Genomic DNA, 57671 nt, shown 5'->3' with positions numbered 1-57671 from the left:
TGGAATTTCGGGAGACATAATCTTAACAGACTCGTTTATAGTATGCATAATGAAGAAGACACCAATAATTTAAAAGGTGTCGTTATGGAACTGATAGGTTGGATGCCAACACTTCTTGATATTTTTAAAAACCCTAATGCTAAATTAGAACAAACAGGTATAGCAAGCAAATTTGTTAGCAATAAATCATGGATTAGGCTTTTTAATCCTGATGGGAAAAAAATTGGTGGAGGTAGTAGAGTTAAGGAAATTCAAATTCATGATCAATGGGATATAATGACAGAGCATAAAGATAATAAAGCCTATCAGCAGTCTTATGGACAAAAATACACCTATGAAACTGAAACTGGAAAATCTTCTGGAGTAGCTACTTATGAGCCGTTAGGTTGTAAAGAAAACCCTTTTGTTAAGCCTTCTTATGATGAAAAAAGAAGAGAATTATTACTTGGACCAGATACTGATAATTATGTTGAAGAACCTTTTGGAGAGTCTTTCTTTCCAACACCCAAAGTTACTTATAGCAGAGTTACAGTGACCAATTTGGCAAGAAATAAATATAATGATAAAAAAGAAATAATAGCAACAGTAAAAAAGCATGCAACAGGATCAGTTGTAACAGAATTTTACACGTCTAAAGATTTTCCAACTATTGTTGATAGAACGACGCTGTCGTCTAATTATGATACCTCTACAGCTCTAGCGAGTATACTTAATTTAAATGTTAGGGATCATATTACATTATCACAAGGATATGCAATACATACTAATGATATGGATGGTAAAATGAAAAATCAACGTGTATATGGCGAAGGGCAAGATCAATACATTTCAGGAGTTGATTATAAATACAAAACAGCAACTCAGAATCAAGACAAAAGTCAAGAAAAGTTAGATAATATAGTTCAAACTATTGATTCAAAAGGAGCTATGTCTTCCGAACTGGTGGGTGTAGATTATGATGTAATAAATGATTTTAGAGAGAATAAAACTATTACTTCAACTAAGGGGATTAATGGAAACACTGCATTTTTGTCTTTTACTCTTTTAACGTTAGTTATTCCAACACCTATTCCAAGTTATTCGAGACATGAAAGCCAAATCAGGACAGCTGTGACTACTAAAGTTATTCATAGTACAGGCATTCTTTTAGAAAAAGTGGCTTATGATTTGGGATCAAAAGTGTCAACCAAAAATCTGGCATGGGATGCAGAAACTGGAGATGTCTTATTGACTCAAACTGTGAATGAGTATAATGACAACTATTTTAATTTTAATTTTCCTGCCTATTGGAGTTACGCAGGTATGAGTCAGGGAGCTAAAAATGTTGGATTAGAGTGGGATATAAACACAACTGGTAAGAATCAATATCAATTTACAGGCATTCATAATGAATCAGACTATTTAATAGATGGAGATGAAGTATGGATTAATGGTATTGCTCCTGATAATCGAACAAAAACGATGATGAAGGCTTGGGTAGTAAAAGTAAATGCTGCTAATTTTCAGCTTATTGATGAAAGAGGGATTCTAATTAAGGACGATGCTATTGCTACTGCCAAAATAAAAGTAATTCGCTCAGGATACCGAAACATGCAAATGGCGGCTATGGCAAGTGTTACTTCTATGATAAATCCATTGTATAATTACGATGGTAATAATAAGATTACGAAAACAAAAGGAAATATAGGAAAGGAAAATCCTTTTATATCCAACACAGCAAGTAATAGGATTGTTAATGCTTCGGCAGTAGAGTATAATAATATTTGGCCCTCTCCATGTGAATGTAATTTACCTAAAATGACTTTTGGAGAAAATGGAACATTACAATTTGAATATGAAAAAACAGCTAATAACGCTGAAGAAGAAGATATTATTAAAAACTCATACAACCCTTACTTATATAATGTTTTAGGGAATTGGAGAGCCAATAAGTCGTATGCTTATTTAACCGGAAGGAATTATACGATTGATCCAACTCCTCGTAAAACTGGATTCTTTACCGATTTCTATCCATTTTATGTGTTTGCGACCAATAATAATACTTGGGAAATAACAACAGGAGCGAATTATGATAAATGGACGTATGCATCCGAGGTTACTCAATACAATCCTGCTGGACAGGAGATAGAGAATAAAGATGTATTAAAACGTTATTCTTCGGCTTTGTATGGCTATAACAATCGTTTTCCAGTTGCTGTAGCCTCAAACACTAAATATAGTGAGCTAGCCTCCGATGGATTTGAAGATTATGACTTTTCAAACTGTGGTGCAGCCTCGCATTTTGATTTTCAGGGACAATTAAGAATTAATGATGTTAGTATATCTGATAAGCAATCGCATACAGGCAAAAAAAGTTTAAAAATAGCCCCAAATAAAAAAGCAATATTAAAAAAACAAGTCGTTCCGTGTGTTACAGCTGAAGCAGCCCTTAAAAAATAATTATTATCATGAAGTCAATCAATATATTAGTTTTTAGCATCATAAGTTTCCTTTTTACAACAACAGTATTTGCTCAGGATTTAAGCGATCAGGAAATAGGATTTGATGAGGCTAGAGTAATAAACTCATTACGAGAATATGGAGTTACAGATCCCGAAGGACTTACTATTGAAATTGAGCGCAAGCGAGAAATGTTTAAAGTTCGATATCTGGAAATGAAAAAAAAGAAACAGGAGATTTTAGAAAAAATTGAACTTGAACAAAATACAAAAAAAAGACTGCACCGAAATGTTGCGGTCGATATACCGCAGTCTGAAAAAGACGCACTGCTAGCGATATATAATAGTACCAATGGAGCAAATTGGAAAAATAATAAGGGTTGGGATTTTAATAAACCTGTTACTTCTTGGAATGGAGGTATTGGATGGTATGGAGTTACTGTAGTTAATGGACATGTAGTTAAATTAAGCTTAAGCCGCAATTCCTTAAGTGGAATCCTACCACCAGAAATAGGACAATTAAAATATTTAACTTTTTTGGATCTTGAGCGTAGTGGGGTATCAGGCAGTATACCCAAAGAAATAGGGCAGCTTGAAAATTTGCATTTTGTAGATGCTCGCTATAATGGATTAACAGGTAGTATACCTGCAGAAATAGGGCAGCTTAAGAAACTTAGTTCAATTGCGTTAGGGAGAAATGGATTAACAGGAAGTATACCTGTAGAATTTTATAATTTAACGGCGCTTTCTTCACTCTCTTTAGCGTATAATAAGCTGAGTGGAACACTGTTACCTGATGTCAATAAACTTATAAATCTTACTCATTTGGATTTTGAGAATAATGATATTAGTGGATCAATTCCATTACAAATAGGAGAACTAAATAAATTGCAATATTTGGGTTTGGACATGAATAAATTAACAGGAAGTATACCCGATGAAATTTATAATTTACAATCTCTTACTACTCTGATGTTAGATTATAATGGTCTTGATGGTACAATTTCAAGTAAAATAAATAAGTTGAAAAATTTAAGAACGCTCATATTGTATGCTAATAAATTAACAGGGAGTATTCCTCCGGAAATTGGACAATTGGATAATCTTGTAGAATTACAACTAGGAGTTAATCAGTTAACAGGTTTTATTCCTAAAGAAATAGGATTATTGAAAAATATAGTTAGGTTGTATCTCGATCGTAATCAATTAACTGGAACCATTCCTAAAGAAATTGAAATGCTTACGAAACTACGATTTTTTGGTTTAGATTATAACCAACTAACGGGTACGCTACCTCCAGGACTAAAGGATTTGACAAATTTATATAATATGGATGTATCAAATAATTTTTTAGAAGGTTCAGTACCCGATTTAAGACATATAAATACTTTAGGAATAATTTCGAATAAGTTTCGTTTTATAGATTTTGCCTCTGAATTTTCTCTATATAAAACAAAAATGAGTAGATATAATTTTAAGTATAACTCTCAAAAAAAAACGGATACTGCAAAAACAACTACAGCACGAATTGGCGGATCAATAACGCTAACAATGTGTGAAGACGGTAGATTTACGCCAGATGATACGTTCCAATGGTATAAAAATAATGCCATAATCTCAGGTGCAACCTCAAGAGAGTATGCACTTACAGATTTGAAAAATACTGATGCAGGAACCTATTTTTGTAGATCATATCATACGACTAATCCTGATATGTCTCCATTGATATTAGAGAGAGAACCTATACAATTAAATGTAATTAATTGCACACCAATAGTTGGAGTAATTAAAGTTGTTAGATAAGGATGCCTTTAATTATTTATAATCAATAAATCAAATCAATACTATCTGTAAATTATAGGGTGATATAAATCCCCTATGTCTATTTGCATATAAATATATAATTTAATATGACAACCATTTTTAGAATAAAAAAACAGTGGAGTATCACTTTTTGTATGCTGTTATTTTCATCCGTTTCTTTTGCTCAGGAATTGAACGATAGAGAAATGGATTTTGATGCTACAAAAATAATATTCTCTTTGAAGGAGAGAATATTAACTCCTGCCCAAACGGAAGAGGCAATAAAATTATATAAAAGTTCATTAGTAATAAAAGCGACTCAGTTAGAGAATATTCGCCAAGAACAAGCATTGAAATATTTTCCTAATGAAGATAAAAATGATGCAAAAGATTCTACTGAAAAATCTGAGAATAAGAGGATACTTTTAGATGTTCCTGTAGAAGAAAGAAACGCCTTAATTGCATTTTATAACGCAACTCAGGAGGATGGGGCTTGGTATCATAGTAACAATTGGAATACAAGCAAACCCGTAGAATCCTGGTATGGTGTAACAGTTGTAAATAACCATGTGACCCTCTTAAATCTGAGAGCTAATAATTTAAAAGGACAAATACCTGATATAAGCGCATTAAAAAATTATCTAACTGCAATAAGAATTGGCGGAAATAAATTATATGGAAGTTTAGAAAACCTTGGAAAATTAACATCATTAAATTCTATAGATATAAGTTACAGTTTATTTGATGGTAATCTTGAACCAATTGGAAACCTTATTAATCTAGAAAGTTTTTCAGCTTATAGTAATAAAATTAAAGGTCAGATTCCTGACAATTTCTCGAATTTGTCAAAACTAAAATACTTACAGATTTCCAATAATAATTTAAGTGGAGCTATATCAAGTATAGGAATAAATCTTCCAGCTTTAGAATATTTAAATTTAACGAATAATAATTTTACAAATAATGGTACTCTGCCCAATAGTTTTTTAAATCTAAAAAAATTAAAGAGCTTAATTTGTAATAGTGCAGGTTTGTCAGAAAACTTAGAAATTCTCGGAAACTTAACTGATTTAGAACATTTAGATTTAGGCAACAATAAATTTAGTGGCCCTTTGCCTCAAAATTTTCAGAATTTAACCAAATTAAAATTTTTTGCAATGCATGATAATGATATTGATGATATATCGGTATTAAGTTCTCTAAATTCATTAGAAAGTATATGGTTTGGTAACAATCAAATCAAAACTAATCTCTCCAGTTTTAGTAATTTAATAAATTTAAATGTCCTTTCGCTGCCTTTTAATAAAATTACAGGAGAAATCCCTGTTGCTTTTCAAGATTTTCAAAATATTGATATAATAAGCCTTAGTTATAATAAATTGACCGGACTAATACCACGTTTAACATTTACAAATGATACTTATGGTGAAAAATTTAGTATTACAGGAAATAATTTTCGCTTTATTGATTTTGTGGATACTTACGATTACTATTATTCAACTATAGGTTATAATTATTCGTATTATCCACAGTCTGCAACAGACACGATGCTTACTTATAGCAAGTCTGAAGGGGAGGTTGTTAATTTAGAAATGTATTCAGATAATCGATATCTTCCTAATGATACATTTCAATGGTATAAAGATGAGAAAAAAATTTTTGGAGCTACAAACAGAGTTTATACTATTAATTCATTTAATTCAGCTAATGACAAAGGAGAATATTACTGTTTGTCTAGCAATCCTATGAACCCTTATTTTTTCTTATCAAGGAATAAAATTTACTTAAATAGTGCCAATTGCCCTGAAATTAAAGGGGAAATTAGCACAACTAATAACGAAAAAATATATGTAAACAAAATTTCAAATTTTATTTTTAAAACAACTGCAACTAATTTAAAATATGATTGGAAAATATACACGTTAGATAACTACTTACTTGACCATAAAAAAGAGCAAATTTTTACGACTTTAATAAAATATAATAACTGTAAAATTGAACTAATTGTAACGGATATAAATGGATGTAAAACTTCATTTATAAAAGAATTTAAAAATTATGATGCATGTTCTGAGATGGGCAATCACTCAGGATATATAAAACCATCTAATTATGAAAACATTTGCGTAGGAGATAAAATAACGTATACATATTACAAACACTATCCGGAAAAAGTTTTATCATATAAATGGCATTTATATGATAAAAACTTAGTTTTGATAAGCACTAGTAATGAGTCTGAATTTACAGTATCGCATAATTCATTGGGAGAAAACAGTATCAAATTATATTTAACAGATGAAAATGGTTGCACTACAGAAGTGACCCGTTATGCTCGAATGGTAATTTGCAATTCTTGTACAATAGCTAATGAAAAATCAGAAATTGTTAAAGGGGCAGTTATAAATTTATTAAAGAGCCTTGCTGTTAAAGTAGCCCGAGGGGATACTGATGCACAAATTAATGGAAGCAATCCTTCTGAACTGATCGCTCTTAAAGAATATCTGATGAGCAGTGTAGCAGATAAAATATATAATTTTGTCTCAACTAGAAATGACAGTGGCGAAATAACTAGTTTGCAATTTTCTTTTTCTCAAGATAGAGAGTATGATATTTATTATGTTAATAGCTATGGCTTGAATTATTATTTTGATTTTGATATAAGTCAATATATAGGATATAATGAACTCTTGATAAGCTGTCAGGCTATGAATACAAGAATGATCAATACAAGGGGCTTAGGTACAGAACTATATAATAAAATAGGATGTGATACTGGTATGTCAATTCAATATGTTGATTTTTGTCCTGAAAAAACAGTAGAGAAAAAGGATTGCGCCAAAGAGCCAATTAGTTTTGTATTTGAGACAATATCTACTAATCTCAATTATACTTGGACGAGTACAAATGCTTTAGGTGTTATTGTACATACAGAGACAAACACGACTGGTTTATATACTTTTACGCCGGAACTGGCAGGAGAATATGAAATAAAATTAATGGCAGAAGGGGCGGTAAATTGTGAAACATTATTCTCAAAAACAATTAACATAGAGAATTGTTTGCCATTTGTTTCTTGTACTAAAAGCAATATACATGCACCAGAAATACAGCGTTTATTTATTTCATTAATTACTAAATTAGTAAGTACTCCAAATGGGACCGATGCAAATACTTATGCAAAGAAAGAAATAGCTGCTCTATCACCCTATACGACAGCTTCTAGTGTAAAGATTTATAACTTTAGTAATACTAGCACTGCCATAAGCTTTTCATTTTCGAAAACAGCTATAGGAAATGATGTGCAATTGCCTAAATCTCTTTCGGGGACTATTACAGACATTGACTTAAGGAAATACACAGCAGCTTTGGCAAAAAATACAGTTGCGATTAATTACAGTGATGGTACTACTAACTCAAATGGATATGTTCAAAATATCGATTTTTGTCCAAATGAATTATCATGTGTGTCGCATATAGCACTAGTAGTCGATGAATCAGGATCAATTGATTCAAAAGAAGCCAATAAAATTAAGAAACAACTAAAATTATTTATAAAACAACAGGCCTTAACAAACGATAGTATTGGATCTAATATCTATGTTTCGTTAACAGGAATGTCAGATAGTGATGAAAATACAAGAACTGATTTTATACTCCCCACTAAATTAACTAATACGCCAGCAAGCTTAAGACAGTTTAATGTCTGGATAGATTCGTTTGGTAAAAGAAATGGCAAAACAGGAATTAGTGCTTCATCCGATTATTGGAGAAGTGGTTTAGAGGGAGCCTTGGGGTATTCTATGAAACCAAATATGGTTATAATGATAACCGATGGCTGTCAGACAGCTAATGTTGATTCATTAAAAATAACCATGAAAAAATTCAATAATGCGTATGGTAGTGACCCTAAATTACCGCACTTATACATTGTAGGAATTGAAAATGGGATTTATGTAGATGAGACTTTCTATACCAATAAATTTTTATCACCTACAGCAGACCCTAATAATAGTCAAAACAATCTTGTAAATACAGTAACAAATCATCTTACCAAATCTTTAAAGTACCTGTTAGATTTTCCTGCAACCGAATTTCCAAAATCTGACATAAATGAATTTGGAACTGGAACTTATTATGGACATGATAATTTTAATTTATTGTCGTCTGATGAAACGTACTTCTCGGATAAACTTGCCGATAGTAAAATAGTTTGCGGTACAGCTTCTATAAAAGATTTTTGTGATGATTGTCTTTCATTTAAGCCAGAACCTGGCAAAGAATATATGTTGAGTGCCTGGGTAAAAGAAGAGTTATCTACTCAGGTTAAAACCTACGAAAATCCTGCAATAAAAATTATTTTTTATAATAGAAAAGAAGCTTTGGATATACCAACACATAAAATAGACTCCTTATCGGTAAAAGCTTCTGGGAACATTATTGATGGCTGGCAGCGTGTTGTACAAAAATTTAAGGTCCCAGTAGAGACCATAACAATAGGTATTCAGTTAGAGAATAATAGCCCTAGTATTCCAGTATATTTTGATGATATTAGGATTCATCCGCTACAAGGCAGTGTAAAATCATTTGTTTACGATCCTGAAACATTCAAGCTAATGTCGGAGTTAGACGAAAACAATTACAGTACTTTTTATGAGTATGATAATGAAGGAGGTTTAGTTCGTGTTAAGAAAGAAACCGAAAAAGGGATTAAAACAATTCAGGAAACACGCTCTGGCAGCGTAATAAATACAAAATTGTAAGCCATGTTTTATAAAAAAATAATATACGTATGGGTCTTATTCAGTTGCGCTTTGGCTTATAGTCAAAGCGTAAGTGAGGTTTTTCAAAAGTTGGGAAAACAATATAGTATTCCCAAACCCTTGCAGTACAAATCAAGTTATGCATTATATAAAGATTTTGATTCAAAAAAAATAGAGGAAAGTTATAACGGTATTTTTTATAAAAATGAATTCAATGAAGTGTATATGAAAATTGGCGATAGTGAAATTCTTAATTTAAAAAAAGCATACCTTAAAATTAATCATTCAGAAAAAGCGATTCAGATTTTAAATCCGATGGACAATTATTTAGGAGATTTTGATATGAAACCATTATTTGATTTGTGTACCATTGAAAAGTTTCTTGATTATAAAACTTATTGGGAAATAACTATGGTTGCAAAATCGTATTCGAGTCTTCCTTACTCAAAAATTGTGGTACAGATTACAAAGAATTATTTTTTGCAGAAACAAATATTTTATTACAACACTGCAGTCAATTTTTCTAAAGATTATCGAAGCCCAGATTCTCATTATCCAAGATTAGAAGTTACCAATATGAATTACAATAGAAATCCAGTAAAAGCTTCGATTTTTAATAGCAGTACCTATTTTACAATTTCGGGTAAAAAACAAATCATTTTATCCGAGCGCTTAAAAAAGTATGAGATTATTGATTAAACAGTACTCAGTACTGAGTTTCAGTTATCGTTACTGAGCAGAGTTTTGGAACCTCTTGTAAGGTTTTAAAAATGTTACAGCTATTAACTTAATAAAGAAGAGTTTTAATCCTGTTCAATCAGGTTTCTAATAAACAAAACACAATTATGCATATCCAGAACTATTTAACAGCATTTGTATTTACCTTATTTTCATTGGTTGCATTTGGTCAACAAGAAGAATTTTTGGGAGATAAAAAACTCGGAGCTCAATTAAATGGGCAACCACCATTGCATATCGTTGATCCTAAATTTGACGATTTAAATAAGCAAAATATTTTTACCTCAGTTAATCCAGTGGTATCAATTCATTTTGGGTTTAATGATAATTTGTCTGATTTAACAGCGTACAACACTATTTATTATAGCGAAATCACACTAAGAATCACGCCTTATGATACTTTGGGGAAAATAATTGCTAGGTATAAAGACAATAAAAAGGAGCAAAAAGACTATCCAAATCCTTTTTTGGTGACCTTAAAGATAAAACATGACAATGTAACCAAAGGAGTTCGCTTAGACGATTATGCAGTATATCAATTACCAGGAATTCATAAAGCCGATGTAAAGGTAGAATCTATAAAATATTATAATTCTAGTAATGCAGAAATAACTGTACCTAATTCTACGGCTTATTTGGAGCTAAAGTTTAATACAGAACGGTATTATAATATGCAGTTGAGTGCTACACAATTTACATCAGTGTTTCCGTTAACCTATAAACTTGTAAAATACGATGGAACAGATGAGAGAGAAGTTTCTAAAGTTAGTGATGGAGCCGAAGAACTAGTTATTAACTGGACTAAAGATAAAAATGCACCAGCAGTAGAATATGAACTTGAATGGACTTGGATTGATAATTACAACAAAGTAGGAGGTAAATTAGCTACAAGTGAAATTCCGTTGACTGAGCAAGACTTTAAGCTAAACAGTACGAGAATTGAAACAAAAGACACTATTTATAGAATTCCTCTAGTATATTCTAATGGTTATCTGGTTTACAGAGTACGACCAGTGGGGAGATTTCTTGATGATACAACAAAGAATTTTTACGGAACATGGTCCTCAGGGCTAACGGATTCATTTAAGAATGTGAACGATTGGCCCCATACCCATATAATTGAGATAGATCAGGCACATGAATCGGGACAGAAAAACTGGCAATATCAATCCTCATTTGCCGAAGACGGAAAGAAAAAAGAAGTAGTAAGTTATTTTGATGGAAGCTTGCGTAACAGGCAAACGGTTACTAAAATAAATTCAAACAACAAAGCGATAGTAGGCGAGGTAATTTATGACAATCAAGGAAGAGCAGCTATTGAGGTATTGCCAACACCTATTGAAGCTTCGGGAATTCGTTTTTATAATAAAGTAAATACAAACTCAGAAAATACAATTTACACCCATAATGATTTTGATTGGGACAATCCGAGCGTTTTGGATTGTGAGCCAGAACCGATTTCGAGCATGTCAAAAGTTGGAGGATCAAGTAAATATTATTCTGAAAATAATTTGCAGTTAGGTAATTACCAAGATTTGGTGCCTAATGCCAAAGGCTTTCCTTTTTCTCAAATAGAATATACTCCGGATAATACAGGTCGAATCAAGAGAAAAGGAGGCGTAGGTGCTGATCATCAAATAGGTAAAGGCCATGAAATGCACTATTTTTATGGACAACCCAAGCAAGAAGAACTAAATAGATTATTTGGGTATAAAGTAGGAGATTTTTCACTTTATAAAAAGAACATCGTCATAGATCCAAACGGGCAGACAAGTGTAAGTTACCTTGATCCACAAGGAAGAACAATTGCAACAGCACTTGCAGGAGATAACAAAGGAAATCTTTTGTCACTAAACGATGAAACAGATTCGACTCAACATTTAATGACAACGATCAATTTATTATCAAATAATGATAAATATGCATCTGGTAACAATGGTATTTCTGAAGATGGCGTACGATTAAACACTCCTATTTCAGTAGTAAAAGAAGGCGGAATAAAATTTGAATATACCTTAAACAAACCAGTAGGATCTTATACAGATGATTGTTTAAACGGGAAACAATATCCATTTGTTTACAACTGGTCAATAGGTATGAAAAATGATTGTGCCGATGAATTACTTACAGGAAGAGATTCATTATCTTCAAAAATCGGAATATTTAATAGCAACTCTTTTAATACTAAATCTCTAAGTGTAAAAAATGAATATAAAGCACTATATCAAGGTGAGTTTTTAAAAACAGGAACCTATCCTTTAAGCAAAGATCTACGTGTAGATCAAGAAGTATTAAACCAATATGCTGAAGATTATATCACCGAATTAAAAAAGAGCCAAACATGTTTACCCGATTTAGCAGCTTTAGAAGCAGATATAAGAGTAGAAGATTGTAATGTAACTTGTAAAAGTTGTGAAGAATCCTTGATATGCGATAATCTTACTGAGGCAGAATGTGAAGCATTTAAGCTAAAACTTTCAACAAATCCAGCCGCTTTAGGTAATATAGCCACCAGAGAATCTGATATCATTGCTGCCGAAAAACAATACGTTATTAAGAATCTTAAAGCGTACAACTTAGAGCCTACAGACGACAACCTGGAGTCAAATAAAGGAGCTGGTTTTAAATATGAATTTAGAGAATTACTAGCGGGATGTCGAGAATTATGCCTACAACCTATCAATGTATGTAATCTTAATCTGGATATGTTATTAGGAGATGTAAGCCCGCATGGGCAATATGGTTCGGTACAAGGAATAGAAATTCAGGATGAAGATGAAGAAGATGATAACGAAAACCAGTTAGCAGCCAATATAGCAGATCCACTAAGCCTATTTAATGATAACAATCAATTATTATATGGAGGTTATACCACAATTACTGAGACCAATCCAGAAACAAATAAACCCGAAGAAATAAAAGTACCTCATAACAACTGGAGAAACCCTTTTGGAGGATCTTATAAAGAAGAAGATGGAACACCATCAACAATAAGAGTAGTACTTGTAGGAGAAGGAATTTACAAGCCAAGTTTAATAGAAAATGCTATTGTAAGTAGAGATACTGATAGTGATAATCCAGATGAATTTTTGGTAGAGCCAAAGTACTTAAGTTATGTTGCCGATTTTATTCCGTTATGGAAACCAAGCTGGGCAAATGCACTAGTAGCCTATCATCCTGAATATCAGTATTACATATATAACAGTGCATTGTGTAATAAATTAAACGGAGATGGGATCAATACCGATGGGTTTGATGAAAAATTAACTAATACAAATTTTTATGATTCAGAAACCCAGAAAGTTATTGATAATACCATCTTTACATCAAGTGGAATAATCGCAAATTTGATTAATGTAGATGCTCAGGGTAGTGATAGTGATCCATTTTATAATTCTAAAAATAGCAACAGTAATATTGAATCTGAAAGTGATTATAGACTTCGTAAAGACTTAATAAAAGAAGCCTTAAATGAAAATTTTGATGGTTTGCAATTAAAAAATGGCAAGAGGTTAAACATGTTAAAAGCAGCTTATTATTTTGCTGTTTATTCTAATGGAATCATGCCGGAGGCTGCTTATGAAGAATTCATAGACAAATCAAACAGCAGGTTGTTAAGTGACATCAATAGCATGAGTGATGTAAACATGAAACAAAAAATATGGATTAATTTTAGAACAAATTATACTGCATTTAAACAAAAAACACGTACTGTTTTTGCACATATTTACGCAAGTAAAAATAATAATTATAACGATTGTATAGGTAATTCTGAAAGCTCAGATACATTTGTTTCGATATTTAAAAAATACACAGTAGCCAAACCAAATAATTTTGAAAATCTTACCAAATTAATAAATACCATTCCTCAAACACCAATAATACCTACTACGGTTCCCGCTAGTACAGGTGTTGAATTGGCGTGTTCGGATGGAACAGTTACATTATATAAAAACAAAGAAAAAAGATTCATTCCAGCCGATTACAGCTATGATGCAGCACTTAGTGATGTAGAAATTCTAGCCGAAGCGAAAAAAACTGCAGAAAAAGGAATGTACCTTGAAACAGGAAAATGTCCAAGAGCAAATGACATGGAGAATTTCCTCAACGGATTAGTAAATCCAACCATTCAAAGTCAAGGATTATTGGTTAATGGTTTAAAAACTACGAGCATGCCATTTTTAACCAAAGAACTGTTTGATGCCCAAATAAATCCAGAGTTTAATTTAGAAACAGCAAGCGAAACACCAGAGATAAAGGGTACCAAGGATGCTCAGGGCAATCTGGACATAGACTTTACTTATAGAAACAATACTATTGGAACTCCTATACAGTTGAGTTTTGTAAATAAGGAGTATACAAATGCATGTGGTACAAAGGTAGCTGCACGATGGGAAGATATTATTGCTTTTAAAAATATTTATGCCTTGCCAGGATACAATGAGAACGATAAAGTATATCAATTTCAGATTTTGGCAACCATAAAAAGAAAAGACGGTACGAATAATTGTATAACTCCCGAAGAAGTTATCGTCATAGGAACTACCAAGGCCGCTATTAAAGGCTGTACAAGTTTGGCAGAAGTTCCATGTGATAAAAAAGAAAAATTCAATACCGCTTTTAGAGACCTAGTATTTCATTTGCAGGCCAGTGGAACAATTAGAAACAATGAGTTGAATATAACTGCCGATCCTGTTTTTGCAGGAAGCTATTTGCATACCTATTTTGGTATTAAGCAAGGTGATGTTGTAAAATGGAAAAATAATGCCGAAGGTGTTGCCATTACCGTTAATGATAAGAATCGAATAGTAATAGATTTATTGGGTTATACATTAGGAAATGAACGTATTAATACTATTTTTATAGGCGATTTACAGGAGAATCGTTATAATAAATTGAGAATAACTGTTAGAAGAAATTTTTCTAATCGACAAATAACAGGAATGGTCACTTCTGGAAATACCAATAAACCACTTTATTTTAGCTGTTGTGACGACTGTAGCGAGTGGGATCATAACGGAGATGGCGTTGGAGATCTTTGTGATATAAAAGAACCAACCGAACCATCAAAAGTTGTTGCTTGTTCAGAATATGCTAATGACGAGCTTATATTCGAAAGTGGTTTAAAAGATATGATAAATCATCTTTTACTTCCTGAAAATCATGAAATTGATGAAACTGGAAATAAAATATCAATTGGAATAAATAAAGGTTCCGATCCTTATTTTAAGTATGCAAAAACGTCTAGTAATCCAGTTATAACAACTTTTTTAGAGAAATCTAAAGTTAAAGAACTATATAGTAACATAGTAAATGGTGGTATTAGACATTTTTCAGCTCCAGTTATATTCGACGAATATGCTATGAGAATGACAAGTGGTGGTGTAACTATTCAATTTAATAATTCCCCATATTTTGGACCAGATGATAATTATTATATTGGAAGTATACAAATAAGCAATATGAATCTAAAAGATTTAGATTCTATTAATTCAATAGATATAATAGGAAAAGGTCCCGTTAGAAATTCTAATTGGGTAGAAATTAAGTATACCGATACGCAGGGTAACATCAATATTCTGCAAAATGCTATAATGGCTGTTATGGTTTGGTATGATAGAATAAATGGGTTTTGGTATGGAGAAAGCGCTGAGATATGTCGTTTTTTTAATGGAGAACAACCATTAAGTAGACCAAAATTATTAAAAAGCAGGACTATTACTCATGATATTTCATATGAGATGATTATGGATGAAAATGGAGTGATTACAAAAGATTTTGACCCATTTCAAACCACCCAACTTATTTCAAAATCAAACATCAGATCTGTTTTCTTACGAGAGGCAATATCAAATTGCAATGATATTTGTGTACCTGCTGCGGTTGCTCCAATAGTATGTGGCGATAAATGGAATGCTTTTAAAATAAGCGTAAAGGCGATAGTACCAGATTATGAAATTCCAACAAATCTAGCAGTTGATGGCAACTATTTCTGTGAGGCCAATTTTGGGTATATCAGCACTGATTATATAGCCTATTTAACTAAACTGCAAATAACAACAGTACAAAACCCGCTTTTTATAACAATCGCAGAGTTTGGTGCTACCAAATTAAGATATGGAAATCCACGTACACCAGAAGTTCTTGATAAGTATAGGAATTATGTTGCAGGACAAAAAACAAATAAAACCGAGGAATTGGCTAGCTGGTTGCAATATGCAAATCAATATGTTACAGATTATAGGGTTTGTGCCCCAGCAATTATGGGACCAGCATTTAGCATGGAAGTTCCTGTAACCGAAACCAGAACACCTTGCGAAATATACGCAAATACAGTAAAAGCAGCCAACAAACAAGAAATTGAACAGGCTTTTTATGCCAATAAAAAAGCAGCATTTAAACAACGTTATCTAAAAGCATCTCTAGAAGGATTAACCGAAACCTTAACTCAGACAGCTATGGATAAAGAGTATCAATATACCTTGTATTATTATGATCAGGCAGGGAATTTAATCCAGACCGTTCCGCCAGAAGGAGTAAAAAGATTAGCTCCAACAGCAAATGAAACTATAAAAACGGTAAGAGAAACTACACCCGAAAAAGACGATACGGCACTGGTAAATGGTGTTGCGGTAGCTCCAAATCATAGTATGCAAACCCAATACCGTTACAACTCGCTAAACCAATTGGTATGGCAAAAAACACCCGACGGAGGAGTAACCCGATTTGCATACGATGCATTAGGAAGAATTGTAGCCTCTCAAAATGAAAATCAAAGAATAATTAAACCACTCTTTAGTTATACTCGTTATGATGGCTTGGGACGAATTACTGAAGCAGGACAATTTGAAGCAAAAACTAAGGGAGCATTAACAATTAATGACAACGGAAGACTTGTTTTTACAAATAACAATGCCCTAGTACCAGTAGATGCTATTGCAGATAAGTATCCTTATAATCAAGGAGTACTATTTGATCAGGTAACAAAAACGGTATATGATGTTCCAATGGCAGATACCAAAGATTGGTTTACTGCTTATGAAGTTAATAATAACCATAAGCGAGTAACAGCAGTACTGTATTACGATCAGTTAAAAACAGAATTAACCGAGGTAAAAGCATACGATAAATACAACAACGCAATAGCTTACGATTATGATGTACATGGAAATGTAAAAGAGTTGATTTACCATATCAATAATAATACAGAATTAACCAAACTCAAACAAGATCGCAAGAAAGTAGTTTATAACTACGATTTAATTAGTGGGAATGTAAACAAAGTAACCTACCAGCCAGAGAGTACCAAAGACCAATTTATACACCGCTATGAATACGATGCCGATAATAGGATTAAGCAAGTATATACCAGTACCGATAATGTTATTTGGGAAAAAGAAGCCAATTATTTGTATTACGACCACGGTCCATTAGCACGTGTAGAACTTGGAGATAAAAAAGTACAAGGATTAGATTATATCTATACCCTGCAAGGCTGGCTAAAAGGAGTCAATTCCGAAAGAATAGGTTCACAATACGATGCCGGTAAAGACGGATTAAATGTAGCTCAGGATGCCTTTGGTTTTGCCTTAAATTATTACAAAGGCGATTACCAATCGCGATTTAATATGCGAGACAATGCTATTTTTAGCTTTAGCAAAGGGGCAAAATTAGAACAGGATTTAAACCTATACAATGGTAATATCAAAGAAATGGTAACCTCATTGTTAGATAATCAACAGAAACCTATTGCAACACAATTTAATTATTACCAATACGATCAATTGAACAGGATTAAAGAAATGACCTCTCAATCTATTTCGTATAACCAATATTTAGGAACCAATATGCCTACAAGTGGCTATCGCTCTAATTACAGTTATGATCGCAACGGAAACCTAGACAAACTGAATCGTTGGGCACCAGCAGCTACAGGAGCAATTACGCTTATGGATCAGCTTACTTATGATTATACAGCAGGTACAAACAAATTAAGGCATGTAAATGATGCTGTTCCTAATGGTGTATTTACTAATGATACCAAAAATCCTAATGATAGTTCGCTTGACATTGATAATCAAAGTGCCGATAATTACAAATACGATGACATAGGACAATTAATTGCCGATAAACAAGAAGATTTAAAAATAGATTGGCGTGTAGATGGAAAAGTAAAATCGGTTACCAAAGGCAACGGTACAATCATAAGTTTTGAATATGATGGACTAGGCAATCGAACAGCCAAAACAGTTACCAATGGAGCCAATGTTACTACCACCTATTACCAGCGCGATGTACAAGGTAATGTGTTGAGTACCTATGAAATGGTAAAACAAGGAGAAATACTTAAATATTATTTGGTAGAACAGGATATTTATGGCAGTAGCCGTTTAGGAGTCGAGAGAGGAAGAAAAGAAATCACAGCCGATATAATGCCTAAAAATCTTAAATCGGCTAGAAGCAGGCTACTGGCTGGTACAGAACCTACAGTTTTAATTGATCCTAGAGTAGTTACAGAACAATCAGGATTAAATATGAACACCCCAGAAGCTAGAGCCACCTGGGATGAAAGATCAGAAAGTACTATTAATCTATTTAAAAACGCATTGCCAAAAACGGAATCGATAACCCTGGCAGCACATTTAAAAATAGACTCAGATAATAAAGGAACCAATTTAATAGCGGCTTTACATGGTACAAGTAAAGAAGGAGAATCATGGCCCAAAGACAATTCGTATTCTTACCTAAGTTCGGTTTTACTATCAGTTACGAAAACTGCTGCTGGATATGTTCCGGAAGTTTCGTTGATAAAATACAAGAGAAATCATGAAAATTATAGAAACAAGTCAGGCAATGGGCGTCTTCGTTATTATAGCTCTAAATCGGTCACTAATTACAAAATTACTGCTACAGCTATACCAGAAGACGAATGGGATTTAACAACTTTAATCAAACAAAGCGCAAACTCAGATGAGTATGATGTAACCATCACAATAAACGGAAACGTGTATGCTACCAAAGCCACTGCAAGTAACATATACAATAGGAAAAAAGAGAATGCTATGCGAACGGGTAATGAAAATCTTTATATAGTATTACCAAAAAACTCATTAGGAGCCACAGCCATTACCCATCATCCAGGTGAGAGAAGTATTTATAACGGGCTAAAAACCGAACTATGCGATTTTGGATATACAGTAGATAATGGACAGGAATTAGAAGACATCCAGACCAATTATTTTGGTTTTGATGAAGGAAGAGGAACAACAGCCAGTTCTACAACAGGACAAAAAATGACGTTAAGCAAGACGTTTTTTTCTGAAAGTTACTGTGGTACAAGAGCCGATGATAGCGATGGCGATGGTATATTGGATATAAATGACAATTGCCCATTTGTATTTAACCCATTGCAAGAAGATGATGATAAAGACGGAGTAGGAAACGTTTGTGATAACTGCTTAATCTATAACCCAGACCAACTCGATACAGACAAAGACGGAAGAGGAGATGCTTGCGATAATTGTATAAATTTTCCTAACTTTGACCAAATTGATACCGATGGAGATGGTATAGGTGATGTATGCGACAATTGTCCTACGATTGCCAATCCTGGACAGGAAGATGCTAATAAAAATGGCATAGGCGATGCCTGCGAAGGACTCGCTCAAGGCAAAGGAACTGCAACTGTTCCAGGTACGCCAATTATAGCCTATCGTTTTGTGGGAGATAAGCAATATGAGCTATCAAACCATTTAGGAAACGTACTTTCGGTGGTAAGTGATAGAAAATTAATAGATAAAAATACGCTCTATCCAGACGTTCTTAGTTATTCTGATTATTTTCCTTTTGGTATGCAAGTCCCAACTAGACATGGAAATACCAACGAATATCGCTATTCATTTCAAGGACAGGAAAAGGACGATGAGATTAAAGGTGAAGGTAATTCGATTAACTTCAAATATCGTATGCATGACCCGAGGATTGGTAGATTCTTTGCTGTTGACCCGTTATCTCATGAGTATCCGTGGAATAGTAGTTATGCTTTTAGTGAGAATAGAGTAATTGATGCCGTAGAACTAGAAGGAGGAGAAAAATTAATAGTTATAACCAAAAATGCAAATCAAGGTTCACCAATCATTATGACAATTGACGGGCTTGATGTTATGAAACAAATGCTGTATGATTCAAGTGAAAAATTTGGAAGTTTATTAATAAATAAATCATATTCATTAGCACTAAAAGAAATGGCAGACGGGTTTATGGTTGGTAGTAATGGTAAAATATATCAAACTTCAGTATTATCAAAAAGCAAGACAGTTAACTTAATTGACGGTAAGCAAATTGAAGAAGTTACAATGGGAAAAAACTTTGGTTTTAAAAATAATTCAACAGGTAAAGTAATTACAACTAAAGGTTTAAATCAAATAGAAAACTTATCAAGTAAAGGAAGTGCTGCTTACTATAAAAATGTTGGAAAGCTATTTGAGACAATGCCTCTATTCGGAGCACTTTTTAATTTAACGTCATCGGCAGTTAAACAAGATAACCCTAAATACCTTGATGCTCTAGCTTTATCTCCTGTAGGTAGTTTTTCTCAGGAACAATTTGAAAATAGTAATCAAGATTTTAATCATTCTCTTTACAAAGATTTTAATAAAGCAAAAACAGGAGGATTATCAAAAACTAAGGATTTCATAAATAAATATAATCAGAACTACACTAAAAACTTTCAAGTAATATACATCAATGATGCATCAGCAAATAAGTTGATAAAAGGAGGTTATAAAGATTATATACAGCTTTTTGATGATTCTAAACATTCTAAAGAAGAACCAAAAAACGCTGTTATTATAGAATATCAAAATAACAGTGCTACTATTCACGCAATTTTTTTAAATATAAATAAATAAAATTATGGCACGATTATCTATTTTGTTATTTAGCCTTGGCTTTTTACTCATTATTGGCACTACTCTTAGTATCGTTAGTTTTTATTTAAAATTTACGTTTATACTTATTGGTAGTATTTTAGTTCTTATAAGTTTCCTTTTAATAAAAATGAGCATACAAAATGATTTAAACAATGTAAATAATGTTTCTGCTAGAGGTAAGTTAGGATTGAAAAATAAAGGGTTGAAAGTAAAAGTAGATTTTAATAAATGTGAAATTATAACTTCAAACCATATTTTATCTAAAGTAGAATCGAGAAGTTCATTGTTATATTTCTATGATAGTTTGTTTTTTTCAAATGATAAAAGACCAAAAGAAATTTTGTTAATTAGGTTAAAATTTATCGTTAAAATATCAAATAAGGATGTATCCTTTATTAGTGAGCCTTTTAGAATGGATGTTAAAAATTTTGAAATCTACCTATTCAATTATAAAAAAACTTTTATCTATGTCAATAAGAATAATTATAATGATTTCTTCTTTGATTTAGATTTCTTAAAAAAATACGCATATTATGAAAAGAGTCTTATGTCTTAATGTTTTAATACTATCATTTTTTATTTCATGTAATCATAAAGAAAAAGAAACATCTTGCTATTCAAATTTTTCCATGCTAGGAGTTAAAGATGAAAAACTAGGTATAAATATTTATGATTTAAAGAAAAAAATCACTCCGTTGAATCTTAAAAAAGGAGAAAATGACATAGGTAATTTTCATTCATTTACATATTCAGATTCAATTATTTATAATGGAGAAAGAATAAAAACTGATTATTATTTTACTTTTCTTAATGATTCTTTGGTAAGTTATCATTTTGACTTTATTGGAAATCAGGAATTATTTGAGGATATGGTAAATAAGTTATATGAGAAAAAAAATCAATTGATTAAATCTAATAAAAATAAACAGTTATCCTATTTTATAGATAAGGAAGAATGTAAAAGCTTTTTTTATCTAATTTATCGAGCAGATGAAAAACTGCATATTTCAGGAGGGATTGAGAATAATAAACTGCCGAAATTATAAGCGGTAATAGTCATTTGATAGAAATAAAGACATTAATTCTAAATTTTAACATAATGACTAGAACTGAAAAAATATTAGGCACTCTTTTTTGTTTAACAATGGTCTTTTTTATATATCTGTCAAATAGAGATGAAAGCAAGAATAATGAAATGATTAATAAAAGTAAATTCACTACAATTGCCAAAGTGTATGAAATAAAATCAGGAAAGACTTATACTTATGCACGGTTTTATTTTTTCTTCAATCAAGAAAAATATTATTCTGGGGATTATGTTTCTAATGATATGAGAAAAACAATAAATAGATATTATAGAGTTGATTTATCAAGTGTTGACCCTAAGTATTCTAAAATACATTTAGACCAAGAAGTCACGGATTCAATAGAGATTGTTAAGGCTGGGTTTAAATATAAATAAGTCGGTTTTACCAATATAATCTTATTGTTACATTTTATTTTAAAAAAAAAGAATGTGTAACATGAATCGAATGAAAAACAAAACAGTAAATAAAAAAAGTATAAATGACAATCAAAACATTTTGGACTATAGTAATAAAAATTTTTGGTATGCTTTTGGCTTTAGGAGCTTTAACAATTATCCCACAATGGTTTTCAACGATGTATTACGCTTATGAAAGCGGAGATATTGAAAGCCTTATAATATTAAATCTAATTCTGTTAGTAGTTTTAGTAATCTATTATTTTGTAATTAGAATATGCTTGTTTAAAACTTCTTGGATAATTGGTAAACTAAAATTAGATAATAATTTTGAAAATCAGCATATAGAATTAGATTCACAAAGTTTTACAATCATTTCAATTGCAACAATTGTAATCGGTGGGATAATGTTAATAGAAAGTATTCCAACTCTAGTAAAAGATGTCTTTGTTTTTTTTCAGGAAAGAAGCCCACCTAAAGATTATTCCAATGCAAGGTGGATACTTTTTAATTTTATTAAAATAATAATTGGGTATCTATTAATGACAAATAGTAAACAAATCGCAAAATTTATCGAGAGTAAAAAAAGTGATAGAGAGGATAAGGGTACGACAAAATAATTGCTAATGTATCATATGTATCGGTATTTGCTTTGTTTTTCAAATGTCAAAATTAATATTGGATATGATTCTGGTATTAGGTTTTGGTGTATGGTAGAAGTTAAGAAAGTAAAGCAGTTTTTATAAGGTCTTTGAAAAGAGTATAAGGTGTTATCCTTTTGGTATGCAAGTCCCAACAAGACATGGCAATATCAACGAATATCGTTACGGCTTCCAAGGTCAGGAAAAAGATGATGATTTAAAAGGGGAAGGAAATTCGTTGAATTATACCTTTAGAATGCATGACCCGAGAGTGGGTAGGTTTTTATCAATAGACCCGCTGACTAGATTATATCCTCATAACTCACCTTATGCCTTTAGTGAGAACAGAGTTATTGATGGAATGGAATTGGAAGGATTGGAGTACCTAAGTTTCCATGAAGCAAGGGTTGAATTTACATCTGGAAGACTTCAATTAAAACTGGAGAATTTTAACGATAATTTTCAAAGAACATATAAAGAAAGTTTTCCTATGGTGAAATTTGCTACTAGTGGTGAAGCATCAAGAAATGTCTTTGGATTAACAGAGGGTTATAATAATGTTGATAATCTTAGTGGTAATAGTGATGATACCTTTAAAGATAGTAATTATCAAGTTAATAAAGATGTACGCTTTAACAAAGGAAATGGACAAATTGATAGAAGACAAAAATTTGGAAAGAAAAGTTTTGTTTCAAACTCATCATTCGGTAAAACTTATGAACTGACACCAATGCCTGCAATAGGAGGTGCAATGGCTATCTTATTAACTTATGATATTTATAAAGGAATAAAAGATTTTATAGATACGAAAGCTATGGTTGATGATAAAATGGCTCTTGATAAACAGGTGCTTTCGTGGGAAATAAAAGATAGTTGGAGTGGAAAAGTTTTAAATTCTAACAATCCGATTGTCGGTCAAGTTTTGAGTGATTTGAAATATGCTGTTAAAAAGGGCATAATCAAAAAAGAAAATGTAAACATCAAAGATATGACCGATATTGCAAATATTGTGTTGTTTGGAGGAAATGGAAATGAAGGAAGAAAAATAAGAGAAGCAGCTGAAAAAATTATTAATGAAGTATCTCTTCCTGTTGCTAAATTCTAAAGCTCAGGTCGAACAAATTAATAATGTAAATAGCTGGACTGTTCCTGTTGAAAATTCAGATACTTCCATACCAGTTAAAAAATCGAATTAAGATATGAAAAAGATATTAGTATTTATTTTATTCTATGCAATAGTTTCTTGTAGTACCAATCAAAAAAATATATATTTTGATATGATAAAAGGTGAATGGAGTATTGAAAAATTTTGTTATAAGAATGAGGATTTAACTCTAAAAAGATATGATGTAATAGGTTTTGAAAATCATAATCATTTACGGATAACTAAAAGAGATAATAGCGAAATTAGGTCTGTCTCTTCTGATTACAAGGTTTTTAAAGATATCAATACCTTGAGAATTAATATTCGAAATTGTGAAGAAAAGAGATTTGATGGTATTTATAATATGCATATTGATACAATTCAAGATACAGGAGAATCTTACATAATACAATTAAGTTTGGATAATGAGGATACTTATATTGAAGCAATGCGTTCTATGTTGAAATATAATACACCTCAAGAGTATGAAGAAAGTCTAAAAAGATAAGGGCATCTATTAAAATAAGGAAACCTAATACTGGATATGATTCTGGTATTAGGTTTTATAATAGAAAAAGCCATCGATTAGATGAGTTAATCGTTTTTCTCTGATAGATTTTCATATGAGAAATATAACATCTATCTGTATTTGGTTACAAAAAATGCTCGTTTTATTTTAACAAAAGGATTTCGTTAAAGAAGATTTTGAGTATAGAGATAAGATATGTTTTAGTAAGAGAAGTTAGTATTGAGTTAATATTAAAAAAATGACTAGTCCTAAATAATCGATACAGATTATTAGCTCCAGTTGTAACCGTTCTTTAGTAATTAGTTTTTATCTGTTTCGTGGCTGTTTTAATCGAATTATTTTGATTCCAGAATTATAAAAAACAGCAACAGAATCTTTATAAATTTTCTTAACTGTAAGGCCATTTATAGGAACATTAAGTTTTAATTTATATAATTTCGAATCTACTTTTAATAATACCAGTTCTTGATTCTTTGACTGAATATATCCGTAATAAGAAAGTTCAGGCCAGTTTAGATTCGGTTTGGGCTTTGGGCTTACAGGAGTGAAACTCGAATAGCTTGAAACCTGTTTTTTAGGAACAATAACATTGCTATGAAATTGTTTATTAAGAAATGGATCTCGGTTTATTTTTTCCAATTTAAAAGTATCTTTATTTATTTGATGAACAACAAAATCATTCTTTTGATTTTGTTGTTCATGAATTATTTTGTTTTCAAAAAAATCACGAATAAAGGTTCTATAACCTGCAGTTCCCCAAAGTCCTAAAACTATTATAATTAAAATTATATTTATTTTCTTTTTAGCCATATCTAATTTATAGTGAGCTTAAAACCAGTGCTATTGGTGCCAATATTTCCAGCCTCATCAATTGCTTTTACTCTCCAATAATACACTCCAATTGTTGAAAAAGTTTGTTGAAGTGTTGTAGAAATACTATTTTGAGTTCGAATAACCGTAGCAAAGTCAATATCATTTGAAAATTCTACTACATAGGAAATAGGAGATTTTATGTTCCCTGTATCTGTTGCAATATTCCAGATAAAATTAATATTTGAATTTGATGTATAAGTAGAATTAGTAACAGGACTTATATTTTTGGGTTGATTAGGTATAGTCGTATCAATGCTGAAATTTCGTGCAGAATACTGTTTAGTTTCAGAATTTGTATTTTTAGCTTTTACTCTCCATTGATAATTGGCATCAACTAAGTTAAGAACATTAAGTGTTACAGAGGTTTCTGTTACAGCATCTTTACTGTGCATTTCCTGACTCGTTAAGGTGTTTATAACTTTAACACTATAGCTCGTAGCCTTATCCATGGACTCCCAGTTTAAGCTAACATTTATAGTGTTTACAAACTTATTGTTTTGAGGATTTAATAAAATAACTTGTTGATCTGTCAAATCATTAGGAATTGTTGTAGAAAAATAAGAAGGAAAAGAATATATTGATTGATAGCCATAATTTTCACCTCTAACTCTCCAAATATAATTTCCAGCTTTTAAAGGCAATGTTATACTTGTTTTAGTCGTTAACGAATCGAGTAGCAAAATCTGATCGGACTCAAATATTTGAATGCGATATTTATCAGCTGCTTTAGTAGTGTTCCATTTAAATTTTACCACATTACTTTCTATTTTGGCCTCTTTTGATGGCGAAATAATTTGAATAGTATCGTTACTAATATCTTGTTCAAAAATATCTTCGCAGGAATAAGTTAGGATTGCTAATGTAGCAATCAATATTATTTTATTTATTGTTTTCATAATTTTGAAAAATCATTTTTAAATGTAAAACTTCAGATTTATTGTTTTTTTTTGTTATATAAAAATTCATACTTACTATTCTCGATAAATTAAATTTTTTCTCAAAATCATAAGCTAATTTTAGTAGTTGATCAGCGTTTCCTGTTATGTCTAACTGGTTGGTAATAATATGATAATCATCTTCTGGGTAATCATGTATGGGTTGTAAATCACTAATTGAAACCTCAGGTGCATTTTTAGACGCAAAGCTTACAATACCCAGCTGTACTATTTCTTTTGTTATTCCTTCTTTGCCAATTATCTTATCTAAATAGGCAACATCTTTGATTAAACTATCAATGTTTTTTGTTTTTGTATTGATATCATCTGCTTTTTTTGAGGTAGTTTTATATGTGGTGATTACTTCAAATAAATTATGGAATGATCTTTTGTAAGCTACAATCGACAACATAAAAAAAAGCACTATCAAAGCATGAATTTTTTGTTTATAAGAGTATTTTTCAAACATTTTTAAGCGTGATTTTTATTTCGAATATCGATTTGTTGTTTTTGTCTTTTTTTAAACTTATAATTTCAAAACGTTGTACCCAATTCATCTTTTTTAAGTCTTCTAGCCATTTATTAAAGGAAGCTTCTTCGAAGGTTTCTCCTTTGACTAAGACAATATTATTTTCAAAAAATATTTTTTTATTCTCCTTGTATTCTTTTTTTATTGGAATAATATTTAATTCATTCAAAGAAATGGCAGCTGGTATTGTTTTAATAATTTCGTATCCATAATAAGAGAGAAATTTAGAAGACAAAAAACCAGATTCTTTTAAAACTCCAATTTTTTTTTCTTTTTCTTTTTCTAAATCCAATATGAATTGATAAGACTGATTTGAATATACTGTATGAAGATTGAGTTCATCATTCTTGCTCGCGTAATATTGTGTCATAAAATAGCTTATCAATAATGCAGTTAGAAAACCAACTAACATGGTTATTCCAAAAAAACGGAACGCTTTTTTATAAATTAATTCATCACTATTTAAAGTGATATTGATGGTTTTTGAAACCTCTTTTGGCTGCACAAAAAAATGAATGACAACGCCATATAAAGGTAAGAAGGTATTCGAAACAGTGTCATCTCCGATCTTGTATGTTTCTGCTTTTATTATTGTATCCTGTTTGGTAAAACGGACTATTTTTTCATTTTCAAACTCTAAATGCAGATCAGTCGAAATAAGATTTTCTTTTTTTAGAATAGTATTTAATAAAGCGGATAAAAAAGAACCAACATAAACATCAAGAACGTGAAAATCTTTTTTTTGAAATTTCATTATGGTTTCATCAACGATATTTTTTCTGCAAAAACTAATAAAGTTTGAGTTTAATCCTTTAACATCAGTATAATAAATAGTGTTTAAATCAACGTTTTTTTGCCAATTTATATCCATTTCATTAGTATAATCTATTTCTTTGTTTAGGACCCCTTTTCCCTCTATTACTATTAGAAGTGGCTTTTTATGATCTGACATCCTTATTAATTTTTCAAAAGAGTCAAATGTTTGTTGAGAAACAATAGAAATCTTGTCTGCTTTTTTTTGTATTGTAAGCAAGTTATAGATTTCATAATCATCTTTTTTGATCACTCCAACAACATTTAAGTTGTTTAACTTTATGAATTTAGATAGTATTGCTAACATCAATAAATTACGGTTGGTTTAATAAAAATATGAAGTTTAGAATCGCTTTTGCCTTTTTTTCTACTGCTGAAAAACCATTTTATAAGTGGAATTCTAGATAATAGTGGTGTACCTGAACCAGAGTTTTCTTTTTTTAATTCATCTAAACCGCCTAATAAAATCATTTCTCCATTTTTGACCCTTACTAATGATTCAAATTTTTGAGTGGCTTTTCCAGGAGGAGCATCTTCTCCCATTCTAGCTAAAAAAGAACTTTTTTCAACAGCAATGGTGAGTGTTACATTTTCATCAGTAGAAACATATGGTTTTATTGTTACACTCAAATTAGCATCTGTTGATTTCCATGTTCCTGAGTTTAAAATATCATTCCCAATAGAATTATTTATAAGCCTGTTATTTTGCTCAAAGTAATAGCTGGTTTCACCAATAGATAATTTTGCTTCATGTCCACTAATTGTAGCTATCTTAGGTGTTGATTCTATTTTTAAAATAGAATTATTTTCAAGTAATTTTAGGTTGAGGTAAAAAGCTTCGGTTACTTTTCCTAATTTAAATAATCCAAAACCATTGAAAGCATCAATCAGACTATTTACTGATGATCCGTTTAAAGTAACATCAGTACTAGGAAATAATACTCCTTTTGTTTGAGTTGCGTTTATTTTGTCTAAGCCTGCTTTCATTCCCGTTTGAACATCATATGATTTATTATACTGCACGATAATTACCTCAATTTGTACCATTGGAACTACCTTGTCAATCTGTTTAATATACATTTTTAATTCATCGAGAATAGATCTTGATCCTGAAACAATCAACCCATTTAATTCGATAAACTCCTTTATTTCTAATTTTTCTGTGAATACTTTTGGTAGTGTATTAATAACGGCTTCAATAGATCGATTTTCTAATTGTATCACCTCTGTTACTCTTAATCCTTCAGTAGCTTCTTCTCCTATTAAATAAAAATTATCTTGTTTTTTATAAGTATATTTTTTACCCTTAAAGATATGTTCTAATAAATCATCAAAAGTGATATTATCAGCTGATAGTGTCGTTTTTTGATTTTCAGGTTTATCATACAAAAAATAATTAATATGAAGCTTTTCTGCAGCTTCGGTTAACAAATCAGAAGCATCTGCGATATAGGCATTTATTTGTAGAAAACCATTTTTGTTAAGATTGATTTCGTAAAACCCTGGCACACCTATACTTGCTTTAGGTTGTTTCGGTTTTTGAGTGCTTTTTATTCCAGTACTTGTATTTTCAGCCTCATTTTTTTCTATATAATAAAACTCATTTTCATTTTTATTGACTGTTAAGTTGTTAGATTTTGCCATCATTTCGATGACTTGATCAAATGGGCGATTTAGAATATAAGAAGAAACTTTTATGTTTTTTGCATCCTGGGCTATTACTAAATTTTTATTAGTTTTATCTATAATCGCTTTTGCAACAGCAGAAAGAGAATCATTTTCTAATTTAATAGATAAAAAATCATTTTGTGGATTGTAACTCACATCTATAATTTTAGGCTTCTTTTTCTCGACAATAGGTACTATTTTTCTTTTTTTAAAAACAATAATATTGTTCATAAAACTTACTTCTAAGTCATATTTTTGTGTAAGATGTATAAAAACATCTTTTACCGTTACATCAAAAAAAGTATTGTTTATGGGTTGGTTCAGTTCGACATCAACATCCGTATTTAGTTGATGTTCTTCAGCTATGGATGTAATAAAGTCATGTAAAGTTAATCCTGAAACATCAATTTTAATAACTTCGTTTAACCCTTTTTTCCGTATTGAGAGTTCATCAAATTTTCTACTCAATTCATTAATATCTTGTTGAGCATGAATACTATTTGTTAAAAACAGTATGGCTAGTAGGCAAATAACCTGTTTAAGCATTATATTATATATTTATTAAAATTGGATATATTTCTTCTAGAGATGTTTCTCCAGCAACTAAAATTTCAAAGGCTTTTTCAGATAATGATTTGTAATTTTCAGAATCACTATATAATTTTGTAATCGTATTATTTTTAATAGCCTCAATAGTTACAGAATCAATCGTTAAAACTTCGTATATAGCTGTTCTTCCTTTATAACCTGTATGAAAACATTCATTGCAGCCTACAGGTTTGTAATAAGAAAAAATGGGATGTGGAAATTTAAAATTCAGCGGAAAATCTTTAGGATTACAAACTGTTTCTTTTTTGCAATGATTGCAAAGTTTTCGGATCAGTCGTTGAGCTACAGATAAATTTAAAGTTTCTGCAATTAAATAAGAAGGAACTCCCATATCAATTAACCTTGAAATAGTTCCAATCGCTGAATTGGTATGTATAGTTGACAGAACTAAATGTCCAGTTAACGAGGAACGAATAGCCATTAATGCAGTTTCAGAATCACGAATTTCTCCTAACATAATGACATCAGGATCCTGACGTAAAAATGATTTTAGTGCCGAAGAAAAAGTTAATCCTATATCTTCTTTTAATTGTACCTGATTAATCCCTTTTAAAGTATATTCAATTGGATCTTCAACTGTAACTATATTTCTTCGACTGTCATTTAGTAATCTTAATGTTGCATAAAGGGTAGTTGTTTTTCCAGATCCAGTTGGTCCGCTTATCAATATGATTCCGTTAGGTTTTTTTACTGCTTCGAGATACTTTTCCAGTTCTTCCTCCTGAAGTCCCAGCGTAGATAAATCTATATTCGAAGCGTCTTGGCCTAAAAGACGCATAACTATTTTCTCGCCAAATAAGGTTGGTAAAATAGATACCCTTATATCAAACGCTTCGTTGGTTATCCTTCCGTCTTGCGGAAGTCTTTTTTCGGTAATGTTTAATTTAGCTTTAATCTTAACTTTATTAACTAACTCAAGATAATTATCACGTTCTATTTTATAGCGTTCAATTAATTGACCATCAATTCTAAAACGAATACGCGATGAATCTTCGTAAACTTCGAAATGGATGTCACTGCATTTTAATGATTTTGCTTCATCAAATATATTTTCAAGAAAATCACCTTTATCTACATTTAAAGATTTTTTTGGATTTAATGATCTTTCTTTTCGATAATATATAGATAATGCTCTTTCAATTTCTATTGTATCTATAGGATGAAAAATAATTTTTTTTCCTAAAAAAAGTTCCAATTCTTCTTTATTATTTTCATCATTATTTGAATGATCAACATATAATTCCAATGTGTCTTGAAGCATCAGTTTAGGTAATATCCGATACTGATTTGCAAGATCATTGGAGACAGCATGCCGAATTTCAGGAAGTATTATGATATTTGGTGTCATTATAATAGTGTGATTTTTTGAAAGGGTAAAAAACAGTCTTTCAAAATAATAATGCATAAAAATAAAGCTGTAAACCCAGCTAGAGGAACTGTTTGTTCTTTGAGAATCTTCTTTAAACTAAGTTGTAGAACAACCGCAAACAACATAGAAAGTATAAAAAACAAAATATAGTTTTGTAACAAAAACAAAGGAGTGACAGCAATATAAAATAATAAATCTCCTAATCCGAAATAATGCTGAAAGGGATTTAGGAATCTTTTTAACTTGAAACTCATATAAATAATTAAGAAGCCTAGTGTAATTAAAAAAAAACTAGAATTAAAAAGTATTATTTTAAATAGGTTAAGACTTTTAACTGGGATCATAAAGAAAGATGTAGAAAAAATTACTATCGGTAAAATAAGATGTATCTCTCGATGTTTCCAATCTTGAACAAAAACAATTGCGAAACTAAATAATATGATTATGATCATTTTCAATTTATTCTTTTGTTACTTCGGTTAATATTTTTTTACTGTCAATTTCCCAAGTATTGAAATTCCCATCATCATCTAAATCAGATGTTGCTGTAGCTCTTGCTAAAAAATGATTATTAGAAGCTTCAATGATTTCAATTCTATAAATGGCTTGACCTCCTTCATCGACGGTTTTTTCTTGCTCAAAACCAATTTCCTCCAAGCTGTTAGAATATTTAGAATGTCTATAAAAATAACTTTTCTCCAATCCGTAAACCTGATTGAGCATGGCCTGAGCCTCAATAGCTTTTGCCTGACCAATAACGGAAGTTTGATTTGGTAAAATCATGAGTAATAATATGCCGATGATGCACAACACAATTAAAATCTCTGTTAAAGAGTAAGCCTTTATAGTTTTCTTTTTTAAAAAAGCATTATTTTTCTTAATTTTATTTATCATTTTATAGTTTTTTATTCGTTAAAAAAATAAGGAATGGCTTGTAAGCAAACAAATTGAATTTTGAGGGTATGCTGCTTAATTTATAATTTTACTTAAATCAAACATTGGAGCATACATAGAGACCATAATCACGCCTACAATAGCCCCAATTACAATAATAATTAAGGGTTCTAAAATGACACCGATCATTTTGGTTTGATAATTTATTTCCTCATTATATTGTTCTGTGAGTCGCTCAAACATAGTTTCGAGCTGGTTAATCTGCTCCGCTACTTTGACCATAGAAACCATCTTGTTTTCAAATACAGCATGTTTTTTTAAACTCTCATTCAAGGAAGCTCCTTTTGTTATGTCTTCTTTTATTTGATAAATAGCAACTTCAATCGGATAAAAACTAATCATTTTAGATGTTAAGGCCAATGAATTAATTAATGTAGTTTTAGAAGTAATTAATAAGTTCATTGCTTGGCAAAAACGTGAGATATAAATTTTACGGACCAAATTCCCAAAATACGGAATTTTCAAAACGATATTGGAAGTAAAGAATCTATAGCGATGCGTTTCTTTTAAAAGTACATGAAGGAATATCATACTTATGATAATCCCCATTATAATTGAAAAAATTATTCCCGAATGGTTAGATATTTTTATTATGATTTGAGTACTTTTGGGTAATTCACTCCCGAATTGTTTAAAGACAGAACTAAACATAGGAACAACTTTATTCAGCATAAAATAAAGCACCAAAATTGTAACTAACATAACAATAGTTGGATAGGTCATTACCGAAATGATTTGTCTTTTCATCTGAATTTTTTGGTTGAAATACTTTTGAAGTTCTCCCAGAACTTCTTCTAGTTTCCTTGTTTCTTCGCCAATTTGAATGCTATAAAATTCGTAAGCAGAAAACTGATTGCTTTCTCGCATTGATTCATAGATACTTTTTCCTTCAACTACTTTTTCTTTTATTTGAAGGATAATCTCTTTTTCGAATTTATTATTTGATTGGTTACCGAGTATTTCTAATGATTTTTTAAAATCGACCCCCGACTTTAAAAGCATTCCCAGCTCTCTGTAAAAAACTTCCTTTTTTTTATCTGAAAGTTTTTTGGAAAGACGAAAAGACTTCGTTATTATCTTATAATCTTTTTTGCCAGATTTATTTGTTTTATATGTAGCTAAATCGATACTCATTATTTCTTTAGGGTTTGTAATAATTCATTAGGATAAATTCTTTTGTAAAATTGTAAATCCACTATTTCTTCATTAGATTCTATTTTTAGTTTTATTTTTTGAAAAGCAGACTGCTTTGATTCACTTCTTACTGTATCCAGAATCATAGTGTTTAATTTAATTCGGAAAGTATCGATAAACGTTTCAGTGTTTCTTAAAATATAATCTTCTGAAAATCGATAAGTAATTTTTTCTCCAGAGTATCCATCAAAATAAATTTCACGCATTAAAACCGTCATTTTATCTTTTTCAAAAATATCTTTATTCAAGCTATATGTCAATCGATTGGTGTCGTTCACTAACTCATTTTGGTTTTTAAAATCTAATGTACGTCCTGTTATGATCGAAAAAATGACAAATAGTACACCCATTATAATAGCAGTTATTGCCATGCTTATGATAGTTTCAATTATAGAAAAGGCTGGAATTGAATTTTGACTATTGAGAATTGTTTTGTACATAGAAAATTTTTTTAAACTTAAATTGTGCACTGTCTTTAGATGTTATATAAATTTTTTTTAAATTGTTATTTAAAACTTCTTCTTCTATTTGGAAATTCTCATTTTCTTCTAATAAGGAATCATTTCTTATTTCTTTTAAAAAAAACAACTCGTTTGCTTTATTTTGAGTAGTATAGAATCTTATTGATGTACTAGGAGTGTAGACTCTTGCAAAAATTATAATAGAAAAATATAAGCACACCGAAATAATTGTTAATGCTATAACAGATTCTAAAATAGAATTGGCTTGAAATCTATAATACTTTTTTAATAATGCCATAAGTTGTTTTTTTAGTATCAAATAAAGGGATAGAAATGAAATAATTTGGACGTTTTAAGGCATTGATTTCAATTTCTTGAATCATATTGTCATAAGAAGAGGAAGTTGTTTTTAGAAAAAATCGATTGGTATAAACAGCACCATAAATATCACTTTTGAGCATTAGTTTCCCTGAACAGTATAAGTCTCCGATTAATAGGCCGCCTTCTTCTATTTCAATAGAATTTTTATCAATCATCCCCTTGGGATTGCCGAACAAAACTATAGCACCAGATATTTTACATTCTTTCTTGATTTTTATTTCGCATTCTTCTGCATTATTATTATAAATGCATATTATCGACGGATAATGTAATATTACTTTTTTTTCAAGCTCTATTCTTTTGGAGGAAAAAGCTTGAACTGTTCCTTTAAAACCTTCTTCAAAAGTTATTTTGGGAGCCATTAGTATTACATCTTCCAGGATAGCATTTTTTTTAATCCGGATAGAATCTTCAGAACGTAAAATGAAGTTGCCTTTATAAATAACATTTTCCAAAGTTGATTTCACCTGTATTTCTTTCGTTTCATTGAAAAAAGAGTTGTAATACATGGAATCTTTGACCTTTTCAAGATCTATTAATTTTGTTTTTTTCGATTTTATCCCATGTAATGTTTTTTGAAATGTTGGGTTTATAGTAGGTAATTGTGACTCAGAAACAGTGTTCTTTCCCTTAAGGAAAAGTTTATTTTGGTTATTACTTAAATAAGAAGCTTCAATAAAAGGACTTGGTAATTGATTATTTCCGACTAGTGTTACTTTTCCTGAGTAAGAAAGCGGTTTAGATAAATTGGTTAAAAAAACGGCCGTTTTATCAAAAGTATGTGCTCCTACAAAATGTACCGAAGTCACTGTATCATTTGCAATATAAGATTTAGCTAAAATAAGAGAAAGTAACCCATGGGGTTTTGTTTCATAATGACCCTCAATGTTTGAATACTCCTCCATTTCAATTGGTACAGGGATAGTTTTATTACCTAAAGCAAAATTTACAACTGATTGATTTTGAATATAAAGTTCTTCTTGTAGATTGTAATATAGGTTAAGTTGATTGTACAAAGTAGCAAAATACAATAATGTCCCGCAAAGAATAGCGACAATAAGGCAAACATAAATAGCATATAATAAACTATGTGCTTTAACCATTTTTATGTTGTTTTATTTTTTTTTTAAAATGTTTTTAAAGAAAATCTTCATCTTTGAATCTTTCTTAGGTTTATTAATGGATTGTTTCTTTACTATAGTTTTTTCTTCTTTTAAGTTTTCTTTCGCTTTTTTTTCTTCTTCTTTTGTTTCGGTTTTATAATTAGCTAGTTTTTTTGCATCATTTGTTACTTCTAATTCTTTTTTAGCTTTCTTATTTGCTTCTATTTTTTTAGTATCTTGTTTTAATTTGTATTTTTCAGATTTAGATAAAGATGGTTTTTGTATTACAATACCCCCTCTTTTGTACATAAGAGTATCTTTCTTCTCTCTATTTATCCATTTCCCAGTTTTAATATCTGCAGTAAATTTTCCGTTTTCTATTAGGTTTCCATTTTCATCATATCTGAAAAATTTTCCTGAACGTAAACCTTTGTACCAGTCTTGTGTTGTCGCTAAAACACCATTAGTGTGCCAAGTTTTCCAAACCCCCACTCGAAGCCCATTTTTAAACTCGCCTTGTTTAGCTAATTTATTGTTATGGTAGGTTTTAGTAAATTTTCCGTTTAGTAAATCACCAGTAACTCCTCCTTGAGATTCATGAATTAGTCCACCTTTGAACCAATAATAAGTTTTATTTTCTTTTGGTTTTATTTTTTTATCTGTAGTATAAAATTCATACCTAAAATTTTTATCAGAAACTCTTTTTATAGTATATGGGTCAGAAAAAGAGACCAGTGTAAATGCAAAAAAAAATAGAATATTACGCGAAAGGATAATTGTTTTCAATGAGTTTTTTTATTAAGCAGGGCAAGGTAGTTTTTTTATTATTTTAAAAAAAATATTTGTAGGTTTTTTATTCTTTAATTTTGTTTTAAATGTAGTTAATTATTTATATAAGCTATAATAATGATTCCTTTAGTAAGTAAAATTGTTTTTATAAAATAATATTGATTATATCTAATTTTATATGTTTGGATGCATAAAATTAAATAAATACCGTTATGTGAGGATATAACTAAAAGTATTTAAAGGTTTAAGTTTAAGGATCACGATCATAAAATTTAAGATAGTTTTGTTTGACAATGTAATTATGGATTTGCAAATTAAATAGTTATGATTCAATCGGAATCTGTAAGTAGAGATTTGAAACGTTCCGCCAAAAGTATTTTACACCTCAGAAAATATCTGGTTTTATGTTTATAGATTTCATGGAGTTTCTGTTTTTTTGAAATTATTAAGGTATAAATTCATAATTTTTTCTCGAAAACCATTGGTGTTAATCAGAAAAAAGAATAGAAATTTTATGATCACAATTATGTGAAAATTTACAAATAATCTAAAACTATGATTAATAACATTAAGATTATTTAATTATATTAATAAAAGATCTACATTTGCCCTCGAAATGAAAATAAAAAATCTACATATTAATCTGTCTTTAAGACAAAATAGCGATGGTTTAGAGGGATTTTACCCTGCTAAAAGCTATGGATGTGATATGTGTTTTATAGAATTGAAATGTAAATTGTAGTTTCAAATTCAACATACAAATATAAAAGCGTCCTGATATCGGGGCGCTTTCTTTGTTTTGAGGCATTTTGGCTTCGCTTAATGTGCTAATAATGCGGCTCAATATGATACTAATTGGACTGGAAAAACTTTTAGATAAAAATAATTAAAAAAATAAAGGATAAAATGTTTAATGATTAAACCTAATAGCGAAATATAATCTTGAGAAGTAATCTGATGAGAGACAGTCATTTGATACAATTAAGGATCTGCTTAAGTAAGCGGACAGGGATTTCTATGATCTTAGACAGGGGTTAATTGCTTGATTATCAGTAAAATAAATTTAAAAATGATTTGGATAATTGATTTTTTAGACTTTATCTTTGCCGAAGAAAATTTGGAAAACGAATTTCTAATAATGACAATGATTTCAATATATAATAAAATACACAAAATGAATTTCACTCATAACACATATAAAAAACAATTATTAAACCCGAGTTTAGATCTTGGATTTATTACAATACAGGTGCATAGATACTGGTAATAGGATACGTATATCTTATCAAATCTCATGAAGCACCTTTAATCGGGTGCTTTTTTTATGCTCGAAAATAAATAATTCCGTATTTCAATTGGTAGAAGGGAGGTTCGAGTCCTTCCGGAATTACATTGTTCTCTAGAAGGAACTGGCTCATTGGGGTTACTGGCTAACCTTCCCGACTGTCTCTCGGGAGAAACGGGTTCAACTCCCGTATGAGCCGCTAATTTTTTTGAAGGTTCAAAGGTGTAGAGTTCCGATAGCTATCGGAACAAAGGTTTTAAAACTTAGCGTCTTAGCGAAGGATTGATAAAGAGTTTTGTGCCTTAGTGGGAGAATGTAAAAATGGTGTTTTTAGTTTATTTGGTAAAACCTCGGACTGTGAATCCGAAGAACAGAGTTCGATTCCCGAAAACACCCAAAAATAACTGAGAAGATAACGGTGGTTGTTTACCCGCCTTGGACGCGGGAGGTCGTAGGTTCGAATCCTACTTCTCAGACAAGTTTTTTTTGAAGGTTCAAAGGTGCAGAGTTCCGATAGTTGTTGGAACAAAGTTTTTAAAACTTAGCGCCTTGGTGTTTTAGCGAGAGATTGGCAAAGTGCTGTTAAAGATAAGATAGCGAGCAATTTTCTTGCTAAGTCGCAGAGATGCAAAGAAAAAACGAAGTGGTTTTGTGCTTTGGTTGCATTTTTTCAAGAGCTTAAAAGTCTCTTTTCAGATGCTAAATAAAAAAGTTTTCTAGTTTCTAATTGTCTACGCGGAATAGTTGCGCAGTATGATTTGAATATTTGCTCAAGAAATAAAACACGTTCTTTTAAATAAAGTAAATAAAGAAATTATAGACAAGATTGTTTATGGTTTTAAAAATATCAAACAAGTCCTGTTGCGTGTTTCTGTATAGCACCATTGTAGGGAACTTTTCGCGGTAGCGGATTATGTTTTTCTATGCAACTTGATTTGGAGGTTTTGATTGTTTTCCAAAAAACGATCTCCTCTATCGGTCGTGGGTTCGATTCCCACTCACAGCAATGTGATAGTTCAGTTGGTTAGAACAATAGAAATTTCTGCAGGTTCGAATCCTGCACCGAACTCGTTTCGGTTTGATAAATGGTAATCAGCAGACTGAAAATCTGTATTTAGAGCGCATCACTCTTAAAAAGATGCATAACCAAAGAAAACTGATTTGTCTTTGTCTGTGGAACTAGGATTGTAAAGTTCAAAATTTCACACTCATGATAAAACCAGTGCGAATAGCAATGTATTTTGAAAAACTCGTTTTCTTTTCGATTTGATTGTTTGAGTGATTTTTAGAATCGCTTTTACAAAATAAAATCGCTAAACAATTGGAGCAAACAAATAACAAACTATTCGTCCGTTTTTCTCTGAGGAGAGAGACAATGAAGTTTTTTTATTTAAAGATTAGGATAGAGAATAGAGAATAGAAGAAAGATGATTTATAGAGATTAGAGAAAATCATTTTAATCCTTGAAATCTGTGGCAAAACAAACCGTTAAAAAATAGAAGTCAAGCATTTGGCTTTTGAAATAAATAGTAAACGAAATAGAAAAATCTTTGTTTGAATTTGAAACAAAGAAAACAAAAAACAAAAAGAGTGATGATAGATAGAATTAAAATTAATGCGTACCAAGTAGGTTTGGTATTCGAGAACAGAAAATTAGTTGCAGTATTGGAAGTTGGTTTACATTGGGTTTTTGGAAACAAAAATGTAATTATTTATGATATGGGTTTGCCATTTCAGGCGCCTTATGAATTGAATTTATTGTTGCAGAATGAAATATTGGCTTCTATGTTAGAATTAGTTGAGGTAGCTGATAACGAAATTGTAATACAATTTATAAATGGTAACTTTAAAGATGTTTTAACGGCTGGTAGATATGCTTTCTGGAAAGGAATTGTTAAAAATGAATTTACTAAAATAGATTTATCTAAAATTTATATCACCGAAAATATTCCAATGAATTTATTGGAAAATGCAAGATTGAGGTTGTATACAAGAAAATTTATTGTAGCCTGTAATGATAAAGCATTGTTGTTTGTTAACGGGGCCTTTACAACAGAATTAAAAGCTGGAACTCATTATTTTTGGAATAATGCGATTACAATCGAAGTAAAAACAGTTGATGCCAGACAGCAACATATTGAGATTTCGGGTCAGGAATTATTGACTAAAGATAAAGCAGGATTGAGAATTAATTTCTTTGTGAGATACCAAGTGGTAGATGTTATGAAAGCTTTGGTGGATAATAAGGACTTTGAAAAACAATTATATGTTGCCATGCAATTGGCTTTGAGAGCATTCGTAGGAGGTTTAACTCTTGATGAATTGTTAGCCAAAAAAGATACGATTGCAGAAGCAATTTTGGTTGAAGTAACAACTAAAATAAATGAGTTAGGATTGGTAATTTCTGACGCTGGAATTCGAGATGTAATTTTACCAGGTGATATGAAAGAAATCATGAATCAGGTTTTGGTTGCTGAGAAAAAAGCACAAGCCAATAGCATTATGCGAAGAGAAGAAACTGCGGCAACAAGAAGCTTGTTAAACACAGCAAAGTTGATGGAGGAAAACGAGATGTTATGGAAATTGAAAGAAATGGAATATGTTGAAAAAATCGCTGATAAGATTGGTGAAATTACAATTTCTGGCAGTGGTAACATCATTGGTCAATTAAAAGAAATTTTTGTTAAATAAGAAAAACCACGGATGTTATGTTCGTGGTTTTACAAAAAAACAGCAGACTTTTAATTAGTTTTGGATTATTATATAAAGGCAGAACTATCAAAATGCTAAACACAGCTAACGTATAATCTGTGTTTTGGGAGTTGAAATGGTTCTTTCTGTATAAAATGAAACTTATTTTAGAAAAAAAATATTTTACTACGCAGAATAATTGCGTACTTAAATTTGAATATTTGCTTAAGAAATTAAAAACACGTTCTTTTAAATAAGACAAATGAATTAATCAGGTCAAGTTAAAGTTACTTCAATAACATTTAAGATATACTTTAACAATTATCGATTAATATATTTATAAAAAATGGGGCAGTAGCTCAGCGGTAGAGCAGGTAGTTTTGAAATTATCCTTAAAAGGTCAATCTTAACTTACTTCTCGCATTGTTAACGCCCGTGTCGTGGGTTCGAATCCCACCTGCTCCACAAAATTAAGGTCAAGTGTTTCTTACTTCAAAAATCTTTTAGGTAGAACTAGAAACACAATTATCTAATTATTAAATTCATTAAAAATGAAAACAAAAGAATTATTAAAAATCAGTTTGCGTCAGAATGCAATTTTTATTCCAACAGAATTACTTGCAAATGATGCTAAAAAAATATCAGGAACAACATTGGCTTTAGTAGCTAATGTTTCAAAACTCGGATTCACTTTTTCTGAATCGTTATTACACGCTTTAAACAATGTAAATCCGAATTATAAAGTTGAGGTTTTGGAGGTATTAAAAGACGTTTTGGGAACAAATAAAAACTGGACTCCTTTGGTTAAAGAATGGAATGTTCCTACTGGAGAATCTGTTTTAGATCATATTGCGACTTTGTTTGCTAATCTTTTTAAATCTAGTGATGGAATCACTTTGCAATGCGGACATATTATTCCTAATGGTACTTTTCCTTTAGAACGATACAACGGTTGCCCTTTTTGTGGAACTCCATTTGAATTTGGAAAAATTGAAAATTACGGACAAGGGAGTAAACTAAAAGTTTTAGAATTATGGTCGGAAAAAGAGTTGAATGATTTCTTTACTTCATTATTGACATCAAAAACAGCTTTGGATGCTACTCAGGTAGAAAGCTTAAAAACTTTGAGCGTGTACTTGCCATTGCCAGATGTTGCTATTGCAATGAAAGAAACATTGATGCTTGTTATCGACGCATTAATAGAACAGGATCAAGCCGAAAAAGCTACGCAATACTTTAAAACGCCAACAGATATTTTGAGATATTTATGGTATAAGAAAACCAATTTATTACAAATTATTGATCCAAAAACAATCATTCAAAGAATTGAAAAAAACAATCAACATTTGGTTCATTTTTTGGATAATAGTGCCAAGTCTAAGTTGACAGCTAAAGAAGACTTAAAGCTTAAATATTCTAGAAAAGAATGTTTGATGGTTGCCAATTGGTTGAATAACCTAGAAATGAGTGCCGATGCTGCTTGCGAAATCATGCATCCAAAAAGAGGAATGTGGGTTCGTTTTATACGAGCATTGCGTTTGCCAGAATATAGCAAAAGAAAAGGCTTTGAAAAATTGGCCGTTTTATTAGATACTTTCTATAACCAGACTTACGAAGTTTGGCAAGGAAATCTGAATCACTTTCGATTGAAATTAGATGCAGATAAAACTTTTGCTTTGCTAAAACAGCGACCAGGATTGTTTGCTCGTTCGTTATTTTCGAATATGCTTTGGTTTGGTGCCGATGAAACGATTGCACATTTTAATGAAATCATTGATAAAGTGCCTGCGCGTTTGGTTTTTACATTGAATATGTACGCTCAAAATTATTTCGATAAAACAATCCAAAGAAGTGTGAAACCATTGGGTGGAACTAGTAAAAGAATTGAACCAAATCGTTTGTTATCATTGTATACTGATGAACAATTGGATGCCATGAAAAAGCAAATCGAGGATATGTGTATCTTGGTTATGAAGAAAAGATTTGCAGCGATATCAAATGATAATAAGACAATTTATATAGATCCGCAATTGTTTAATATTCCTGTTTCAATAGGAGATAGAAGCGAAACTGTTCAGGATTTACCAGTTGCTTTGATGGGAACACGTTTCCCGATAGAAGGTAATGAAGTACGATTGTTTATGCAGTGGGGGCAAGATTTACCTGCACAACATCTAGATATGGATTTAAGCTGTCATATTGCTTATGAAAATAGTGCAGATATTTGTTCTTTTAGTCGATTAGAAACTACAGGTTGTAAACATAGTGGAGATATACAAAGGATTCCGAATAAAATTGGTACAGCTGAATATATCAACATAAACATTGACGAATTGGCTAAAGCCAATGCCAAGTTTGTAACTTTTACATGCAATGCGTATAGTAACGGAAGTATTACTCCAAATTTAATTGTAGGTTGGATGAATAGTAAACATCCGATGAAAATATCCGAGAAAACAGGAGTTGCCTATGATCCATCTTGTGTAGATCATCAGGTACGAGTGACACAAAATGTTACTAAAGGTCTTGTTTTTGGAGTTTTGGATGTAGCCAAAAGAGAAATCATTTGGTTAGAGATGACTTTTGCAGGTCAAGTTGTACAAGGATTAGATTATAAAGGTGTAAATGCATTATTATCTAAGCTGAACAGTAAATTGAATATAGGAAGTTTGTTAGTTCTAAAAGCCGAAGCGCAAGGTTTGGAAATTGTAGAAACAGCAGAAGCCGATGAGGTTTACGATACAAATTGGGCAATTAATTCGGCTGCAGTTACCCAATTATTAATAGATTAAAAAACAGAAAACCACGAACATTACATTCGTGGTTTTTTGTTTTTATAGAATTGAAAATTTATCCTTTTTTAAAGCTTCCGTTATCAACATCTTTCAGGAACTGGATTACACCAGGAAAGTAATGTTTAGGATCGTCATATTGAGAAAGATGACTTCCGTTAGGACAGAATAAAAAGCGTCCGTTTTGTACCTCATTAGCAATCCATTTCATGTGTTCAGGATCCATGGTATCATATTTAGAACCAATTGACAAAGTAGGAACTGTAATCGTTTTCAGTCTTGATTTTATATCCCAGTCTTTTAAAGTAGCATTTCCGGTTATCCCAAATTCGCTAGGACCTTGCATATAAACATATACGCTTGGATTAATGTGTTTGAAACATCTGTTTATAGACTCTGGCCATTCTTCAAGAGGCATTCTTAAAATATGTTGTGTGTAATAATTTTTAAAAAGAAGCTCACTGTATCTTGGATTTTCAAAATCATTCTTGGCTTCAATATCTTGTAATTCTTTTAAGATTTTTGGATCCATTTGCGGAGCTAGTACATCTTTGGCATATTTATTATATTCTGGAACACTCGCCATCATGTTAGAAATGATAAGCCCTTTTAAGTTTTTCTGATATTTCAGAGCATATTCCATAGCAAGGATTCCGCCCCAAGATTGACCTAAAATATAAAAGTTAGAGTTGTCCAGCCCTAATGCAATACGTACTTGTTCTACTTCTTCAACAAAACGCTCATTAGTCCATAAACTACTATCGGTAGGTTGGTCACTATAGTAAGAACCCAATTGATCATAATAGATGTATTCGATACTTTCGTTAGGAAAATAACCATCAAAGCATTCGTATAATTCATGTGTAAGTCCTGGGCCGCCATGTAATAATAAAACTTTTATCGTAGGATTGTTACCAACGGTTTTTGTCCATACTTTAAATTTTCCTTTGGGTGTAGTAATCGGAATCATTTTTATGCCACCAGTAAGTTGGTCATCACGTTTAGAAAAATCTAAATAATTGGCTTTAACAGTATCTATTTTAGTTTCTTCTTTACAACTAGAAAATAATATAATGCTTAAGAAACAAATGATGAATTTTACTCTCATGATTTTTATTTTTATGATTATTAGGAACTAATCTAATCTTTTTATTGCAAAAAAATCCACGAATTAATAGAAATTAATAGGTGGAATTCGTGATTAATGTTAGATTTATAACTAAACTATCTATTTATTTATATGAAAAATAGGTTCATTCAAATGCATACATTACCTAAAAAGGAAACGCAGATTATACAGATTTCTTTTAGGAAATTCATATAATCTGCGTTGCTTCTTTTGACTGTTTTATTCGCCGTAGATTTTCTTGTAAAGAGGTGCGTAAATTTCTTTGATTATTTTACGTTTCAGTTTTAAAGTTGGAGTTAATTGTCCACCATCGATAGACCAAACATCTGGAGTAAGCTCAAAACGTTTGATTTTTTCCCAATGACCAAATTTTTCATTTACAGCTTCAACTTCCTCATCAATACGTTTAATTACCTGAACGTTTGTAATGATATCGTTGTTAGAATTTCCTAAAGTTATTTTGTGAATTTTAGCCCATTCTTTTACAAACTCAAAGTTAGGCTGGATAAAAGCAGCTGGCATTTTTTCGCCTTCACCAATAACCATTATTTGTTCGATAAAACGAGATTGTTTCATCATGTTCTCAATCATTTGAGGGGCAATATATTTACCTCCAGAAGTTTTGAACATTTCTTTTTTACGATCTGTAATTTTAAGGAAACCTTCGCTGTCGATTTCTCCAATATCTCCTGTATGGAAATAACCATTTTGTAAAGCTTCTGCAGTTTTTTCTGCATCTTTATAATAGCCCATCATAACGTTAGGTCCTTTACAAAGGATTTCTCCGTCTTCGGCTATTTTCACCTCTACATTACGAATTGGTTTTCCAACAGTTCCAATTTTAAAACCTCTGTTTCTAGTGTCATTCACAGATATTACAGGAGAAGTTTCAGATAAACCGTAACCTTCCATAACAGGTATTCCTGCTGCTGCAAAAACTCGAGTTAATCTTGTTTGTAACGCAGCACTTCCAGAAACCATTAAATCGATATTACCACCCAAACCTTCTTTCCATTTACTGAAAATTAATTTGCGTGCTATTTTTAATTGAAATTCATACCAGAAACCATTTGCACCGTATGGTTCATATCTTAAACCTAAATTTATAGCCCAGAAAAATAATTTCTTTTTGATTCCAGTTAAATCAGCACCTTTTGCATAAATTTTATCATATACTTTTTCAAGAAGTCTAGGAACAGCAGTAATTACATTTGGTCTAACTTCTTTTAGGTTATCACTTAACTTATCAATAGATTCTCCAAAATATACCGAGATACCATAATACTGATAAATGTATAATATCATTCTCTCGAAGATATGACAAATAGGAAGGAAGCTTAATGCTACACTATTTCCTGGATCAAATGGGATTCTTGGCGCACTGTCCAGAACATTTGAAACAATGTTTTTATGCGAAAGCATAACACCTTTAGGACGTCCTGTTGTTCCAGATGTATATATAATTGTTGCTAAATCTTCGGTATCGATACTGTCTTTTCTAGCTTCAACTTCATTCTGATTGCTTTCATCTGCACCTTCACCTAATACAATAGTCCAGTTTTTAGCTCCAGCGATTTCATCAAAAGTAAAAACATCTTTTAGAGTTGGTACATTTTGTTTAATGGCTAATACTTTATCCAACACTTCTTTGTCAGAAACAAAGCAATAGCTACTACCGCTATGGTTTAAAACATATTCGTAATCTTCTTCGGATATAGTCGGGTAAACAGGAACAGTTTGTGCTCCAGTTTGTAAAATACCAATATCCATGATATGCCATTCCGTTCTATTTGTAGAAGTGATTAAGGCAATTTTATCATTTTTTTGAATTCCCATACGCAATAATGCGCGAGAAATGGCATTAGCTTTTGCGATATATTCTTCAGTAGAGGTTTTCTCCCAAACACCATTACGTTTGGTTACTAAAGCATCTTTTTTATTATATTTTTCTTTCTGATAATAAGGAAAATCAAAAAGTCTCGTAATTGTAACCATGGCGTTTAGATTGAATTTTACCGCAAATTAATAAAATTTATCGTTAATTTTTATTTTTAATAAATTAAATATGAAAAGTTTAATTCTATTTGTTTTAAATTACGAAATCGATTTCTTTGTGCGGTATGTTTTGTTATATTTATAGAGCTAATTTGTAATGCTATAATACTGCTTTTTGTTTGAAAAAACTAAATTTTGCTATCCAATTTAAAGTACCATCTTTATGTTAGTTATAGATAAAATTTTTCTGAATTAAGTCAGTTAAAGCATAAGTTACTAAGTTAAGAATAATATCTTTAATGTGGCGCAGAATGAATCTCTTACAAAGCAGCCAAGCCAGCAAGTTTATTCATGCTTTTTTTGTGCTTTCATGATTTCGCGTGAAAATTTCTAGTCCGAATCGACTAAAAAGGCGCTTAAGAGACTTATATGGTTAATGCAAAATTTAAATTTTTTTCGCTTCTTCAACATATTCTTTCACTCTTTCTCCTGAAATATACATCTTCTTTTTATTGAAATGAATCGAGAATTGTGCGTAAACCCATTCGTTGTCTTCTTTGTCATTGGTTTTATGCCAAAGTGAATAGGAAGCACTATCAAAACCTTCATTAAATAAAGGGATTCCAATTTCCGAACATTCAAATCCCCAAGTGATGTTTTTCTTGGTCAGATCTTCGTATTGATAAATTCCAGTTCCATTTGCATTTAACTGAACTATTGGTTCTTTTTTACCTTCATATAAATAGATTCCGCTTACAGGATAAGAGATTGTAGTAGTAATGAAGCGTTCTTGATTTTTAGCAGTAATTTTTTCTGTTTTAATTTGAGAATAAACGTTTGTTAAACAAAGAAAAAGAGTAACAAAAAGTAGGTTTTTGATTTTCATTAAAATGGTATTTAGGGTTTTGTTTTATTTGTTTTTGGGGTATAATAAATAGTGGTATTTTTATGGGGGAGGGCAAAACTAATAAAATCAGGTCAAAAAAAAAAGACAAAAACAGCACACTAATTTTATCTTTTTTATATCAAAAACGGGATGTATTGAGTATTAACTCGTTGTGTTTTTATTATTGAATTTTGTGTATGAGAGTAGTCTTAATAAAAAAACTCATTCAGTTACGAATGAGTTTTTTTTAGTATGAGTGTAAAAATTAGATTTTCTCAATCCATTTTCTTGCATTTACAAAAGCTTCATGCCAAGGAGAAACTTCGTCGTTTCTGTCTTTTGGATAGTGCGCCCAGTTCCATTGGAAAGTCGAACGCTCAATATGTGGCATCATAACCAAATGTCTTCCTGTTTTATCACATAGCATTGCTGTGTTATAATCAGATCCATTTGGGTTTGCAGGATATCCTTCGTAAGCGTATTTAGATACGATATTGTAATTTTCTTCAGCCAATGGCAAATTGAATTTTCCTTCACCATGAGAAACCCAAACTCCAAGAGTACTTCCTGCAAGGGATGATAACATCACCGAGTTGTTTTCTTGTACTTTTACAGAGGTAAAGATACTTTCGTGTTTCTGGCTTTCGTTATGCAATAATTTACCGTGTACTTCATGTTCTGGATTTATAACTTCTAATTCCATAAACAATTGGCAACCATTACAGATTCCTACAGATAAAGTATCTTCTCTTTTAAAGAAGTTATCTAAAGCAGTTTTTGCTTTTTCATTATATAAGAAAGCACCAGCCCAACCTTTAGCAGAACCTAAAACATCTGAGTTAGAGAATCCTCCAACTGCACCAATAAACTGAATGTCTTCTAGAGTTTCACGACCAGAGATTAAATCAGTCATGTGAACATCTTTTACATCAAATCCAGCTAAGTACATTGCATTTGCCATTTCGCGCTCAGAATTACTTCCTTTTTCACGAATAATAGCCGCTTTAGGTTTTGGTTTCGAAGCATCGATTACAGGTTTTTTTCCTGTAAAATGTGCTGGGAAAGTATAGTTTAAAACTTGATTTTTGTAATTCTCAAAACGGGCTTGTGCTCTTCCGTTTTTAGATTGTTTTTGATCTAATAAATAAGAAGTTTCAAACCAGATATCTCTGTATTTCGGAATGTTTAAAGACCAATTTCCAACTTCTAAAGTTTCGGTAGTAGTTACAGAACCAATCTTGAAGAATTCAATATTATTAGCATTTAATTTAGCTTCAACAGCTGAATCTGATTTTGCCTGAAAAACAATTCCGATGTTTTCTGCAAAAAGGACTTTCAATAAGTCTTTTTCAGCGAAAGCTGAGAAATCAATTTTAGCTCCAAGATTTACATCTGCAAAACACAATTCTAATAAAGTTGTGATTAAACCACCACTTCCGATGTCGTGTCCAGCAAGAATTTGATCGTCACCAATTAATTCCTGAATGGTATTAAATGCATTTTTAAAGAACGAAGCGTCTTTTATAGTCGAAGTTTCGTTTCCGATAGTATTTCTGATTTGTGCAAAAGAAGAACCTCCTAATTTGTACGCATCTTGAGATAAATTGATATAATAAATAGAATCTCCGTTTTTCTGTAAAACAGGTTCAACTACTTTTTTAATGTCTGTACAATTTCCACCTGCCGAAATAATAACCGTTCCCGGTGCAATTACTTCATCATTTGGATATTTTTGTTTCATCGAAAGAGAATCTTTTCCTGTTGGAATGTTGATTCCTAATTCGATTGCAAATTCTGAACAGCCTTCTACAGCAGCATATAAACGAGCATCTTCGCCTTCGTTTTTACAAGCCCACATCCAGTTTGCTGATAATGAAATTCCTTTTAATCCGTCTTTAATTGGAGCCCAAACAATATTTGATAATGATTCGGCAATTGCATTTCTGCTTCCTGCAACAGGATCAATCAAAGCAGCAATAGGAGCGTGTCCGATAGATGTTGCGATTCCTTCTTTACCTAAATAATCTAAAGCCATTACACCACAATTATTCAATGGCAATTGTAATGGTCCTGTATTTTGTTGTTTGGCAACTTTTCCACCTACACAACGGTCTACTTTATTAGTTAACCAGTCTTTAGATGCAACAGCTTCTAAACGTAAAACGCTTTGTAAATAGCCTTCAAAATCTGTTGCAGAATAAGTAACAGCAGTATAATTTCTATCGATAGTTTTATCGGTCATTATTGTTTTTGGAGAACTTCCGAAGAAATCTTCAAGAGCATAATCCATAGGTTTAGCTCCAGTTGATTTAGATTCAAAAGTAAAACGGTGATCTCCCGTTACATCTCCAACTTGGTACATTGGTGAACGCTCTCTGTCGGCGATTCTTTGTAAGATATCAATATCTTTTTGACCAATTACTAATCCCATTCTTTCTTGAGATTCGTTTCCGATAATTTCTTTAGCAGAAAGGGTTGGATCTCCAACAGGTAATTTGTCTAAATCAATTAATCCGCCAGTTTCTTCTACTAGTTCAGAAAGACAGTTTAAGTGTCCTCCAGCTCCGTGATCGTGAATAGATACAATTGGGTTGTTATCGCTTTCTACCAAACCACGAATGGCATTGGCAGCACGTTTTTGCATTTCTGGGTTAGAACGTTGGATTGCATTTAATTCAATTCCTGAACCAAAAGCTCCTGTATCTGCAGATGAAACCGCAGCTCCACCCATTCCGATTCTATAATTTTCTCCACCAAGAATAACAATTTTATCTCCTTCTTGTGGTTTCTTTTTAATGGCTTGATCTAATTTTCCGTAACCGATTCCACCAGCTTGCATGATTACTTTATCGTAACCAATCTTGCGGTCGTTTTCTTCATGTTCGAATGTTAAAACTGAACCTGTAATAAGTGGCTGACCAAATTTATTTCCGAAATCTGACGCTCCGTTTGAAGCTTTTATCAAGATATCCATTGGAGTTTGGTATAACCATTTTCTTTCGTCAACAGCATTTTCCCATTCACGGTCTTTTGCTAAGCGAGAATACGAAGTCATGTAAACGGCTGTTCCTGCAAGTGGCAATGAACCTTGTCCTCCTGCAAGACGGTCACGAATCTCTCCTCCTGATCCTGTTGCAGCACCATTAAAAGGCTCAACAGTTGTTGGGAAATTGTGTGTTTCGGCCTTTAATGAAATAACCGAATCAAATTCTTTTATTTCATAAAAGTCTGGTTTGTCTGCTGTTTTTGGAGCAAACTGCTGTACGCGTGGTCCTTTTACAAAAGCCACGTTGTCTTTGTAAGCCGAAACGATATCGTTAGGGTTTTCCTGAGATGTTTTTTTGATTAATTTGAATAAAGATGTTTCTTTTTCTTCTCCATCGATTACAAAAGTTCCGTTGAAAATTTTGTGACGACAGTGTTCTGAGTTTGCTTGTGAGAAAGCAAAAATTTCAGAGTCAGTTAGTTTACGTCCTAGTTTAACAGCTAGGTTGTCTAGATAATCTACTTCTTCTTGGCTTAAAGCTAAACCTTCAGTTTTGTTGTAAGCAGCAATATCATCGATGTCCAAAATTGCTTCTGGTTGTACGTTGATAGTAAAGATTTCTTGATTCAGTTCAGTATACTTTTGCGAAAGCATCGGGTCAAAATCTGAAAAATCAGCTGTTGCCGGATAAAATTCTTCAATTCTGATGATGCCAGGAATACCCATATTCTGAGTAATCTCTACAGCATTGGTACTCCAAGGGGTAATCATAGTGGCACGTGGGCCAACAAAAAAATCCGTTAGTACGGATTTTTCAATTTTATTGGAGTTGGCAAAAAGCCAGTTTAATTTTGAAATGTCTTGAGCCGAAATTTCGTTTTGCGTTTGTACTGCAAAAACAGTTTTGCTTTGGTTTTCAAAGAAATGAATCATTGTGTTGTGTAGTTTGTTGTATTTTAGTTGCAAATTTAGTGTAAATAAATAGTAAGCGCAAATTTGAAAACGAACTCTTTTAAAAAAAAACACAGTGATTTTTTTTTCATCAGAATGTCGAGAGGGTCAATGGTAATGTGTAGAGACGCAGAGCAGTGCGTTTTTTTTTTAATTTTGAAAAGACGCAAAGTTTTTGTTTAACGCAGATTTGGCTGATTGAGCAGATTTAATTGATTTGAGGATTATTGAATCTGCATAAATTCTTTAGAGGTTTTGTATCTGCTTTATCTGCAAAATCTGCGTGAAAAATTAATTTTAAAATCTTCAGAAACAAAAAAAAGCGACAAATTGCCGCTTTTTAATTACTAGATGGCTAATTTATAATTAGTTGATTAGTATCTTTTTAATAAAGGTTTTTTCCTCTTTTATAACTTTAATGATATATAATCCTTTAGGTAGATTACTTACGGCTATATTTTGCAGGGTTGTGTTTATTTTTTCGAATACTTTTTGTCCAGATATCGAAATTATTTCAATTGTATAAGGAGTATTTGAATTATCGAAATTAATAAAAAAGTTACCATCTGAAGGATTTGGATATAAAAGAATCTCGTCAGAATCAGAAACTAATTCTGGGTCAGTTACTTTTAGTGTACGATTCCCTAAATTTTCGCAAGAGTCTACAGCAAATGAATCCCATTGTGAGCTTAAATTAAATGTTGTGCTTGGAGAAGTTACAGACGATTTTCTTCTTAAAGTTACATTCGCAGCAAAGTCAGCTGCTCCGCCATTAAAAGTTCCGATGATGTCAATAAGAACTCCGTTTTTAAATAACCCCATAGGGTCATTTCCATTAAAAGTAAGTTCTGTAGCTGTTGTCGAAATATTGGCTGAGGCTTTAGGATAACATGTAGAAGCAATCAAATTATTTACAATAGTAAATTTAGTTCCGCTATTTAAAGTTCCGCTCAAGGCAAGCCCCGTACTCCATGCTCCAGCTCCGTTTGTTTGTCTTTTTATAGTGTATCCAGACAAGTTAATTGCGCTGCCTGTTGCATTCAGAATTTCTAGTGCTTTGTTATTTCCAGAACCTTCTATATATTCAGAAAATAATAAATCGGTTGCTGTTCCTGGGTCAGTTACGCCACCAGCATCTGTTGTTACTGTAAGGGTATTACTTGTGGCCGAATTGTTTCCTGCAGCATCTTTTGCAGTTACAGTAATATTGTAATTTGTAGAAGCAGTTAAGCCAGTAATTGTTCCGCTCAATCCAGTTACTGTAGTTTTTAAAACGCCATTAGCATATACATTATAACCAGTAACTCCTACATTGTCTGTAGATGCAGACCAGCTTAAAGAAATAGTGTTGGCAGTTTTTGAGGTACTTGCTAAACTTGTTGGAGCAGTTGGTGCTTGTGTATCGCTAGATGGGCTCCAAATTTGGTTTACATATTCCGGATGATCGATATAAGGATTTCGATTATTTTGACGTGCGTAAATAGCATTGTTTCTTGCAATTTCTCTTGGGCTTACAGGGTCTTGTGCATTCCATGTTAAGAGAATAGTTAAGAATGCAGCTGTGAATACTTTGTCACCTGAGCCATCAAACATCGGATAACTATAACCAGAAACAGTATTTTCATAACGGGTTGCGAAATAAAAATACATTCGGGCGATGTCTCCTTTAAATTCATTAATTGGCTCAAAAACAGTTCCTGAATAGCCAGATGTAGAGTTTGATCCCAATTTTCCGCCGTTTTGAGAAATATAGGTTGGTGTGTTTACAACCCCATGCGGATGGTTTGAACGAATTCCGTTTACTTTACCGTCAGTTGGTGTTATAAAATGGGCATCAGAAACCATAGGTGATTTTTCGCTGAAAACCGATTGTGGAATTATATGTTCGCGGTTATAACAATCTCCTTCTACAGAATAACTACCACATCGTTGTGTAGTTGCTATACTATAATTATATGGATCTGTTCCTGATGGATTTTCAGAATACATATCTAAGACTGTTCCATCATTTTCATAAAAATTATCTATATCGGATGTTTGATAAGTGGTGTATAAACCAGCATAACCATTGTCTGTATGGCCTTTTATGATGTTGTACAATTGTGTTTTTAGGGCGTAACCTGTCCCTGTTGCAGTGCTATAATATCCTGAAGGAATTTGAGCAAAAGCAGCAAAACTAAAAAGCAGTAATAAAATGGAAGAGTAGATTTTCTTCATAATTAATTAGTTTGAGTTTAAAAAATGGAGCTTATAAAATGTATCAAAAAATTGATTTTGAGTTGGTTAGTTTTATATTCAAACAAATCTACATCTTTTAAAGATACCTTATGTTAAGAGATGTTTAATTTATATAGCATTTTTCTTACTCGTAATTATTATAAAGATTTAAGTTGAAGATGGCTTTGCGTTTTAGCATTTTTGCAGGCCATTATGAAACGATGTGAGTTTTTGTGTGTTTAGTTTATTTCTTGCTAAGACGTAGAGTTGCCAAGTTTTAAAGCCCTGTTTTTCTCAATATTGCCTTTAGTTAGATAAGTTTTCTCGCTAAGGGCTTTATTTCGATTTCGGAAATGGCATACTTTGATAAGCTCCTAAATCGGGTGGGGAAGTTCTTGAGTTTCCTATAATGTCAATTGAAATAGTATACGTCTGATTTCCTTTTGCGAAAGCACCAGAATTAGTGTCGATATTAAGTTTGTTCTGAGAAACTTTATAAAACTTTGGATCTTGATTTAGTATGATTCCGTTGTAATGTTGAGTATCGGTATTAAATTGATAATCTGGATTGGTACTTGTACTGCTATATTTGATTAAGGAATTATTGAATTGGTATACAAAGGCTGAATTATTTTTTTTGTCTAATGATAATTCGTTAGTATTTGAGCCGTAAATAATGCAATTATTGAAAGTTGCTTGTGTTAAATCTTTGGTTTCTGGAGTCGCGCCTGCAAGAGTATTGCTTAAAGAAACTGCACTTTGCTGAGAACTTTGCCAGTTGTTATTAAAAGTACAGTGTGTAAATTGATAATTTCCACCATATAAACAAGCTAAACTTGATAATCCTGCGCGATTAATTACAATGTTTTCCCCTTTTATTTTTCCGTTTTCTGCTAAAATGCCATGATTAACAGAGTTGTAAATTTGTGTATTTTTAATACTTACTGTAGTTTGATCGCTATTTTCTATAAACAAACCTGTAGTTGCGTTTTTAATAGTTAAATGATTTATAATGTTATTTGTGCTTCCATTGGCGAGCCATATAGTTCCCCATTGTCCGGGAATATCCGAATATAAATTTTCTAGGCGATCTCCTTCAAAAATAACTTCTTTTTCAAGTTTTTCTGTTGAAGAGAGTGCACCATTTACATTAATACTTGCATTTTTAGAAACTAAGAGTCCTGAATTTGAATGAAAATAAACCCTTGCGCCTGGATCAAACGTAGCAGTTTTTCCTTCAGGAACAGCAGCATAACCATATATAACATATGCTTTTTGGTTTGTAAATTGTAATTCGTCATCTTCTAGGTAAAAGCCTTCCACTTCTTTACCATTGATTGGTAATGTTTCGGTAGTTCCGTCACTATAATGTTTTGGATATAAAAAAGTAGCATCTTTAATTAGAGTTACTAATTCTACATTCTGAAGATTTGTACCACTATCAAATTGGATTTGATCGGTGTATAAAAAATCGGAAGGGTTTGCATCGGTTATTGCAGCAGTTGTTTCTATAAAAATATACATGCTGTCTTTGGCTAAAAGCGTGACGTCGCTAAAGATTTTTCCTTCTGTTCCGTGCATTCCATCAACGGTCATTCTGTATTTTGAGCTTAATCCCTTACCTAATTTGATTGTTGGGATCGTGATGTCTTTTTTACTTTGGTTATAGACTTTTAATTGATAGGTACTCGAACCAATATTGGTAAAGACGGTATCTAGATAAACGGTGTCTTTTGAGAAAACTAAATCTCCAGTACTGGCAACGGTTTCAAAATCACTTCTACATGAACTTGTTGCTAAAAGTATTCCGATAGTAAATAGTAAAAAAAAAGTACGCATTTGAATAGAATTTATGTAAAAATAGCAAAAAAGTAATTCGATTAACGTATGATTTTTAATTTAGAATTGTATTTCCTGTTTTGTGACTTATCTTTTATTTAATTTTACATTTTAAAGCCAAACAAATGAATTTTAGTAAAGAACAAATATTGGAGCGTTGCAATCAGTTTTCACAAAACACCTTGATGCAAACCCTAAAAATTGAATATATAGATGCAGGAGCAGATTTTTTAGTAGCCAGAATGCCAGTAAATTCAGCAGTTCACCAACCAATGGGATTGTTGCATGGAGGTGCATCTGTAGCACTTGCCGAAAGTGTAGGTAGTGCAGCATCTTTCTTTTTTATAAATCCTGAATTACAAGAAGTACGAGGAATTGAAATTTCGGCTAATCATTTAAAGAGTATTCGTGAAGGTTTCGTTTATGGCACGGCTCGAATTATCCATAAAGGGAGAAGCTTGCATTTATGGGAAATTAAAATTACGGATGAAGAAGGTAATTTAGTTTCGTTGTGTAAATTGACGAACATGGTTTTAGATAGACAAAAAAAGTAATCTGGAAATCATGAATAAATTTTTTTCTAAAATAAAAAAACACAAAGAGCAGCAGTTGCCTTTTGTACTTTATAAAAAGCCAAAATCAGATACAATCATAGCTTTATTACAACAAAATAATACGTTGCATAAGGTTGTTGATTATAAGGAAAAAGGATTTGTATTTGCTTCTTTTGATAAAAAACAAATTGTTCTTATTCCTGAAAATGAATCTAAAATTTACACCAGTGAATTAGAGCGAAAAGAGATAAGCTTATTAGATGTAACTGATTCTGGTTATGATGTAGAAACCAAAAAACAATTTGAAACATTGGTTGCAAACGGTGTAAAAGCTATTGTGAATGATGAGTTCAAAAAAGTGGTTTTGTCTCGTAGTGAAATTGTTCCTTTGAACGATTTTGATTTTATTGAGACTTTTCAAAATCTGGCAAATTTATACCCAACAACATTAGTGTATTGTTTTTATCATCCTGAAGTTGGATTCTGGATGGGGGCAACACCTGAGCAATTGCTTAAAGCAAATGGGAATGTTTTTGAAACAACAGCTTTGGCAGGGACTCAAAAGGCGGCTTTGGCATCAGAAGTTATCTGGCATCAAAAAGAAAAAGATGAACAGCAATATGTTACCGATTTTATTGTAAAAAGATTGAAGGACGTAGCTTCATCTGTTGAAGTCACAGAGCCCTATAGTGCTAATGCCGGAAGCATCTGGCATATAAAAACAGATATTTTTGGCGCATTAAATACCAATTCAAGTTTAGATGAAGTAATTGATTTATTGCATCCAACACCTGCTGTTTGTGGTTATCCTAAAAAGAAATCGAGAGCATTTATTCTGGAAAATGAAAATTACGATAGAACTTTTTATACTGGATTTTTGGGTGAACTAAATAGCAGTTTTGCATCCGACTCGATAAGTTCTGATTTGTTTGTAAATTTACGAAGCATGCAAATACGCAATTCTGAAGCTATTTTGTATATGGGATGCGGAATTACAAAAGAAAGTATTCCTGAACACGAATGGGAGGAAAGTGTAAATAAATCAATGACGATGAAAAGGGTTTTGAATATAGAAGCAAGAGAATAGAAGCTAGAGAATAGAAGCTAGAGAATAAAGAGAATAGAGAAGTTTGCAGTTGCAGTTTTTAGTGAAAACTGAGACTAGTATTAAATATAAAAAAAATATGAAATTAGATATATTAGCTTTTGGAGCACATCCAGATGATGTAGAATTGGGTTGTGCAGGTACGATATTAAAAGAGATCTCTTTAGGGAAAAAAGTAGGTATTGTTGATCTAACCCGAGGAGAATTAGGAACGCGTGGATCAGCTGAACTTAGAGACATTGAAGCAGCTGCTGCCGCAAATATATTAGGGGTTTCTGTACGTGAAAATTTAGCAATGCGTGATGGTTTTTTTGTTAATGATGAAGCGCATCAATTAGAAGTCATTAAAATGATTCGTAAGTACAAACCAGAGATTGTTTTATGTAATGCTATCGATGATCGTCATATTGATCACGGAAAAGGAAGTAAATTAGTTTCTGATGCTTGTTTCTTGTCTGGTTTGATGAAGATAGAAACTACTCTTAACGGCGAGCAACAAACAGCATGGCGTCCTAAGGTTGTATATCATTATATTCAATGGAAAAATATAGAGCCAGACTTTGTTGTAGATATCACAGGGTTTACTGAAAAGAAAATAGAATCTATTTTAGCATATGGATCGCAGTTTTATGATGCAAATTCTAAAGAACCTGCTACTCCAATAACGAGTAAGAACTTCCTTGAAAGCTTAAATTATCGTGCGCAAGACTTAGGAAGGTTAGTTGGGGTAGATTTTGCAGAAGGATTTACTATTGAAAGGTGTTTGGCTGTCAATAGTTTAGGAAATTTGTTGTAAAAAAGATGAAATTTTTTCGCTTTTTTGTTTGCAGAAGTGAACTTTAGTTGTATCTTTGCCACCGCTAAGCACAAATGGTGGTTGTAGCTCAGTTGGTTAGAGCATCGGTTTGTGGTACCGAGGGTCGCCGGTTCGAACCCGGTCATCCACCCAAGAAGCAAAAGCCTCGAATTTATTCGAGGCTTTTTTTGTGGAATAAAGTTTCGTGAAAATTTATGATCAATACCAAAAAAGGGATCAATACGAAAACCTGTGGAGCAGCAAAAATTAAGCATAAATATTGGTTAGTCTAAAAAG

The 57671-nt window shown here is 31.6% G+C and carries 34 protein-coding genes and 5 tRNA genes (1 of these 39 running past the window's edge); 21 read left to right on the top strand and 18 right to left on the bottom strand.

The window, feature by feature from the left end; genetic code table 11:
- From OIU80_RS11735 to OIU80_RS11685, 11 genes are all read left to right on the top strand, one after another.
- A protein-coding gene (locus OIU80_RS11735; RefSeq protein ID WP_264287192.1) for a hypothetical protein crosses the window boundary here: on the top strand, window positions 1-2439 show its end. 3198 nt of this gene lie to the left of the window's left edge; only the last 2439 of its 5637 coding nucleotides appear in the window; its start codon lies beyond the left edge, outside the window; the stop codon is at window positions 2437-2439.
- An 8-nt stretch (window positions 2440-2447) separates the two neighbouring features.
- Window positions 2448-4241, top strand: coding sequence for a leucine-rich repeat domain-containing protein (locus OIU80_RS11730; RefSeq protein ID WP_264287191.1), 1794 nt, complete (start codon window positions 2448-2450; stop codon window positions 4239-4241).
- 107 nt (window positions 4242-4348) lie between these two features.
- Complete coding sequence (locus OIU80_RS11725; RefSeq protein ID WP_264287190.1) at window positions 4349-9004, top strand: hypothetical protein; 4656 nt, start codon at window positions 4349-4351, stop codon at window positions 9002-9004.
- A 90-nt stretch (window positions 9005-9094) separates the two neighbouring features.
- A complete protein-coding gene (locus tag OIU80_RS11720; RefSeq protein WP_264287189.1) occupies window positions 9095-9703 on the top strand; it encodes a hypothetical protein in 609 nt (202 codons plus the stop codon).
- Window positions 9704-9849: 146 nt separating this feature from the next.
- Window positions 9850-20652, top strand: a complete 10803-nt coding sequence (locus OIU80_RS11715) for a thrombospondin type 3 repeat-containing protein (protein WP_264287188.1) — start codon at window positions 9850-9852, stop codon at window positions 20650-20652.
- 4 nt (window positions 20653-20656) lie between these two features.
- On the top strand, window positions 20657-21229 hold the full coding sequence (locus OIU80_RS11710) for a hypothetical protein (protein WP_264287187.1): 573 nt from the start codon (window positions 20657-20659) through the stop codon (window positions 21227-21229).
- Window positions 21207-21719 (top strand): hypothetical protein, encoded by a 513-nt coding sequence (locus OIU80_RS11705; RefSeq protein WP_264287186.1) that lies wholly within the window; start codon window positions 21207-21209, stop codon window positions 21717-21719. Before OIU80_RS11710 ends, OIU80_RS11705 begins: the two co-directional genes overlap by 23 nt.
- A gap of 53 nt (window positions 21720-21772) precedes the next feature.
- Window positions 21773-22135, top strand: a complete 363-nt coding sequence (locus tag OIU80_RS11700) for a hypothetical protein (RefSeq protein ID WP_264287185.1) — start codon at window positions 21773-21775, stop codon at window positions 22133-22135.
- A gap of 104 nt (window positions 22136-22239) precedes the next feature.
- Window positions 22240-22776 (top strand): hypothetical protein, encoded by a 537-nt coding sequence (locus OIU80_RS11695; protein ID WP_264287184.1) that lies wholly within the window; start codon window positions 22240-22242, stop codon window positions 22774-22776.
- Window positions 22777-22939: 163 nt separating this feature from the next.
- Entirely contained in the window at window positions 22940-23902 is a 963-nt protein-coding gene (locus OIU80_RS11690; RefSeq protein ID WP_264287183.1) for an RHS repeat-associated core domain-containing protein, read from the top strand.
- Window positions 23903-23996: 94 nt separating this feature from the next.
- Window positions 23997-24449 carry a hypothetical protein gene (locus tag OIU80_RS11685; RefSeq protein ID WP_264287182.1) on the top strand — a complete coding sequence of 151 codons (453 nt, stop codon included), beginning with the start codon at window positions 23997-23999 and terminating at the stop codon, window positions 24447-24449.
- Window positions 24450-24776: 327 nt separating this feature from the next.
- On the opposite strand, the gene OIU80_RS11680 is transcribed toward OIU80_RS11685, so the two are convergent.
- From OIU80_RS11680 to OIU80_RS11625, 12 genes are all read right to left on the bottom strand, one after another.
- Complete coding sequence (locus OIU80_RS11680; RefSeq protein WP_264287181.1) at window positions 24777-25280, bottom strand: hypothetical protein; 504 nt, start codon at window positions 25278-25280, stop codon at window positions 24777-24779.
- A gap of 2 nt (window positions 25281-25282) precedes the next feature.
- Entirely contained in the window at window positions 25283-26239 is a 957-nt protein-coding gene (locus tag OIU80_RS11675; protein WP_264287180.1) for a hypothetical protein, read from the bottom strand.
- Entirely contained in the window at window positions 26223-26747 is a 525-nt protein-coding gene (locus tag OIU80_RS11670) for a hypothetical protein (RefSeq protein ID WP_264287179.1), read from the bottom strand. The genes OIU80_RS11675 and OIU80_RS11670 overlap by 17 nt, the downstream gene beginning before the upstream one ends.
- Window positions 26740-27927 (bottom strand): hypothetical protein, encoded by a 1188-nt coding sequence (locus OIU80_RS11665; protein WP_264287178.1) that lies wholly within the window; start codon window positions 27925-27927, stop codon window positions 26740-26742. The genes OIU80_RS11670 and OIU80_RS11665 overlap by 8 nt, the downstream gene beginning before the upstream one ends.
- A complete protein-coding gene (locus OIU80_RS11660) occupies window positions 27927-29834 on the bottom strand; it encodes a secretin N-terminal domain-containing protein (RefSeq protein ID WP_264287177.1) in 1908 nt (635 codons plus the stop codon). The genes OIU80_RS11665 and OIU80_RS11660 overlap by 1 nt, the downstream gene beginning before the upstream one ends.
- Before the next feature lie 4 nt (window positions 29835-29838).
- Window positions 29839-31245, bottom strand: coding sequence for a GspE/PulE family protein (locus OIU80_RS11655; RefSeq protein ID WP_264287176.1), 1407 nt, complete (start codon window positions 31243-31245; stop codon window positions 29839-29841).
- Window positions 31246-31725: 480 nt separating this feature from the next.
- Entirely contained in the window at window positions 31726-32160 is a 435-nt protein-coding gene (locus OIU80_RS11650; protein ID WP_264287175.1) for a type II secretion system protein, read from the bottom strand.
- A 75-nt stretch (window positions 32161-32235) separates the two neighbouring features.
- Window positions 32236-33354, bottom strand: coding sequence for a type II secretion system F family protein (locus OIU80_RS11645; RefSeq protein WP_264287174.1), 1119 nt, complete (start codon window positions 33352-33354; stop codon window positions 32236-32238).
- On the bottom strand, window positions 33354-33854 hold the full coding sequence (locus OIU80_RS11640; RefSeq protein ID WP_264287173.1) for a PulJ/GspJ family protein: 501 nt from the start codon (window positions 33852-33854) through the stop codon (window positions 33354-33356). The genes OIU80_RS11645 and OIU80_RS11640 overlap by 1 nt, the downstream gene beginning before the upstream one ends.
- Window positions 33832-34173, bottom strand: a complete 342-nt coding sequence (locus OIU80_RS11635; protein WP_264287172.1) for a hypothetical protein — start codon at window positions 34171-34173, stop codon at window positions 33832-33834. The genes OIU80_RS11640 and OIU80_RS11635 overlap by 23 nt, the downstream gene beginning before the upstream one ends.
- Window positions 34148-35359 (bottom strand): hypothetical protein, encoded by a 1212-nt coding sequence (locus OIU80_RS11630; RefSeq protein WP_264287171.1) that lies wholly within the window; start codon window positions 35357-35359, stop codon window positions 34148-34150. The genes OIU80_RS11635 and OIU80_RS11630 overlap by 26 nt, the downstream gene beginning before the upstream one ends.
- A gap of 12 nt (window positions 35360-35371) precedes the next feature.
- Complete coding sequence (locus OIU80_RS11625; protein WP_264287170.1) at window positions 35372-36145, bottom strand: toxin-antitoxin system YwqK family antitoxin; 774 nt, start codon at window positions 36143-36145, stop codon at window positions 35372-35374.
- Window positions 36146-37559: 1414 nt separating this feature from the next.
- Between OIU80_RS11625 and OIU80_RS11620 the strand changes: the two genes are divergently transcribed.
- From OIU80_RS11620 to OIU80_RS11595, 6 genes are all read left to right on the top strand, one after another.
- Window positions 37560-37632, top strand: a tRNA-Asp gene (locus OIU80_RS11620).
- Window positions 37633-37757: 125 nt separating this feature from the next.
- A tRNA-His gene (locus OIU80_RS11615) sits at window positions 37758-37828 on the top strand.
- Window positions 37829-37837: 9 nt separating this feature from the next.
- Window positions 37838-37909, top strand: a tRNA-Pro gene (locus tag OIU80_RS11610).
- A gap of 1117 nt (window positions 37910-39026) precedes the next feature.
- Entirely contained in the window at window positions 39027-40124 is a 1098-nt protein-coding gene (locus OIU80_RS11605; RefSeq protein WP_264287169.1) for a slipin family protein, read from the top strand.
- 348 nt (window positions 40125-40472) lie between these two features.
- A tRNA-OTHER gene (locus tag OIU80_RS11600) sits at window positions 40473-40589 on the top strand.
- Between the two features lie 86 nt (window positions 40590-40675).
- A complete protein-coding gene (locus tag OIU80_RS11595; protein WP_264287168.1) occupies window positions 40676-42916 on the top strand; it encodes an RING finger protein in 2241 nt (746 codons plus the stop codon).
- Between the two features lie 58 nt (window positions 42917-42974).
- Here OIU80_RS11595 and OIU80_RS11590 read toward each other — a convergent pair whose 3' ends face one another.
- From OIU80_RS11590 to OIU80_RS11565, 6 genes are all read right to left on the bottom strand, one after another.
- Window positions 42975-44024 carry a proline iminopeptidase-family hydrolase gene (locus tag OIU80_RS11590; protein WP_264287167.1) on the bottom strand — a complete coding sequence of 350 codons (1050 nt, stop codon included), beginning with the start codon at window positions 44022-44024 and terminating at the stop codon, window positions 42975-42977.
- A 240-nt stretch (window positions 44025-44264) separates the two neighbouring features.
- Window positions 44265-46040, bottom strand: a complete 1776-nt coding sequence (locus tag OIU80_RS11585) for an AMP-dependent synthetase/ligase (RefSeq protein ID WP_264287166.1) — start codon at window positions 46038-46040, stop codon at window positions 44265-44267.
- A 445-nt stretch (window positions 46041-46485) separates the two neighbouring features.
- Window positions 46486-46926, bottom strand: a complete 441-nt coding sequence (locus OIU80_RS11580) for a hypothetical protein (RefSeq protein WP_264287165.1) — start codon at window positions 46924-46926, stop codon at window positions 46486-46488.
- Between the two features lie 265 nt (window positions 46927-47191).
- Window positions 47192-50845 (bottom strand): phosphoribosylformylglycinamidine synthase, encoded by a 3654-nt coding sequence (gene purL / locus OIU80_RS11575; protein WP_404827371.1) that lies wholly within the window; start codon window positions 50843-50845, stop codon window positions 47192-47194.
- Window positions 50846-51229: 384 nt separating this feature from the next.
- Entirely contained in the window at window positions 51230-53080 is a 1851-nt protein-coding gene (locus OIU80_RS11570; protein WP_264287163.1) for an endonuclease, read from the bottom strand.
- 336 nt (window positions 53081-53416) lie between these two features.
- Window positions 53417-54919 (bottom strand): hypothetical protein, encoded by a 1503-nt coding sequence (locus tag OIU80_RS11565; protein ID WP_264287162.1) that lies wholly within the window; start codon window positions 54917-54919, stop codon window positions 53417-53419.
- A gap of 125 nt (window positions 54920-55044) precedes the next feature.
- On the opposite strand from OIU80_RS11565, the gene OIU80_RS11560 reads away from it, so the two are divergent.
- The 4 genes from OIU80_RS11560 to OIU80_RS11545 all read left to right on the top strand — a co-directional run bounded on the left by OIU80_RS11560 (window position 55045) and on the right by OIU80_RS11545 (window position 57525).
- Window positions 55045-55473, top strand: a complete 429-nt coding sequence (locus OIU80_RS11560) for a PaaI family thioesterase (RefSeq protein ID WP_264287161.1) — start codon at window positions 55045-55047, stop codon at window positions 55471-55473.
- A 10-nt stretch (window positions 55474-55483) separates the two neighbouring features.
- The gene (locus OIU80_RS11555) at window positions 55484-56560 is read left to right on the top strand and encodes a chorismate-binding protein (RefSeq protein WP_264287160.1); all 1077 of its coding nucleotides are present in this window, start codon (window positions 55484-55486) and stop codon (window positions 56558-56560) included.
- Between the two features lie 97 nt (window positions 56561-56657).
- Window positions 56658-57374, top strand: a complete 717-nt coding sequence (bshB1, locus tag OIU80_RS11550; protein ID WP_264287159.1) for a bacillithiol biosynthesis deacetylase BshB1 — start codon at window positions 56658-56660, stop codon at window positions 57372-57374.
- Between the two features lie 77 nt (window positions 57375-57451).
- Window positions 57452-57525 (top strand) — tRNA-His (locus OIU80_RS11545).
- Window positions 57526-57671: the final 146 nt, after the last annotated feature.

It is taken from the genome of Flavobacterium frigoritolerans, assembly GCF_025847275.1.
In the GTDB taxonomy this organism is placed as follows: domain Bacteria; phylum Bacteroidota; class Bacteroidia; order Flavobacteriales; family Flavobacteriaceae; genus Flavobacterium; species Flavobacterium frigoritolerans.
Note: the sequence above shows the minus strand (reverse complement) of the source record. Positions and strands in the feature narration are given on the sequence as shown.

Bases quoted from the DNA above. Each gene is read 5' to 3' on its own strand.
- OIU80_RS11630 (WP_264287171.1), bottom strand. From the start codon at position 35,359: ATGGTTAAAGCACATAGTTTATTATATGCTATTTATGTTTGCCTTATT.
- OIU80_RS11670 (WP_264287179.1), bottom strand. From the start codon at position 26,747: ATGTTTGAAAAATACTCTTATAAACAAAAAATTCATGCTTTGATAGTG.
- OIU80_RS11655 (WP_264287176.1), bottom strand. From the start codon at position 31,245: ATGACACCAAATATCATAATACTTCCTGAAATTCGGCATGCTGTCTCC.
- OIU80_RS11560 (WP_264287161.1), top strand. From the start codon at position 55,045: ATGAATTTTAGTAAAGAACAAATATTGGAGCGTTGCAATCAGTTTTCA.
- OIU80_RS11680 (WP_264287181.1), bottom strand. From the start codon at position 25,280: ATGGCTAAAAAGAAAATAAATATAATTTTAATTATAATAGTTTTAGGA.
- OIU80_RS11605 (WP_264287169.1), top strand. From the start codon at position 39,027: ATGATAGATAGAATTAAAATTAATGCGTACCAAGTAGGTTTGGTATTC.
- OIU80_RS11695 (WP_264287184.1), top strand. From the start codon at position 22,240: ATGACAATCAAAACATTTTGGACTATAGTAATAAAAATTTTTGGTATG.
- OIU80_RS11580 (WP_264287165.1), bottom strand. From the start codon at position 46,926: ATGAAAATCAAAAACCTACTTTTTGTTACTCTTTTTCTTTGTTTAACA.
- OIU80_RS11715 (WP_264287188.1), top strand. From the start codon at position 9,850: ATGCATATCCAGAACTATTTAACAGCATTTGTATTTACCTTATTTTCA.
- OIU80_RS11565 (WP_264287162.1), bottom strand. From the start codon at position 54,919: ATGCGTACTTTTTTTTTACTATTTACTATCGGAATACTTTTAGCAACA.
- OIU80_RS11685 (WP_264287182.1), top strand. From the start codon at position 23,997: ATGAAAAAGATATTAGTATTTATTTTATTCTATGCAATAGTTTCTTGT.
- OIU80_RS11640 (WP_264287173.1), bottom strand. From the start codon at position 33,854: ATGTACAAAACAATTCTCAATAGTCAAAATTCAATTCCAGCCTTTTCT.
- OIU80_RS11700 (WP_264287185.1), top strand. From the start codon at position 21,773: ATGACTAGAACTGAAAAAATATTAGGCACTCTTTTTTGTTTAACAATG.
- OIU80_RS11570 (WP_264287163.1), bottom strand. From the start codon at position 53,080: ATGAAGAAAATCTACTCTTCCATTTTATTACTGCTTTTTAGTTTTGCT.
- purL (WP_404827371.1), bottom strand. From the start codon at position 50,845: ATGATTCATTTCTTTGAAAACCAAAGCAAAACTGTTTTTGCAGTACAA.
- OIU80_RS11675 (WP_264287180.1), bottom strand. From the start codon at position 26,239: ATGAAAACAATAAATAAAATAATATTGATTGCTACATTAGCAATCCTA.
- OIU80_RS11555 (WP_264287160.1), top strand. From the start codon at position 55,484: ATGAATAAATTTTTTTCTAAAATAAAAAAACACAAAGAGCAGCAGTTG.
- OIU80_RS11725 (WP_264287190.1), top strand. From the start codon at position 4,349: ATGACAACCATTTTTAGAATAAAAAAACAGTGGAGTATCACTTTTTGT.
- bshB1 (WP_264287159.1), top strand. From the start codon at position 56,658: ATGAAATTAGATATATTAGCTTTTGGAGCACATCCAGATGATGTAGAA.
- OIU80_RS11690 (WP_264287183.1), top strand. From the start codon at position 22,940: ATGCAAGTCCCAACAAGACATGGCAATATCAACGAATATCGTTACGGC.
- OIU80_RS11665 (WP_264287178.1), bottom strand. From the start codon at position 27,927: ATGTTAGCAATACTATCTAAATTCATAAAGTTAAACAACTTAAATGTT.
- OIU80_RS11590 (WP_264287167.1), bottom strand. From the start codon at position 44,024: ATGAGAGTAAAATTCATCATTTGTTTCTTAAGCATTATATTATTTTCT.
- OIU80_RS11645 (WP_264287174.1), bottom strand. From the start codon at position 33,354: ATGAGTATCGATTTAGCTACATATAAAACAAATAAATCTGGCAAAAAA.
- OIU80_RS11635 (WP_264287172.1), bottom strand. From the start codon at position 34,173: ATGGCATTATTAAAAAAGTATTATAGATTTCAAGCCAATTCTATTTTA.
- OIU80_RS11585 (WP_264287166.1), bottom strand. From the start codon at position 46,040: ATGGTTACAATTACGAGACTTTTTGATTTTCCTTATTATCAGAAAGAA.
- OIU80_RS11660 (WP_264287177.1), bottom strand. From the start codon at position 29,834: ATGCTTAAACAGGTTATTTGCCTACTAGCCATACTGTTTTTAACAAAT.
- OIU80_RS11710 (WP_264287187.1), top strand. From the start codon at position 20,657: ATGGCACGATTATCTATTTTGTTATTTAGCCTTGGCTTTTTACTCATT.
- OIU80_RS11595 (WP_264287168.1), top strand. From the start codon at position 40,676: ATGAAAACAAAAGAATTATTAAAAATCAGTTTGCGTCAGAATGCAATT.
- OIU80_RS11650 (WP_264287175.1), bottom strand. From the start codon at position 32,160: ATGATAAATAAAATTAAGAAAAATAATGCTTTTTTAAAAAAGAAAACT.
- OIU80_RS11730 (WP_264287191.1), top strand. From the start codon at position 2,448: ATGAAGTCAATCAATATATTAGTTTTTAGCATCATAAGTTTCCTTTTT.
- OIU80_RS11705 (WP_264287186.1), top strand. From the start codon at position 21,207: ATGAAAAGAGTCTTATGTCTTAATGTTTTAATACTATCATTTTTTATT.